The organism is Terriglobus albidus (genome assembly GCF_025685425.1).
Taxonomy (GTDB): domain Bacteria; phylum Acidobacteriota; class Terriglobia; order Terriglobales; family Acidobacteriaceae; genus Terriglobus; species Terriglobus albidus.
In genome coordinates, this window is record NZ_JAGTAS010000025.1 from 1 (window position 1) to 57,671 (window position 57,671).

The 57,671-nt window shown below is 57.3% G+C and carries 45 protein-coding genes (1 of these 45 running past the window's edge); 19 read left to right on the top strand and 26 right to left on the bottom strand.

All coding sequences use genetic code 11. From position 1 onward, the window contains the following. Window positions 1-288 precede the first annotated feature (288 nt). The 3 genes from OHL21_RS03895 to OHL21_RS03905 all read right to left on the bottom strand — a co-directional run bounded on the left by OHL21_RS03895 (window position 289) and on the right by OHL21_RS03905 (window position 3,021). Window positions 289-1,149, bottom strand: a complete 861-nt coding sequence (locus tag OHL21_RS03895; protein WP_263415934.1) for a membrane protein insertase YidC — start codon at window positions 1,147-1,149, stop codon at window positions 289-291. A 294-nt stretch (window positions 1,150-1,443) separates the two neighbouring features. Further along, entirely contained in the window at window positions 1,444-1,776 is a 333-nt protein-coding gene (locus OHL21_RS03900; protein ID WP_263415935.1) for a hypothetical protein, read from the bottom strand. Window positions 1,777-2,007: 231 nt separating this feature from the next. Further along, window positions 2,008-3,021, bottom strand: coding sequence for a methyltransferase (locus OHL21_RS03905; RefSeq protein ID WP_263415936.1), 1,014 nt, complete (start codon window positions 3,019-3,021; stop codon window positions 2,008-2,010). 224 nt (window positions 3,022-3,245) lie between these two features. On the opposite strand from OHL21_RS03905, the gene OHL21_RS03910 reads away from it, so the two are divergent. Next, window positions 3,246-4,265: an alcohol dehydrogenase gene (locus OHL21_RS03910; RefSeq protein ID WP_263415937.1), complete on the top strand. Its 1,020-nt coding sequence runs from the start codon at window positions 3,246-3,248 to the stop codon at window positions 4,263-4,265. Between the two features lie 429 nt (window positions 4,266-4,694). On the opposite strand, the gene OHL21_RS03915 is transcribed toward OHL21_RS03910, so the two are convergent. The 3 genes from OHL21_RS03915 to OHL21_RS03925 form a co-directional block, all read right to left on the bottom strand. Then, a complete protein-coding gene (locus OHL21_RS03915) occupies window positions 4,695-5,516 on the bottom strand; it encodes an alpha/beta fold hydrolase (RefSeq protein WP_263415938.1) in 822 nt (273 codons plus the stop codon). A 241-nt stretch (window positions 5,517-5,757) separates the two neighbouring features. Further along, window positions 5,758-8,100, bottom strand: a complete 2,343-nt coding sequence (locus OHL21_RS03920; RefSeq protein WP_263415939.1) for a xanthine dehydrogenase family protein molybdopterin-binding subunit — start codon at window positions 8,098-8,100, stop codon at window positions 5,758-5,760. Continuing rightward, complete coding sequence (locus OHL21_RS03925) at window positions 8,097-8,630, bottom strand: (2Fe-2S)-binding protein (RefSeq protein WP_263415940.1); 534 nt, start codon at window positions 8,628-8,630, stop codon at window positions 8,097-8,099. The genes OHL21_RS03920 and OHL21_RS03925 overlap by 4 nt, the downstream gene beginning before the upstream one ends. 413 nt (window positions 8,631-9,043) lie before the next feature. Here OHL21_RS03925 and OHL21_RS03930 point away from each other — a divergent pair, with 413 nt between their 5' ends. Then, complete coding sequence (locus tag OHL21_RS03930; RefSeq protein WP_263415941.1) at window positions 9,044-10,672, top strand: M28 family peptidase; 1,629 nt, start codon at window positions 9,044-9,046, stop codon at window positions 10,670-10,672. A 78-nt stretch (window positions 10,673-10,750) separates the two neighbouring features. Here the strand turns inward: OHL21_RS03930 and OHL21_RS03935 are convergent, their stop codons facing one another. Both OHL21_RS03935 and OHL21_RS03940 read right to left on the bottom strand, forming a co-directional pair. Next, entirely contained in the window at window positions 10,751-11,239 is a 489-nt protein-coding gene (locus tag OHL21_RS03935; RefSeq protein WP_263415942.1) for an AAA family ATPase, read from the bottom strand. A gap of 29 nt (window positions 11,240-11,268) precedes the next feature. Further along, the gene (locus OHL21_RS03940; RefSeq protein ID WP_263415943.1) at window positions 11,269-11,715 is read right to left on the bottom strand and encodes a hypothetical protein; all 447 of its coding nucleotides are present in this window, start codon (window positions 11,713-11,715) and stop codon (window positions 11,269-11,271) included. A gap of 184 nt (window positions 11,716-11,899) precedes the next feature. Here OHL21_RS03940 and OHL21_RS03945 point away from each other — a divergent pair, with 184 nt between their 5' ends. The 8 genes from OHL21_RS03945 (at window position 11,900) to OHL21_RS03980 (ending at window position 20,085) form a co-directional block, all read left to right on the top strand. Further along, window positions 11,900-12,739 (top strand): hypothetical protein, encoded by an 840-nt coding sequence (locus OHL21_RS03945; protein ID WP_263415944.1) that lies wholly within the window; start codon window positions 11,900-11,902, stop codon window positions 12,737-12,739. A gap of 362 nt (window positions 12,740-13,101) precedes the next feature. Beyond that, a complete protein-coding gene (locus OHL21_RS03950; RefSeq protein ID WP_263415945.1) occupies window positions 13,102-13,536 on the top strand; it encodes a hypothetical protein in 435 nt (144 codons plus the stop codon). A gap of 104 nt (window positions 13,537-13,640) precedes the next feature. Then, entirely contained in the window at window positions 13,641-14,579 is a 939-nt protein-coding gene (locus tag OHL21_RS03955) for an aldo/keto reductase (RefSeq protein ID WP_263415946.1), read from the top strand. A gap of 71 nt (window positions 14,580-14,650) precedes the next feature. After that, window positions 14,651-16,429 carry an MOSC and FAD-binding oxidoreductase domain-containing protein gene (locus tag OHL21_RS03960; protein ID WP_263415947.1) on the top strand — a complete coding sequence of 593 codons (1,779 nt, stop codon included), beginning with the start codon at window positions 14,651-14,653 and terminating at the stop codon, window positions 16,427-16,429. Between the two features lie 501 nt (window positions 16,430-16,930). Further along, a complete protein-coding gene (locus tag OHL21_RS03965; RefSeq protein ID WP_263415948.1) occupies window positions 16,931-17,257 on the top strand; it encodes a hypothetical protein in 327 nt (108 codons plus the stop codon). A 105-nt stretch (window positions 17,258-17,362) separates the two neighbouring features. Then, window positions 17,363-18,436 (top strand): oxidoreductase, encoded by a 1,074-nt coding sequence (locus OHL21_RS03970; RefSeq protein WP_263415949.1) that lies wholly within the window; start codon window positions 17,363-17,365, stop codon window positions 18,434-18,436. Between the two features lie 66 nt (window positions 18,437-18,502). After that, complete coding sequence (locus tag OHL21_RS03975; RefSeq protein WP_263415950.1) at window positions 18,503-19,450, top strand: 3-keto-disaccharide hydrolase; 948 nt, start codon at window positions 18,503-18,505, stop codon at window positions 19,448-19,450. A 164-nt stretch (window positions 19,451-19,614) separates the two neighbouring features. Continuing rightward, window positions 19,615-20,085 (top strand): hypothetical protein, encoded by a 471-nt coding sequence (locus OHL21_RS03980; RefSeq protein WP_263415951.1) that lies wholly within the window; start codon window positions 19,615-19,617, stop codon window positions 20,083-20,085. 35 nt (window positions 20,086-20,120) lie between these two features. Here OHL21_RS03980 and OHL21_RS03985 read toward each other — a convergent pair whose 3' ends face one another. Continuing rightward, window positions 20,121-20,480, bottom strand: coding sequence for a VOC family protein (locus tag OHL21_RS03985; protein ID WP_263415952.1), 360 nt, complete (start codon window positions 20,478-20,480; stop codon window positions 20,121-20,123). Window positions 20,481-20,764: 284 nt separating this feature from the next. Between OHL21_RS03985 and OHL21_RS03990 the strand changes: the two genes are divergently transcribed. Both OHL21_RS03990 and OHL21_RS03995 read left to right on the top strand, forming a co-directional pair. Then, window positions 20,765-22,021 carry a glycosyltransferase gene (locus OHL21_RS03990; protein ID WP_263415953.1) on the top strand — a complete coding sequence of 419 codons (1,257 nt, stop codon included), beginning with the start codon at window positions 20,765-20,767 and terminating at the stop codon, window positions 22,019-22,021. A 66-nt stretch (window positions 22,022-22,087) separates the two neighbouring features. After that, window positions 22,088-22,333 carry a hypothetical protein gene (locus OHL21_RS03995; protein ID WP_263415954.1) on the top strand — a complete coding sequence of 82 codons (246 nt, stop codon included), beginning with the start codon at window positions 22,088-22,090 and terminating at the stop codon, window positions 22,331-22,333. Between the two features lie 388 nt (window positions 22,334-22,721). Here the strand turns inward: OHL21_RS03995 and OHL21_RS04000 are convergent, their stop codons facing one another. The 8 genes from OHL21_RS04000 to OHL21_RS04035 all read right to left on the bottom strand — a co-directional run bounded on the left by OHL21_RS04000 (window position 22,722) and on the right by OHL21_RS04035 (window position 37,847). After that, complete coding sequence (locus tag OHL21_RS04000) at window positions 22,722-24,818, bottom strand: VWA domain-containing protein (RefSeq protein ID WP_263415955.1); 2,097 nt, start codon at window positions 24,816-24,818, stop codon at window positions 22,722-22,724. Between the two features lie 4 nt (window positions 24,819-24,822). Continuing rightward, window positions 24,823-27,846 (bottom strand): carboxypeptidase regulatory-like domain-containing protein, encoded by a 3,024-nt coding sequence (locus tag OHL21_RS04005; RefSeq protein WP_263415956.1) that lies wholly within the window; start codon window positions 27,844-27,846, stop codon window positions 24,823-24,825. Continuing rightward, on the bottom strand, window positions 27,846-28,694 hold the full coding sequence (locus OHL21_RS04010; RefSeq protein ID WP_263415957.1) for a TIGR03435 family protein: 849 nt from the start codon (window positions 28,692-28,694) through the stop codon (window positions 27,846-27,848). Before OHL21_RS04010 ends, OHL21_RS04005 begins: the two co-directional genes overlap by 1 nt. A 541-nt stretch (window positions 28,695-29,235) precedes the next feature. After that, window positions 29,236-29,916 carry a response regulator transcription factor gene (locus OHL21_RS04015; RefSeq protein ID WP_263415958.1) on the bottom strand — a complete coding sequence of 227 codons (681 nt, stop codon included), beginning with the start codon at window positions 29,914-29,916 and terminating at the stop codon, window positions 29,236-29,238. Beyond that, a complete protein-coding gene (locus OHL21_RS04020) occupies window positions 29,913-31,574 on the bottom strand; it encodes a sensor histidine kinase (protein ID WP_263415959.1) in 1,662 nt (553 codons plus the stop codon). Before OHL21_RS04020 ends, OHL21_RS04015 begins: the two co-directional genes overlap by 4 nt. Before the next feature lie 280 nt (window positions 31,575-31,854). After that, the gene (locus tag OHL21_RS04025) at window positions 31,855-34,515 is read right to left on the bottom strand and encodes an ABC transporter permease (protein WP_263415960.1); all 2,661 of its coding nucleotides are present in this window, start codon (window positions 34,513-34,515) and stop codon (window positions 31,855-31,857) included. 125 nt (window positions 34,516-34,640) lie between these two features. Continuing rightward, a complete protein-coding gene (locus OHL21_RS04030; protein ID WP_263415961.1) occupies window positions 34,641-34,991 on the bottom strand; it encodes a PadR family transcriptional regulator in 351 nt (116 codons plus the stop codon). Between the two features lie 111 nt (window positions 34,992-35,102). Beyond that, window positions 35,103-37,847 (bottom strand): ABC transporter permease, encoded by a 2,745-nt coding sequence (locus OHL21_RS04035; protein ID WP_263415962.1) that lies wholly within the window; start codon window positions 37,845-37,847, stop codon window positions 35,103-35,105. 449 nt (window positions 37,848-38,296) lie between these two features. Here OHL21_RS04035 and OHL21_RS04040 point away from each other — a divergent pair, with 449 nt between their 5' ends. Then, the gene (locus tag OHL21_RS04040; protein ID WP_263415963.1) at window positions 38,297-39,421 is read left to right on the top strand and encodes a TIGR03118 family protein; all 1,125 of its coding nucleotides are present in this window, start codon (window positions 38,297-38,299) and stop codon (window positions 39,419-39,421) included. A gap of 210 nt (window positions 39,422-39,631) precedes the next feature. Here the strand turns inward: OHL21_RS04040 and OHL21_RS04045 are convergent, their stop codons facing one another. After that, a complete protein-coding gene (locus OHL21_RS04045; protein WP_263415964.1) occupies window positions 39,632-39,979 on the bottom strand; it encodes a hypothetical protein in 348 nt (115 codons plus the stop codon). A 24-nt stretch (window positions 39,980-40,003) separates the two neighbouring features. Further along, window positions 40,004-40,171 carry an FmdB family zinc ribbon protein gene (locus OHL21_RS04050; protein ID WP_263415965.1) on the bottom strand — a complete coding sequence of 56 codons (168 nt, stop codon included), beginning with the start codon at window positions 40,169-40,171 and terminating at the stop codon, window positions 40,004-40,006. Window positions 40,172-40,334: 163 nt separating this feature from the next. Between OHL21_RS04050 and OHL21_RS04055 the strand changes: the two genes are divergently transcribed. After that, complete coding sequence (locus OHL21_RS04055) at window positions 40,335-40,706, top strand: VOC family protein (protein ID WP_263415966.1); 372 nt, start codon at window positions 40,335-40,337, stop codon at window positions 40,704-40,706. A 282-nt stretch (window positions 40,707-40,988) separates the two neighbouring features. Beyond that, window positions 40,989-41,765, top strand: a complete 777-nt coding sequence (locus tag OHL21_RS04060; protein ID WP_263415967.1) for a hypothetical protein — start codon at window positions 40,989-40,991, stop codon at window positions 41,763-41,765. A gap of 41 nt (window positions 41,766-41,806) precedes the next feature. On the opposite strand, the gene OHL21_RS04065 is transcribed toward OHL21_RS04060, so the two are convergent. After that, window positions 41,807-43,006 (bottom strand): hypothetical protein, encoded by a 1,200-nt coding sequence (locus OHL21_RS04065; RefSeq protein ID WP_263415968.1) that lies wholly within the window; start codon window positions 43,004-43,006, stop codon window positions 41,807-41,809. After that, window positions 43,003-43,947, bottom strand: coding sequence for a DUF2157 domain-containing protein (locus OHL21_RS04070; protein WP_263415969.1), 945 nt, complete (start codon window positions 43,945-43,947; stop codon window positions 43,003-43,005). The genes OHL21_RS04065 and OHL21_RS04070 overlap by 4 nt, the downstream gene beginning before the upstream one ends. 557 nt (window positions 43,948-44,504) lie before the next feature. Between OHL21_RS04070 and OHL21_RS04075 the strand changes: the two genes are divergently transcribed. From OHL21_RS04075 to OHL21_RS04085, 3 genes are all read left to right on the top strand, one after another. Beyond that, window positions 44,505-46,709: an endo-1,4-beta-xylanase gene (locus OHL21_RS04075; RefSeq protein ID WP_263415970.1), complete on the top strand. Its 2,205-nt coding sequence runs from the start codon at window positions 44,505-44,507 to the stop codon at window positions 46,707-46,709. A gap of 208 nt (window positions 46,710-46,917) precedes the next feature. Next, window positions 46,918-47,487 (top strand): hypothetical protein, encoded by a 570-nt coding sequence (locus OHL21_RS04080; RefSeq protein WP_263415971.1) that lies wholly within the window; start codon window positions 46,918-46,920, stop codon window positions 47,485-47,487. Window positions 47,488-47,608: 121 nt separating this feature from the next. After that, on the top strand, window positions 47,609-48,478 hold the full coding sequence (locus tag OHL21_RS04085; protein WP_263415972.1) for a 5'-3' exonuclease: 870 nt from the start codon (window positions 47,609-47,611) through the stop codon (window positions 48,476-48,478). 41 nt (window positions 48,479-48,519) lie between these two features. Here the strand turns inward: OHL21_RS04085 and OHL21_RS04090 are convergent, their stop codons facing one another. The 5 genes from OHL21_RS04090 to OHL21_RS04110 form a co-directional block, all read right to left on the bottom strand. Then, window positions 48,520-49,116 (bottom strand): hypothetical protein, encoded by a 597-nt coding sequence (locus OHL21_RS04090; protein ID WP_263415973.1) that lies wholly within the window; start codon window positions 49,114-49,116, stop codon window positions 48,520-48,522. Window positions 49,117-49,707: 591 nt separating this feature from the next. Next, a complete protein-coding gene (locus OHL21_RS04095) occupies window positions 49,708-52,401 on the bottom strand; it encodes an ABC transporter permease (protein WP_263415974.1) in 2,694 nt (897 codons plus the stop codon). A gap of 1 nt (window position 52,402) precedes the next feature. Continuing rightward, window positions 52,403-52,747, bottom strand: coding sequence for a PadR family transcriptional regulator (locus OHL21_RS04100; protein WP_263415975.1), 345 nt, complete (start codon window positions 52,745-52,747; stop codon window positions 52,403-52,405). Between the two features lie 241 nt (window positions 52,748-52,988). Next, complete coding sequence (locus OHL21_RS04105) at window positions 52,989-55,712, bottom strand: ABC transporter permease (RefSeq protein ID WP_263415976.1); 2,724 nt, start codon at window positions 55,710-55,712, stop codon at window positions 52,989-52,991. Then, a complete protein-coding gene (locus OHL21_RS04110) occupies window positions 55,709-56,056 on the bottom strand; it encodes a PadR family transcriptional regulator (RefSeq protein ID WP_263415977.1) in 348 nt (115 codons plus the stop codon). Before OHL21_RS04110 ends, OHL21_RS04105 begins: the two co-directional genes overlap by 4 nt. 881 nt (window positions 56,057-56,937) lie before the next feature. On the opposite strand from OHL21_RS04110, the gene OHL21_RS04115 reads away from it, so the two are divergent. Beyond that, on the top strand, window positions 56,938-57,671 hold the beginning of the coding sequence (locus OHL21_RS04115; protein ID WP_263415978.1) for an alkaline phosphatase family protein. Its footprint extends 790 nt past the window's final position; the window shows 734 of its 1,524 coding nt (coding positions 1-734); its start codon is at window positions 56,938-56,940; the stop codon falls past the right edge of the window.

Genomic DNA, 57,671 nt, shown 5'->3' on the forward strand with positions numbered 1-57,671 from the left:
TTCCCAGATTCCCACCGCCTCCACCACTACCTGAGACAAAAAAATGGCTCACATTCATAAACCTACCGAGCAAAAAGTGTTACCCATCTGCCCGGTCTAAACTGTTACCTATCTTCCAGGCTGCACACAAGACAGTCGCGCTAATGCGCGAACGGGTGGCAGCCGTGGACTTAGTCCACGGTTTACCGCCACTAAAAGGCCCAGGGCTAAAGCCCGTTTAATTTTTACTTCATCCGTGGGCTGAAGCCCACGACTCCCACCCGTTTCGAACCACACTCGAAGGTCCAATCAACCCACACTGCCCGCCGGTAACCCTCCCATCTCCTTTCCTAAAGGTGAAAGGTTAATCACGGCTTGGGTCGCGATCGAGAAGATACTGCCTGTCAGTGCATACAATGCCAACCCCGAGGCGTAGTGCCAACTAACGTAGCCGAACCCGATCGTCATCAGACAGGCCATGGTCTTTTGTTGTTTTGCATCGACCCCAGGCGACGGCGTATACCACTGCATCAGCAGTTGGAAGACAACCATGAGGATCGGCAGAATGTGATACGGATCAGCTGAGGAAAGATCATGCAGCCATAGCCACCCTGCACCGTGCAGTGCGGCTGCCTTCCGTAACATCCCGAAGAAGGCAAATAAAAGCGGCATCTGGAGAAGCAGAGGGATACATCCACCAAAGACATGGATGCCATTGTCTTTCTGTAGCTTTGCGATCTCAGCAGCCATGTCGTTGTGTCGTGGGTCTGTCAGCTTGACTCCCTTATAGCGGGCCTTGATGTTCTCGATCTCCGGCTGTATACGTCGCATCTTAAAGCCGCTTCGCATGCTGGAGATACGCAATGGCAGGATCAGCAGATTGACTCCACCGGTAAGCAATACGATCGCCCAACCCCATGAGCCATCCCACCCCGCAGCCACATGGGATTGAACGAACGCCAGCACGATAAAAAGCTCCTGCTCAACGAGGTTCATCGACACGGGAGCAGGCGAAGCGACTTCCTCGGTTCTCTTGTTGTCCGGGGCCTGCTGTCGTTGCGTGATCGGTGCAGGGCGCCGCTGAAAGCTGAAAAACATCGCTGCTATGAAGACCAGGACTATGTACAACCGCACGCCATTGTCCTGGCGCGGGTTTTTAAACTCCGCCATAAATCTCTCCTCTCGCGGACACACGGCGGTCGGCACATGCCACGGCCGTGTGCGCGTTGATGCTCTGTGGGTACTCGCGTCCGCATGTCAGCCGAAGGCGGAAAGCACGCGGATATGCCTTCGCAGACAGCACGGCACTGGACTGGTCATCTACACCAGAACGGTCATGACTGCTGTAGCACTAGCGCATTTTCCCTGTTGCTGGGTATCCCGGAAGGGCGTGCAGCGGCGTTTTCATTGCGGAAAACGCCCATAGATGCGGAAGCCCTACACGACACCTACAGGGAAAAAGCACTAACGAGAAAGCGATGGAGGAGGAAGCTGGAAACGGAAGGGAAGAACCAGGGTGGTTGTGGGCAGGCAGACGGCGACCGGCTGTCTCACCACTCGTCGATAGAGACCAGGTGCAACCAGCACGCCAAGCCGATTACTAAGGCTTGTGGCAATTGCTTCATGAATCGACGAGGAGGAGCTAACGATGAAAAGGACGAGGCTTGAGAAGATCAGGAAACCGGCAATTGCCACCAGTCCGCTGACTGCGGACTCTGAGAATCGGCCCGTCAAGTAACCGACAAACAGCGATAAGCTCAATGCAACATGCAACCGGCGATATCGATGCGCATCCATGGCTCAGCTTCTCCGAGGCAGTTTGAAGGTACCATGTCATGCAATGACCTGCAACGGTCTTACTGCCATTGGCAGCCCGCGAAGCCAGCAGGAAACGGTCGCACTTAAGCGCGATACCCACGCTCTACCCCAGCGAACACGTTCGCCGGGACCCCACCCTTCGCGATAAAGCCGCGAAGAATGGGGCAACGGGAGTATAGCCTCACCAACTTTGATGCCAGATGCCAGAATCTAAGGCTTCGTCGCCAGTATCAGCGGCGACGGCCCAGGAGCATCGAGCGTACGAGCATCGACGAAGCCTGCTGCGTTCAGCCACTTGCTGATTTCTTCGAATGAGAAAGCATCGCCGTCCTCAGTGTTGACCAGCATGTTGACGGCGAAGATCAGCGATCCCGGAGGTCCGGTGCGATCGGCGTTGACCAGGAACTCAGCGATGACGATGGTGCCGCCCGGTTTCAGCGCATCGAAGGTCTTCTTCAGCAGTGTCTGGCTGTGAGCCGCGCCTTCGCTGTGCAGGATGTGGCCCAGGGTGGCGACGTCGTAGCCGCTGCCGAAGGGTGTTGTGTTCAGGTCACCGGCAATGAAGTTGTAGCGTGCGGTGAGTCCGAAGCGCTCTACCATGGCGCGTGTCGCGGGTAACACGCCCTCCCAATCGAAGGCTGTTGCTTCCACGTTTGGCCCGCTCTGCATCAGGCCGATACTCCACACGCCGGAGCCGGCGGCCAGATCGAGTATGCGTACCGTGCCCTCGCGCTTGCCCAGGGCGAGATGCGCAGCCAGCACCTGGGTCGCCGCATAGCTCATTGGGAAGATGTCATGCACGAAGGCCTGGAAGAAGGCGGCGCCATCACCCTCTACGTTCACGGAGCGCGCCGGCTTACCGGTCGCGACCACTTCATTCAGCCCCAGCCACTTCGGGAGAAGCTGCCGGCTGATGTGTTTGAACATCCCGCCCTGGAAGCTCGGCTTTGTGCTCACAAGAAAGGCCTCGCTCTCCGGAGTGAGCCTGTACTTGTCGCCGCTGCGCTCCAGAAGGCCCAGGCCGACGAGCAAATTCATGATGCTGCGCAGACCGCGCTCGGAGGCTCCGGTGGCGGCCGCCGTTTCGGTGAGGGTTTTGGGTTCGCCATCGAGGACATCGAAGACATGATGATGGATGGCGGCTTCGATTGCGAGCGTGGGGGCGTAGCCCCAACCAAACTGCATGATGCGTTCGGGGGTAACGGGTGCAGGTGTCGTACTCATGGTCGATCATCTCCTTTAATAACGCGGTGGCTGCATCCCATGGAGCAAAGCGCAGAGGGATGGATGGGAGCACAAAAACAAGGAGCCGCCATTCTGTCACAAAGCATGCAGGGCGAACAAAGGTGTCTTCGTGAACCTTCGGTGAAGGTTCCTGGGAATGAGGCAAAGTTGACGCCACTTTCGTCTGCCCGGCATCAAACCTGTGAAATACAAGGAGAGGGGCCGTGGCCAAAACAATGAAGGTTGCGCAAATCAGTAAGCCGGGCGGAGATTTTGAACTGGTAGAGCGTGAGATTCCTCAACCAGGCGCAGGGCAGGTCCGGGTGAAGGTCGAGGCCTGCGGCATTTGCCACAGCGACGTACTGGTGAAAGACGGCGCCTGGCCTGGGCTGCAGTATCCCCGGGTGCCGGGACACGAGATCGCGGGCCGTATTGATGCTGTCGGTGATCGGGTGACGACCTGGAAGGTCGGAGACCGCGTCGGTGTTGGCTGGCATGGTGGACACGACTTTGTCTGCGACCAATGCCGCCGGGGCGACTTCGCCATGTGTAACAACCGCAAAATTACGGGTATCGACTTCGATGGCGGCTATGGCGAATATATGATCGCACCGGCGGAGTCGCTCGCGGCCATTCCCGATGGATTACCGGCGGAGGAGGCCGGTCCGTTTATGTGCGCGGGAGTCACGGTCTTCAATGCCCTACGCAATGCGGGTGCCCGCGCCGGTGATGTTGTCGCCGTGCAAGGCATTGGCGGGCTTGGGCATCTGGGTGTGCAGTACGCGCGCAGGATGGGCTTCGAGACCGTTGCGCTGGGCCGGGGCAAAGACAAGGAAGCACTGGCGAAGAAGCTTGGTGCGCACCACTATATCGACTCGGATGTTTCCGATACAGTTGCGGAGTTACAGAAGCTCGGTGGCGCGCGCATTATTCTGGCAACCGCTCCCAGCGCAAAAGCGATCTCCTCGGTAGTGGAAGGGTTGGGGATCAATGGGAATCTGCTCGTCCCGGCTGCGCCGAATGATCCATTGAGCACGAGCGTGTTTCCGTTGATTATGGGCCGGCGCCAGGTGTCCGGGTGGTACTCCGGCACAGGGCGCGATTCGCAGGACACGTTGAAGTTCAGCGCCCTGAGTGATGTTCATCCGATGATTGAGAAGTATCCTCTGAGCGAGGTTGCGGCAGCGTATGAGCAGATGCACAGCGGCAAAGCGCGGTTTCGTGCTGTGCTGACGATGAGTTGATGGGTGGACTGGAAGGCCTATCCATTGTTGTATTGGGTGGGAGCAGCGGGCTGAAACTTGCTGCTTCCACGATTTAAGCGATGACCTCAGCGGCTAAAGCCGCGTGTCTTTCTGCACTGCCACGGCATGGCTAAAGCCATGCTCTTAAGCAAGGCATTCGCGCTTCGCGCGAACGGAAAACCGTTTGTATAGCATCTATTCGCGAACCGGCTTTCTATGGGACATACACCTCAGTCGTGAAGGAAAGCAGGGCTGGATCAAGCATTTGTTTTGCTTAAGGGCACGGCTTTTAGCCGTGCCGTAACAAGCCCGAAGAAACGCGGCTTTAGCCGCTGAGGTCAAATCCATCTCGGAGCGTGGAGTTTCTGGAAGATTGAAAAACAAAAGGCGCCGAAACTCACCCAGCTCCTAACCCTTTCCAAAAATTTCTCAACAAAATCGCTGCCAGAAATCGAGCACCGCGGCGACGATCGCCTCCGGTGCGTCCTCCTGGACCAAATGTTTTGCATTCGGGATGACGGTAAACGAAGCCTCAGGAATTCGTCGCGCGAGCTCCTTTCCGTCGTTTAATGGAATGAACTCGTCCTGCTCTCCCCAGAGGATGGCGACAGGACAGCGGATCTCACCATAGCGGTGTTCCACCTCCTGGCTGTAGGTGTCGTCCATCTGAGCGATCTGTCGCCAGAATGCTTGCTTCCCTTCGTCGCCAAGCCATGGATTCAGATACAGCCGCATTTCGGCTTCGCTCAACTGCCGCTTGATTGCTGCACCGATATACGCCCGCAGAATGGCTTCGTGAATATAGGCAGGCAAGCCGGTGAATATTTGCTGATGTGCTTTGGCTGCCTGCACCAGCGCCGATCCCTGTGGGCTGATGGCTACCGGATCGACGAGCATCAGACTGCTGTATTCCACGCCGTTCAAGAGATGTGCCCGTAACGCGGCCGAGCCGCCGAAGTCGTGAGCTACAACAGCGGGTCTTTGAATGCCCCAGTGATGGATCAAAGCGGTAAGCAATTGGTTCTGCGTGCTATGCAGAATGTCCATGTCCGGCTTTGCCGAGTCGCCGAAGCCGAGCATGTCGTAGTAGTAAATCTTTCTATATCGCGCCAGCCATGGCACGATCCGGCGCCATTCCACGGATGAAAATGGAGATCCGTGGATTACGACTGCCGGAGGGCCGTCACCGAGTGCTCCCCAGGCTACTTGATGGCTTTCGTATTCGAATCGCTCCGGTAATTGCCAGTCCAAACTCACCTCATATCGCACGCACATGTGTGATTGATGACGGGCGATAACGGATGCCTGGTCCGAAGACGATCTCTTCGATACTGGTGTGCGTGAGCGATCGCGGCGACGTTCGCTGGGAGCAGCGGTGTCCCCAACCAGCATCGCCGGATGAGGTGTTCAGCGGGCTTTTAAGCCCGCTGCTCCCACCCAAGTGCGCTCACGAATCGACCGCCCACAATACTCCCGACTAATCGCGGAAGCACTATGAAGCAGTTCTTACAGTCTTCAACAGCCCACTCACATAAGCCGGAGTCAGCGGGATACGACGGGGATGAATCCCCGTAGCGTCATGAAAGGCGGCCGCAATTGCCGCAGGGCACACTGCATTCGCCGGCTCGGAGCCTCCGGCGTAGCCCTTGTCGTCGCGGGAGATCTGCACCGTTTTGATCTCCGGCATCTCTGCCATGGTCAGAATCTTGTAGCCGCTCCAGTTGGTGCTGGTGATCTTGCCGGTGTCGAAGGTGACCTCTTCTTTCAAAGCTTCGCTGATGCCCATGACAACGCCGCTGAGCATACAGCGCTCAAGCTGGCGAGGATTGATGATCTTGCCCACGTCTGCCCCGATGGTGAACTGTGTCACCTGGATCATCCCCGTGGAAGGCGTAACGACAATCTCAGCAATGCCAACCCAGCACCCGTTCTGACGGATCATCAGGCACATTCCGCGTCCATGCAGTTGCTTCCCATCTTCGCTGCGGGCCATGGGATTCGGAGATGGCCGCGGCTGCCACTCTGCCGCCTTGGCTGTCGCCTGCACCAGTTCGATCACCCGCTGATCTGAGGTGTGCGCCAGGCGAAACGCGATGGGATCCATACCTGCTGCGGCGGCCGCTTCATTAAGAAGCGATTCGAGAGGGAAGTTCTGCTGCCGCTGACCGGGCGTGCGCATAATGAGTCCGCGCATACCGACTCCACTTGGAGCATCGCTACCAAGGTTAGGTCTACCGTAGGCCTCTTCCCGGCGATGTGGAATGCGGTCATAGGGCCACTCCGTCGCAATCCAATAACCCGGCTTCGGCTCGCTGGTGGGCATGCCGGCGAGGATCGCTCCAACAATGCGGGCATCGTTCGATTGGCATGAGTAAAACGAGCTCTTGATGGCAGTGATCCGGTTGTTCGCATCGAGGCCACAAGCGATCTCTTCTACCCAGCCGGGAGAACTGGCGGACCATGCGAAGTCATCCTGCAACATCCACTGCACGCGTACCGGCCGATGCAGCATTTGAGAAAGGATCGCGGCATCACCCTCGGCTCCGTCTCCTCCAAAGGTCGTCCGGCCGAACTGCCCGGCATGATCGAGCCAACGCATCACGACCTTATCGAACGAGATGGAAAGCGTATTGGCGATCTGTGCTCGCAGGCCCTGCAGATTGGCCGAGTGAGACCAGACCGTTGCAGAGCCATCTGCGCGAACGTCGGCCAGCGCCACAAACGGGCTGATAGGAGCGTGCTTGATAAAGGGCTGCTCGTAAATAGCGGAGACCTGTTTTACAGATGTGCTGAGCGCAGCGGCAGTCTCCTCGATACTTCCCTTCCCTTCCGAGGGTGCCTTCCACGGATAGCTGCGCAGGAACCCCGTCAGCTTGTCACTGCCCGGAAGTCCCGCCCATTCTGTCCACTTCGTCGTGGAGGCAACGGCGCGTGAGGCACTGATGGCCTCCCACTCGTTGGGTGAGACCACAGCAACCAGGTTCTTCTTCACCACAACCTGTGCATTGGGGAACTTCGTCTTGTCGAGCGTACCTGCCGCGATCAGCGTCGAGCCCAACGTGGGAGGACGCACCACGCGGGCATGCAGCATATTCGGCAGTGCGACATCGCACATCCACTGCGTGCGGCCCATTACCTTGTCGGGGATGCCGGGCATCGGGTAGGAGGTGCCCACGACCTTATACCCACTCATCGGCCGCATCGGGGGATTGCCCAGCACGACCAGACCGTCGAGCCCGGAGAGGCCATTCCACGACTTCGGATCGACGCGAGCGGCTTCACCCGAAACAGGGATGGTGAGATCGAGCTGCTGGTTGCGGACAAGCTCTGCGTAGCTGATCTTTCGTCCATCGCCCGAGACGACACCGTCGCTGACCGTGAGCTGATCCACTGGAAGATGCAACTTCTCCGATGCCAGGCGCAGCAGCGCCTGATAGGTGTAAGCAGCCACCTTGCGGAGATTCTCAGCGCCGGTGAGAAAGCCGGCCGAGAAGCCACCGTCAGGGGTGCGGTCGGTATCACCCATGATGAGGGAGATCGTCTCGGGCCGGACGCCGAGCTCGTCGGCGACGATCTGCGGGTAGAAACCACTCATGCCGGTACCGATCTCAGCGCGGCCAGTGCGGACGAGAATGCTGCCGTCATCATGCAGCTCAAGCCAGGAAGCAATCGGCATCCGTCGCTGCGGTACAGCTTGCGATGCCTGTGACGTAAGCCGCGGCGTTGCCAGCGACACCATCAGCACACCGCCGGTCTTGAGAAAACCGCGGCGAGTCAGCTGAGGCAGAAACTCTTGCGAAGGAACGGTGCTCGACACCGGAAGCATGATCTTCATGACGATCTCCCATCCGATGTCATCACCGTCGACGCTCGCTGCACCGCACGGATGATCGCGGCATAGGTTCCGCAACGGCAGAGATGCGGCGATGGAGGCTTATTCGTATACGCATCTTTGATCTGCGCAACGCTGGGCGTTGGGTTCGCGGCAAGCAGCTCGACGGCGGCAATCATCATGCCGCTCTGGCAATAGCCGCACTGCGGAACCTGTTCGTCGATCCATGCTTGCTGCACCGGATGCAGCGTCCCCGCACCCACGGCGGCACCTTTGCTCTGCGCCCAAAGCGCGGGAAGCCCTTCGATGGTGACGATTTTCTTTCCGCTCATAGCTGAGACAGGCGTGATGCAGGAGCGGACTTCCGCTCCATCGACCAGGACAGCGCAAGCGCCGCACTGCGCCATGCCGCAGCCATAACGCGGCCCGGTACAGTGGAGCTCATTGCGCAGCACGTAGAGCAAGGGGGTCTCAGCCGTTGCGTGGACGGAACGCTCCTGCCCGTTGACGTTGAGGATGAGCTGATCTGCCATAAGCGATGCTCCTTGAGGGCCGTGTTCAAACCCGGCCGCCGATAAGAACTACATTGTGATACTAATCAAAACACCCTGTCAAACAATGGGGTACCGATAAATGGGTGCCCCATATCTGGCAGTTTTATCGCCAGATGTGGGTTTCCCAGTACAAAGCTAGACAATGTCCTGCAAAACCCACATCTCGGCGTAGCCGAGATATGGAGCACCCAATCGTGGACTCATTGAGTTGGGGGTCCCCCCTCTGTTGCGTCTCAGACGCAGATTCGATAGGTTTGACCCATTACAACAATTTGAAAATCATCCCGCGACAGCATTCATCGCTGGGCTCGCAGGGGATTTCTCCAGCTTCTGTCCCTCGGATTCCTTTTTGTCCGCTTTAATCAGATTTCTCTTCGAAAGCGAGAAGTTCCATGAATCTGTATCGCATCATGCAGGCCGCCGCCCTGGCCGCGGCGCTGCTGGTTATTCCACCCGCCGCCGCGCAGGAACAGGCAGGCGACAAGGTTGATCTGGATGTTCTGGCGCAGATCAAGCACGAGGCCTTTCAGAACTCACAGGTGATGGAAAACCTTTACTACATCTCTGAGGTATACGGTCCGCGTGTCAACAACAGCCGCAATCATCGCGCGGCTGCGGAGTGGGCCATGCAGCAGATGAAGGCCTGGGGACTGAAAAACGTCCACCTGGAATCATGGGGGCCCTTCGGCTATGGCTGGCAGATCAAGAAGTACTACGGTGCGCTGGAGTCGCCGGCCTATGCCGCGCTGACCGGCTTCCCGCTGGCATGGACTCCCGGCACCGATGGGCCCATCACCGCCGATGCAATATGGGCGCCCATTCATTCGAAGGATGACTTCGCCAAGTACAAGGGCAAGCTGAAGGGCAAAATCGTGCTGATCTTCGATCCGCCTCAGCTCAAGCTCCACTCCACAGCCGAAGCTGCGCCCAGCCCGACCGATGAAGAGATCGAGGCACGCGCCAAGACTCCTCCGACCGGTCCTCGCGGTGGAGGCGGCCGCGGCCGTGCCGGAGAAGGAGATTGGGATTACACCCCGACCTCGCTTGCGCTGTCAGGGCCGAAAGGTCACACGCTTCGCAATGAGGTCAATGCCTTCCTCAAGGAAGAAGGCGCAGCCGTCGTGCTGACGCCGGGCTATAACGGCGACGGCGGCACGGTCTTCTCAACCTACGGTGGATCTGAAGATCCGAAGGATCCCGTCCCACCGCCGATGGTGGCGGTTACGCCCGAGCAGTACAACCGCGTCGTTCGCCTGCTGCAGCATGGCACCACTCCGAAGCTGACCTTCGACATCCAGGTCGACTACCAGAAGAGTGACCAGATGGCCTTCAACGTCATCGGAGAAATTCCGGGCACGACCAAAGCTGATGAGGTCGTTATGCTCGGCGGCCACTTCGATAGCTGGCAGGGCGGCACGGGCGCGACCGACAACGGCACCGGCTCCTCGGTCGCACTGGAGGCTGTACGCATCCTGGCCACACTGCATAAACCGATGGCCCGCACCGTCCGCGTTGCCCTGTGGGGTGGCGAGGAAGAAGGCCTCTACGGCTCCATCGCCTATGTGCAACAGCACTTTGCGCAGCGCGACACCATGAAGAAGACTCCGGAGTATGACAAGCTGGACGTCTACTTCAACGACGACTCAGGCTCTGGCCGCTTCCGTGCCGTGTCGGCGCTGGGCAATCCGCAGCTTGCGACGATCTTCAAGTCCTGGATTGAACCCATCAGGGACCAGCACATCGTTGCCGTAATCGGCGGCACGGAGTTCAAGCCAACCGCGCAGCCCGGCGGCACCGACTCCACCAGCTTCTCCTGGATCGGCCTGAACGGCATCGGCTTCCAGCAGGACCCGCTGGAGTATGGCACCCGCACTCATCACTCCAACGCGGACCTGTATGACCGCGTGCAGAAGGACGACGTGATGCAGGGCTCTCTGGTCGAAGCGTGGTTTGCCTACAACGCAGCTACCCGCGCCGAGATGCTGCCGCGCATTCCAACACCGGAGCCGCTGAAGAAGTAACCGAGCAAAACACAATAAGAAAGGGTAAGGCGTAAGCCTCACCCTTTCTTATTGCCCTCGGCGGCAAACAAGACACATTCAATGGTAAGTAGTGATCATCAGACCTTCGTCAGGGTGAGGAGGCTGGAACCATTTGCAAATGCTGCGGAACTCTTCTTCCGTGGTACTGGCAAAATAAAGTCCCTCGGGTTGTCTTGCATTTCGATCCAGAAGGCGATGCAGACATTCGTCTTCGCTCACATCCAGAAAATGCAGATGATGCGGACTACCGGCTTGCACCGACAAGCCTTTCGCCCATGCACGTTCCCTGACGGTGTTACCGGCGAAATCCAATACGACGGAAGCTCCGGCTCGCAATGTGTCCACGATAAGAGGCTCCATCACGGAACGGCAACGGCGAGACCACTTCAGGTAGTCCTCGAATGAGGAGATCCCATCGGATAGCCGTGAAAGCCACACGTCTTCGCAAAAGAACACGGCCCGATTCTCGGTAGCGATTTTCCTCGCCAGTGTCGTCTTACCGGCTGCAAGCCTGCCCGAGATGAAATGGAGAGTTCCTGGCGACATGGTCAAGACTTACGTCCTGTTGGACATCGTTATGGCTGGTGGTCACCGTTGCTGGCAGTTCTTTCCGCCTCGGCTCGAACGTCATAGAAGACATCATGGAGCATCTCACCGTTCTCTGGATTGATCACGGTCCGGTTGCCTTTTTCATCCATCGCAATCAGCTTGAATGAGCCCTCGTATGATCCGATTCCGTCCAACACGTTGAGGATTGACACGGCGGAGAGCTCGGCGCACTCCTGCAGGAGTTCTTTCACAAGCTCCCGACCATTGTCGTCAAGATCATGGAACCAGCGCGCCCGGCGCTGTTCGGTCTCCGCGCGAGCATGCAGGGACATACCTACGCTTTTGTCGACCTCGGAGGTCCAGGCTTCCATCGGCATAGTCGGTTTCGGATGCAGCAGCTCCTTCAGGATCTTTTTATACGGGGCGTCAATCGCTTCACGTTGTATGACTTCAATAAACTCACGTGCATCCATCGTCGATTTCCTTATCGCATTTTCCCTGTTGCTGGGTATCCCGGAAGAGGAGTGCAGCGGCGTTTTTCATTGCGGAAAACGCCCATAGATGGAAAGCCCTACTCTACACCTACAGGGAAAATACTCAGCGTAATTACCATTTTGCAGCATTCCACATCCCTCGTAGAATTCTGCCGGAGGAGACATGCGCCTATACGTTGCGCTTCAGCTTGGCATCTCCACTTGCCTGATCTTGGGGCCACGCCCAATCCTGTCGCAGGATGTCTCTCACTCACTGGACGAGATCTTAAATAAGGCCCAGGCGAATATTGAGAGTTATCGCACCTCCGTGCCCAATGTGTACTGCACCGAACACGCAGTTGCCAACCGGAAAATCCCGAACTCTTCACCGGGACCTGCAAGTTCAACGCCAGCCAGCCGCGCAGCCACCATCGAGGATTCCGCTGAGAGCTCAGCCATCTTCCGCCTGAAACGGCTGCCGCAACCTTCTGAAAACGGCATCTTTGAAGAGTCGCGCATCTCACAGCACGTTACTTACAGTTCAGATGCGCCTGGGTATGAAATGTTTGGCATCCCGGCCCTTCTTTATGGAGTCTTCAGCAACGGCCTGAATATTCTGTCACCTGAAGCAAGGCAGTGCTTCTCGTTCAACCTTCGTAAGGTAAAGCAGGGTAAGCCAATTGTGGTTGAGTTTGCCGACTTACCCGCCGATCAACGAGCAGCAGGCTGCCTTGCCTTCCAAAACGCACGCGGCGCCATCCAGATCGACCCCGAGACCATGCACGTCGCGCAGATCGAGAGAAGCGTTCCCCGCCAGGTGCTTGTCGGAGATATCAAGGGAGAGTGGACTTGGAAAGAGAAGTACTCTCCAGTCACTCTGATGGGAAAGACCTTCTGGCTGCCGAATTCGATTACATCGCGAAGCGTCTCATCCGATCAGCGGAGCGTTTGGACCTTCGATGCCACATATAAGGACTACCATCTCTTCTATTCCACGACCCGCATCCTGCCTGACAAGCCATAGACAATCACGTGGATACAGTCTCACCATTCCAAGCTATCTATAGACAAATTCGTTCTGTCGTTTTATTAGAACTTTTGGGGTGTTCTCGCCGACCCTAACTCCGTGAGCGTGGGGCACCCCGGAAGGATGAGAATGAGCGCTGAAGGCGCGCTCTATACCAGCCTGTGGCAGCAACGCCCCAGGTTTCAATGCCCACAAGCTCTAAATGGAACTGAAGGCCGGCCCTATAGCTCCGCAGCGAAATTCGGATCTCTAGATATGCTCAAGCCTTTGATACTCAGGCACCTCAATATTGAATCCACAACAGTAAGTGTGATATAATACTAAAGTCAGTTTAACGTCAGAACTTACTATGAGGTCTTATGTCTATCTCACAAGACGCTGTTGCATCGTTCTTCCAGAATTTTGCAGCCAGCAGCAACTCCAAAGACACACCGTCCGAAATCTCACACTTCGCCAATGTCTTCGTGGCTGCGGGGCCAGCGGGTAGCGCAGTCGTCAAAGTGGAAGACTTTGAGAAGGTGCTCCCAAAAAGAAGGCAGCTCCTGGAAGCCTCCGGCCTTGTGCATACCTCACTGAAATCCTTTGACATTACCGCTGCAACAGACCGCCACGTCGTCGTGAACAACACCTGGGAGATGGATTTCGAAACACAGACACACGGTCGGGTCACGATACCGGTATCCGCCACCTTCACGATCGACATGGCGACTGATACGCCCAAGGTGCTTGTCTATCTCGCACATCAGGACATCCTGCAAATTCTTCGGGATCGCAGCATGCTGGCCGGTACCTAGTACAAAGTACTTTTTAACGATCGAAACCTGCGCCCAGTTGATAGCTTCTGGCATCAGGAGCTTAAGGAGCTTAGTGCGACGTTACCGAGGCGCGGAGGTACCCCATGCATGAATCGCTCGATCTTTCGATGACCACGATCCCGCTCAAGCATGCTGCGGGCCATATACCGGCGCTTGGATTCGGTACTTTGATTCCTGACGCGGCTGAAACAATAAGTGCGACCAGAGATGCGCTGCGAGCCGGGTTCCGGCACTTCGATGCAGCAGAACGTTATCGAAACGAACGCGAGGTAGGTGAGGCATTACAGGCTGGTCTCACCGCCGGAGAGGTCACCCGGAACGATATCTTCGTAACCACGAAGTTATGGAATACCAATCATCGGCCCGAACGTGTCGGACCGGCTTTTGAGGCGAGCCTGCACAGGCTCGGGCTTGACTATCTGGATCTCTACCTCATTCACACACCATTCGCATTTCAACCCGGAGATGATCAGGATCCGCGAGATCAGAACGGTAATGTCATTTACGACAAGGAGATAACGTTGCTCGATACGTGGCGAGCGATGGAAGCGCTCGTGGATGGCGGCAGGTGCCGGGCCATCGGGCTCTCGGACATCACGCTGGAAGGGCTCTTGCCGATCTATGAATCTGCGAGGATCAAGCCTGCTGTTGTCCAGGTCGAGTCACATCCCTATCTGCCGGAGATAGAACTTTTTGAGTTCTGCAAACAGAACGGTATCGTGTTGCTGGCGTTCGCACCTCTGGGTCATGGAATGAGGCCCGGGCTGCTGGAAGATCCGGTCATCTTGTCGATCGCGGCGCGCGTTGGAAAGACTCCGGCACAGGTCCTGCTGGCATGGGCAGTCCAGCGCGGCACGGCTGTACTCACCACACCTAAAACCGCGACGCGCGCAAAAGAGAACTTCGATATCTCCGACCTACCCAAGGATGCGTTTGACCAGATCAACAACATTCAGACAAGACAGCGACTCAATTCGGTGGTGCACACCGGCGTGCCCGGTTTCATTGCGCGAGCTCAATGATATTGGGTAGGCGATGTTAACCCTGCTGACTCGGACCACGTAAGACAACGCACCGCAAAAATGGAGGGAGCATGGCGAAACTGCTCTCAGTCAATGTCGGCCTCCCACGTGAGATCGAATGGCAAGGCAAGCGGGTCTACACCGGAATCTGGAAGCGTCCTGTCTCGGGCCGTGTCTTCGCCCGCCGCTTGAACCTGGACGGCGATGGCCAGGGAGATCTCGCAGGCCATGGTGGCGAGCACCGCGCCGTCATGGTCTACCAGATCGATGCATATCGTTATTGGGAGAAAGTGCTCGGCCGGAACGATTTTGAGCACGGGCAGTTCGGGGAGAACTTCACGGTAGAAGGTCTTGCGGATGACGAGGTCTGTATCGGCGATCGCTACAGGATCGGCGGCGCGGTCTTCGAGGTGACACAGCCTCGCGTTACCTGCTACCGGGTTGGAATCCGCATGAACAATCCCCAGATACCTGCGTTGCTCGTCTCGCATCGCAGACCGGGATTCTATTTCCGGGTAATTACGGAGGGCGAGGTCGGTGCGGGCGACGAGATTCAGAAGGTCGCCGATGGTCCCGGGCGGATCACCGTCGCCGAAGTAGATGCCCTGTTGTATCTACCGAATCATGATCCCAAACGCATCGCGGTTGCCGCCGGCATTCCTGCGTTGAGCGGTGGATGGAAGACTTCCCTTGAAGAATTACTGAAGGCAGACGAGAGGGGCGTGCATAGCGGAAACGCCGGCCTTACCTCCTCCATTGCATCTCCTCCACTGTGGAATGGCTTTCGGATGCTGCGCGTCGCCGCAGTGCACCAGGAGACCAGCGAAGTAAATTCCATCGTGCTGGAGTCCGCCGATGGCTCGCCTCTTCCGGCGGCACAGCCCGGGCAGTATCTTGTCTTGCGGCTTTACCCGGATAAGGGCTCGCGCCCTTTGGTGCGCAGCTATTCCATCTCAGGCGCTTGTGATGCCGGAACCTACCGCATCAGCGTAAAGCGAGATACAGGTCCGGGCAGCAGATACATCACAGATGTAACCCAGGCCGGCGACATGCTTGAAGTCAGTGCTCCGCGTGGCGAGTTTGTATTGCGTCCTGGGAAGCGTCCGGTTGTTCTGCTGAGCGCAGGTATCGGCGTCACCCCGGTCTTATCGATGCTGCATGCTCTTACCTCCAGGAACGCAGCCTCTCATCGCGAGGTGTGGTGGATTCACGGGACACGTAACGCCCAGATGCATGTGTTTGCCGACGAGGTTCGTGGCCTGCTGAACACAATTCCCGGAAGCCATTCGGTGATTGTCTACAGCAAAGCGGACCCTGCAGATCGGCTCGGAAAAGACTTCGATATCGCAGGGCGCCTCGACCTCGATCGCCTGCAAAAGCTCGGCATGCCTCTCGACGCCGATTTCTACCTGTGCGGTCCTGCGGGTTTTCAGAACGACATCACCCACGATCTAAGTTCTCTGTCTGTTCCGCAGGAAGCGATTCATCAGGAGATCTTCGGTTCAATCGGTTCTATCGAGCCAGGAGTCGTGAAGCCAGGAGTGGTGAAAAGCAAGATCAAACTTCCACATCCGCCACCTGACTCAACTGGAAGCGGACCGTTTGTCTCGTTCACTCGCAGCAATCTAACGGTGCCGTGGGACAGCAGATTTCGCAGCCTGCTGGAGTTCGCCGAAGCCTGCGATGTCCCTGTGCGATGGTCCTGTCGCACCGGCGTCTGCCATATGTGCGAATGCGGTTTGCTGAACGGCAAAGTACGCTATGCGCCCGAGCCGCTGGATCAGCCGGCGATCGGGAATGCACTGATCTGTTGTTCGACGCCGGAATCGCAGATTGATCTTGACTTGTAACTTCGTAGTTAGCGACGCGAGACGGCGCATCACCGTTCTCGATCTAACCGGATTAATTCAAGCGTATCGCCAGATTTGAGATAACCCATGCACCGGGCGCCCGATGTCCCCTTAGGGACGTGGGCATCGCGCTACGCGCGACCGTTTTCGTTTGTCATTTCGTAGCGAAGCAGAGAAAATCTGCTCCTCCGCGGCCTGGTTAAACGATCTGCGACAGTTACAACCCATAAAAGAGGACTATAGAGCGGGCCTTCAGCCCTTAGTCTTTCAATGTGCCAGCAACCTGGGGCGTTGCCCCAGGCTGGTATAGAACGCGCCTTCAGCGCTCTAAGCTGAACGGCAGACCAGCGGGCAAACCCGATTTACCCTTAGTGGATAGGTGAGAACATTACAATGGTCATCGCGCTTTGTATCGGAGCCCTCTCAGGCGTATTAGCTGTTATCGCATACCAGCGGAAGCGATCGGCACACTTCAAAGCCCTGGCGAGTCGGTTCGGATTCATGTATCTCGGAAATGCTCTTCCGAAATCACTCACGGTCTCTGGCACAGACATCGCTAATCTCTCTTCGGTCTGGAATGTAATCGACGGCGAGCGCCAGGGTGTGCGAGTCGTCGCTTTCGACTGCAAGATCGGAACAGGTAAAGGAAGCCGGCGCCGGACTGTCATCGCTGTTCAGAGACCGGATGAAGGCTTAAGATATCTGGCCGGCAATCTTGAACTACATCGTTCCAATGACTGGAGCTTGCTCTATGGACCACGAGCTTCGATGATCCAGCCCGGCTTGATGCCTGTCACAGAGCTGAGCGGATACATTGAAGCCCTGTAAATGACGTCACATGTGCTCACTCTTTCGATCGGATCGGAGGATCATCCCGCAGACCAGAAAGCACGCCTTTGAAGAATTACCCACGCATAGTGCACGATGGTAGAGATGAGTGAGTTTGTGAACGTTGGTCTTATCGGTTATGGATACGCTGGTCGTGTTCTACATGCTCCATTAATTCAGGCAGTTCCTGGTCTGCGTCTCACCACCGTCGCCTCTTCCAAAGGTGACCAGATCCGCGAGGCTTTGGGAGACGTCCGCGTCTGCACGCCGCAGGAGCTGATTGCCGACGAACAGATTGACCTGGTCGTCATTGCCACTCCCAACACCGAACACTTTCCGCTCGCGATGGCGGCGCTTGAGGCAGGCAAGCACGTTGTGGTCGACAAGCCGTTCACGCTCGATCTCGCCGAGGCAGAGAAGCTGCGCGCCGCTGCCCTTCGCAAAGACCGCATGCTCACCGTCTTCCATAATCGCCGCTGGGAGAGTGAGGTTCTCGCCATCCAGGAAGTGCTGCAACGAGGCATACTCGGCCGGATAGCGCAGTTTGACTGCCACATGAATCGCTACCGCCCCGTCGTCCGCAAGCGATGGAGAGAGGACGCCGGACCCGGCGCCGGACTCTGGTTCGATCTTGGTCCACACATGATCGACATGGCGCTGCACTTCTTCGGCCTGCCCCAGCAGATCACGGCTTCGTTCGCGATCCTGCGTGAAGGCGGACAGACCGATGACTGGGCGCACGTCGTCCTCAGCTATCCGGACAAGCGCATCGTCCTCGAGGCCATGAACCTTGCTTCCGGTTCGCTGCCTCGTTCCATCCTTCATGGAACGCAAGGCACCTGGGTAAAGTATGGTCTCGATACGCAGGAGGCACAGTTGCAGGCCGGCATGTCTCCCCTTGACCCGGCCTTCGGTATTGATCCTGTACCCGCGGTCTTCTACGCCGGCACAGGCGAGACCGTGGAATTCGCCACGCCTCGCGGGAATCAATTGCCGTTTTATGAAGGCGTGCGCGACGCTATCCTGCATCGCAAACCCGCACCTGTCTCCTCGCGAGATGCCCTCGCGGTCATGGCCGTTCTTGAGACTACCTTCCGATCAGGCGAACAGCAGCGCACTTTGCCGCTTGAGTTCAAGCTGCCGCAGGAGCCGGAATGGGGTGAACCAGGACGCCAGTAGAGGTTCATGCTTTCTTCAAAAAGCGCAGGTGACATATCAGGGCCGAAAAACGGTACACTCAAACGCGTGAAAACGAAGATCCTGTTTGCATCTATCCTGGCGGCCGGACTGGCCTCCACCCTCACCGCGCAAGACGCCAAGGCATTTCTCGGCCGGTGGGATATGACCGTTACCCCCGCCACCGGCAAGCCTTATCCGCAATGGATCGAGCTTACGGAGAACGGCGGCAAAATCGAAGGCCGCGTTCAGCCAAGGGGAGGCGGATGGCATCCGATCTCGGACGCCCACATGGAGTCGGGCAAACTGATCGTGGCTGTGGGAGAAGCAACGAACTGGGAGCTCACCTCCCCCAGCGCGGGCAAGCTGACCGGCGTTGAGAAGCACGGCGCCACCGACGGCCCAGCGCTTGCCGGTGTGAAGGCGCCTTCGCTTGATCGGCCGATGCCAAAGAAGTGGACCAAGCCCAGGCCTCTGTTCGACGGCAAGGATCTGAAAGGCTGGGAGCCGATCGGAAACGTCGATAACAACAAGTGGGTCGCGCGCGATGGCGAGTTGGTAAACGATAATCCGGAAGTTCCCGGTCAAAAGACCCACGGCGCAGCCAACATCATGACCACCGAGAAGTTCCAGGACTTCAAACTGCATATCGAAGTGAACTGCCCGGAAGGCGGCAACAGCGGCATCTATCTGCGCGGCCGTTATGAGGTACAGGTGGGTACCGAGGGTGGCAAGCTGCCATCGCATGAGATGGGCGCGATCTACAGCCATTATCCGCCGCCAGCCGGCTCAGAGCTTGGGCTTGGAAAGTGGACGGCCTTTGACATCACCCTGGTCGGCAGACATGTCACGGTTCTGCGCGACGGCAAGATGTACCATGACAACGTCGAGATTCCCGGCCCTACCGGAGGCGCTCTGGATAGCAATGAGGCCGACCCCGGACCGTTCTATCTGCAGGGCGATCACCACGGCGTCATTCGATACCGCAACATCACCATCTCCGTTCCGGCGAAGTAAGGCCCTGTTCTGAAACGCACGGCTGCCGGCTGCCCTGCCAGTGATATCTATCTGGCAGGTAGCCGGCTGATGCGTTTAAGCTGCCTCACAAGCAGTCGCGATTGATGCCGGAATAGCACCATAGACGTCCAAACCTGGAGAGCACTCAAGGAGAACCGAGCGCCATGCAAACCTGGGCGATAGCCTTGCTCTTTGCATTTCTTTCATGCTCCAAAGCGTTGACGCAGGTCTCAGCAACCTTCTATCTGGAGAAAGACGTCATCAAGCCGGGACAGACGGCCATCGTTCACTTCAAAGTGACAAATTTAGGAGCATCTCCCTACCTGTTGGACACCACAGGCCTTCCCAATCAACCGTCTTGCTCCGGTTATTTGTTCAAGGTCTTGCGTCAGCCAAGTTCTACCGCTAATCCAAATGGACCGCTGGCTAGCACCTGCGTCATCAATGGACAGTTCCATCATGTGTCCATCGCTCCGGGGGTGACCTACGTTCAAGACCTCGATCTCAGCCTATATCTCGATCTTCGAGTCAGAGGAGAATATACGATCGAGGTGGCCCATCGTGCTGTGCCATGGTCGGGAGGTACTCATGATCTGGCGAATGCCAAAGCTGAGTTGAGCTTTCGTGTTGAATAGGCATCCGCGATGTGCTCGTTGCTCGGCATCCGTCATCAATCGATAGGCTGCCAAAGCTCGATACGATTTCCTTCCGGATCGGTGACCCAGCCAAACTTTCCGAAATCGTAGCTCTCGCGCTTTGGATCGACGGTGACGCCCTCGGCCATCAAGCGATCGAGCACTCCATCAAGGTCATCCACTTGAAGATTCATCATCGCCTTCTGTACTGGAGGAAAGTACTCGTCCTCTTGCTTGAAGAAGGAGACGATCACCCGAGCCTGCTGCGTCGGCGCGGGAAATGAGAACGCTCCGTCCGCCTTCACCAGGCCGAGATGCCGCTCATACCACTGATAGAGAGCCTTCGGATCATTCGCCCGCAAGAATGCTCCGCCAAAGCCGGTAATGGATGCCATGCAGTCTCCTATGAGAAACGTTATCCATAGCTTACGTCTGGCGAATGACAGTGTACCGGATAGGTTAAGAATTTGAGGTATGCCCTACCAGCCTAGAGCATTTTCCCTGTTGCGGGGTATCCCGGAAGAGGAGTGCAGCGGCGTTTTCATTGCGGAAACGCCCATGGATGCGGATACTTTGGACTACACCTACAGGGAAAATGCTCTACTGACGTTGACACTCCGGGGCAGGCTCTCGTCGAGACGTTCAGGCTGAGCGACAATAGCGTCGAAAGGATTTTCTTATGGGCTCACCCACGATCGAACTTTCCATGATCGTGAAAAATGGCGGCAGCAGTCTGGAACGGTGTTTAAAGAGCGCACGCTCCATTGTGGATCGCATCGTCATCGGCGACACGGGATCTACCGACGACACCGCCGAGATTGCAAAGAGGTTTGGGGCTACGTGGATGCCCATTCCCTGGAATGAAGATTTCGCCGAAGCAAGGAACATGGTGCTGCAGCAGGCGACCTGTGACTGGATTCTTGTCCTTGACGCCGACGAGATGATGGACCCGCAGAGCGCCGAGCTTCTGAAGAAGCTGGTCGCAAAGACGGAGATGGCCGCCTTCGATGTGGTGCGATGGAATTACGTGCGGCAGGCCAATAGTCGAAGCGGCGCGGAAGGAGCCCTGGTAAATCCGCGCATTCTGCCGGAATCGGCTACCTTCCCTGCTTATGTCACCACCATCAATACCCGTCTCTTCCGCCGGAACCCTGAGGTCCGGTTCGAACGCCCGGTGCACGAGACGGTTGTCTATCGCGTGCAGGAGCTCGGTCTCCCCATTGGCCAGGCGCCCTTCGTCATTCATCACTTCGGGCTCGTCGACGATAACGAGAGCGTTCGCGATGCCAAGAACGCACTTTATCTGGAGATCAACAGGCGACATTTTGAGGCTAATCCCGAAGACAGCAGAACGGCCTACGAACTGGGCTGGGCCGAGTTGGAGTTCTCCAAAGACCCGCAGCGAGCCCTGGACATATTGATTCGGGCCATCCAGTTGGACGAGTCCAATATGGACGCCGTCATTCTGGGCGGGGTTTGCCTGCTGCGCATGCAGCGTTATGAAGACGCGATCCAACTGCTCTCGCATGCCATGGCGAGGAATGTGACCAGCATCGTCCTGTACGAGACTTTGGGAGACGCTCGTCTGCACTTGCAGCAGTATGAGGAAGCCGCGCATGCCTACAGCACGGCTCGCAGGCAAGGCGGAGCGACCGCGCTGATTCTTGCGAAGTATGGAGTATGCCTGATTCATCTGGGCAAGACGCAGGAAGGAATAGAGATTCTCCGTCAGGCCTGCTCGATGGAGCCCAAATACCCGGAGCTCCTGGATATTGTGATTGCCGGCGCTGTGGCGATGAACGAACTCGCCTTTGCCGCCGAGATCGCACAGCAACGCCTGGAACTTCCAGGGGCAACTGACCTGCATCGCTCGATTGCGGACTATTTAGAAGAGGAGAAGGAACAGCCAGGGATTTCCGCCTCGCCCGCCCCTTAGGCACATGGGGCAGCACATCTTGCTCTGTCCGCATCTGAAATTGCTACAGAACGGAGGACGATTGAGATGACCACAGCAGACCGCGTCAAGCATGCAATAGCCATTACCCTGATCGGCGATGGAGTGGTTGCCGCATTGCATCCCAGGCACGACGCACAGTTCTGGAAGAAAGGACCTGCCGGCTGGCGGCGCTGCATGCGCTGGTGTCGGCGCCATCCTCGGGCAACCCGCATATTCGCCATCGCGCAGGCCGGCCTCGCAATCATGTGGGTCTTGCATCACGAACGCGGAGCCAGGAGCCTCTTTGGCTGACCCTTGCGGAATGATGTTCGTTAGAAATCCGAAAGGTGGGGCACTTGGGAGATAAGCGCTGAAGGCGCGTTCTATACCAGCCTGGGGCAACGCCCCAGGTTTTGATACCCACAAGATGTTAAAGGGCTGAAGGCCCGCTCTATATAAGAGTCTTTAATTCCATTTCGCACCGTTCATTGGTTGAAACTGTCTCGCTCAGAGAGATTGTGACATTGCGCGATTGGTGATTATAGGTCGGGCCTTCAGCCCTCTCACCGTTCCGCTGTCCGTTACCTGGGGCGTTGCCCCAGGCTGGTATAGAACGCGCCTTCAGCGCTTATTCTCGTTCTGCCAGGGTGTCCGCCTTGGGAACCGGCGAATTTGTTTGCTGAGACAAACGCTCACAGCGCTAACGCACCGCAAGGGTAGTCCGCCAAAAGTTGACTTTCCCGCCGCTTGGATCGATGACAGTCACCTGGCACTCGTATTCGCCGGGTGTTCGGTCACGCAGAGGAATTGCGAACTCAAGAGCGGTCGTATTGAGTTGCCCAGCCCCTTTCGCAGCTTCTGTCGGCGTGCTCTCGAATACCCTCTGTCCATCGCGATAAAGGCTCACCTGCGCAACGATCGGTGAAGCGCTTTTAGCGCGCGGCTTGTATGCCTGGAGATAGACAAACATGATCTGGTCTGTCTGAAAGACACGTGTGACGCTTGGAACCAGTGTCAAGCCGTTCTCAACGAGTGGGTGTTGCTCCGCCGCTTTTGCATTTCGTTTCTGCGCGTTGTAGATCGCATCCTTCAGAGCGGTTCGCTGGCTGCTGAGGACTACGGAACTGATAGGCAGACGCTGGTCCTCCTTATCGAGGTTGGGAACCTCAAATGCCGTCTGATAGCTGCCGATCCGGCCCGTCTCATTATCGCGTGCAAGGAACTTGATGGTGTAGCGGCCGGGCAGCAGTGTGAAACCTGTGCTGTACACAATGGGATGGTGGGCGATCTCCGCGGCATCGGTGTCACTCAGCTTCGCGCTGACCTTGTCCCTCACGTTTGCGACCGTGGTACCCGAGCTGTCTTTGATTTCGCCAATGAAGTCAATAGTGGTTCGCTCTGCGCCGAAACGCTTTGCCAGTGCGAGCTCGCGCCCGGGGATCTTTACGGTCAATGGAATGAAGTATTCGGCATGGTTGATCTGGAAGTAATCCAGCTCCATCGCAATCGTGAGGTCCGTAATCGGATCGGGGAGCATCAGTGCATCTTCAAGCTGACGCTCCTTATCGGCCACATTGAACTGACTGAACTCTTTGTTCGCGTAGTAGCCCTGGCGGTAATCGAGATCGGCTTCAAGATTCTCGCGATTAAGCGCCACCTTCACATGACGGTACTTGCCATCCTTTGCGGTATTGGTGGTGTAGTAGCCGATGATGTAGTAGCTGGAGATCGAGCGCTCTGCATTGCGGATGCCGCGACCAAGATCATTACTGTCCAGCAGCGCCTTACCGCCGGTGTCACCGGCAAGCGCGTACAGGGTGTCCTGCGACTGCTGCATCCGGTTTGTCATGGCTAGTGCCGAAGCCCCCGTATACATTTGCGATCCGCCGGAAGAGCCCTGCGTCGCATCCCCGAGCGGTGCACTGGCAACCAGACCGCGAGCATCGATCGGCCAGAACGAGACTCCGGCGCGAATGGCCGAGTTGACGGTGGCATGGAGCTGTGCCTGATTGTCCAGGCTGTTGAGCCGCAGTCCGCTCGCGAAATATACGAGGCACTTCTTCTCGCTCAGGCGGCCGAGCATGTTTGCCGCTGTCTGCAGCGCGGAGAGCTGGCGATCCGTATTGAAGATGTTGAACTCCGAATCGTCCTGACCAAAGGCCGAGCCGGAATCGGCTGCCGCGGCGTCGCCGCTCGTGGAGTTGTCATATCCCCGATCTTCTCCAACAGAGAGTGTGGCAAGGATGCTGAGGAGGCGCGTACGATCGGCGGTGAAGTCCTGCAAGACCTCCACCGATGAGCCCGCGTACCGGAGGATGGCAAACATGTCCTGCGGCTGCATCTCGGTGCGGATGAACTTCTCTGCCGCCGAGATGGCACGATATTGATCTCCGGGATCCATCCCGGCCATGTCGAAGTAAAGCGCGAGAAGCCGCTTATCGCGATACTTGCCGCTGCCTTTCGGCTCGGGCTCAATCTCAAAGTGCGACAACTTGTTGTACGGCTTTACGTACGCAGGCGCCGGGCGCATTGCGACAGCCGTGGGCTCGGCCAATGCCTGATATTCAAAGACGCGAATATTCTGCGGCGTACCGTTTTCTGTAACAGTGAAATCCTTCTGCGTGAGGCCGGAGACCGGATTGCCCTTCTTGTCCTTGACGGAGATGGTTTCGATGACAAGTTGCGATGACACTTTCAGAACGGTCACGCCGTCGCTGGTAGTAGACGCATTTTGCCCCACCTGCTGTGCCTGGGCAATCCACGAGAACAGCAATGCGGTAGCGATGATGAATCTCATGGAACTAGTACCTCAGTCGTGCAGTCATTTGCAGAGTGCGCATGTTGCTGGGTGAAGCCGGCAGGCCGAATTGTGTGCTTTGGATATTGGCAACATACGATCCGAAAGCAACATGATTGAGTACGTTGTTTGCCTTGATTTGCAGATCAAGGTTCCAATGATCCCGGAGACGGAAGGTGCGGCTCATGGCGAAATCCATGCTCAACTGCGATGGGCCGGTGATAGAGTTCCGGCGTGCGTTGCCGAACTTCCCTGATGCCGGAGCTACAAAGGCAGCAGGATTCAGGGCGAGCCCCGCGGGCGCGGCATAGACAGACGCACCGGTAAGATCAGGCCGCACGGAGCCATGCGCTCCCGTGCCTCCCAACAATGCAGCGGTATACGGCGTGACCGGCAAACCGCTGCCGGCGGAGATCGTAAGCAGCGCTGTCCACTCTTTGTAGAACGCACCGCGCCAGCCGTCGATAAGCGAACCACCACCGATGCCCATGCCCGTGGTGTACTGTGCGGACGCAGTGAGCAGGTGACGTTGATCGTTGCTGGACAGGCCGCGTTCCGCCGCGAGATCGCGCCAGTTCTGAGCAGCGGGCAAGGTCGCACTGCCTCCGTCTTTGCCGCCGAGCACCGCGTCATTGTCGATGGACTTGGCGAACGTATACGAGACACTTGCGGCAAAGCCGCTATGCAAACGCCGTCGTAGCTGGAGCTGCCCTGCTTCACGGGTCGAATTGCCGCCGGAGCTGATGTATGCAAATCCGACTGGACACTCAGGGCACGGATTCCCGGCTCCGGGAGCATACGAGTTCGGATAGGACTTCTGCATCCCGTGCGTACCCTTGTTGCCGAGATAGCTCGCGCTCCATTGCAGCGACCACGGCAGATCACGCTGCACCTCGAGTCTCCATGTTTGTATGCTGCCTATTTTCAGGTTCGGATCAACCGCGAAAGTATTCTGCGTTGTCGTGGCGCAGGGATTGAAGGCCGAGGCTAATGTCAGCGGGCAAGCAGTGCTGTTTTGTAGGCTGAGAGTCTTGGAAAATGGGACCTGTTGCGCAAGCTGGAGATAGAGCGATGGATAGACAGACGTGTCGTAATTGATACCGTAACCACCACGAACAACCATTGAGGTTCCAGTATTTGGATGCCAGGCAAAGCCGATTCTCGGTTCCAGACCAAGACGGTATGGACGCAACAGTGAATCGGGATAGCGCTGGCCCGTAACCGTTCCCGCAGGCGCGCTTGCGAGCACAGGTGCGGCGGCGGTGAAGTCATTCGAGAGATCGAGGTTGACCAGGCGATCCTTCAGCTCAGTCATCGGTGCACCAAACTCCCAGCGGATGCCGGCATTGATGCTGAGTTCCGGGCTCAGCCGCCAGTCGTCATTCACATAAGCGTTGTAAACGGATTGGCGCAGATACTTGTCGGCATTACCGAAGGAGATCGCGCTGGCGTCAGGAACACCAATCAGAAAGCCGGCCAGATCGGAACCGCTGCCTGGGACGTTACTGTTGCTGGTCGCAGTTCCGGTGAAGGTCAACGTACCGCGAGGGTTCGCCTGTGCAAGGTAGTTGAACTGCTGCCGGCGAAAATCAAAACCGAATGCGAGGTTGTGCCCGGAGTGATTCCAGGTGAGGCTCGCCGACACTTTGTCCGTCTGGTTGCGATTGTGGGCACTAACGCCATCTGTCAGCTCAGCGATGCCGCTGCCGCCGGAGAAGCTGAGAGTGGGCGGACCCCAATCGACCGGGGCACGGCTGTTGCCCTGGATACCTGCGCTGCCGGAGATATCGGTGCGGTTCTGCCAGTAGGGGACGTCTGTCGTTGCCAGGCGGCTGAAGTCGTATGCGAGATCGAGACGAAGGCGCTGATTGAAGCTGTGGAGCCAGTCGATGTTGCTGTTGAGGCCCAGAACGCGTTCGGTGTCCGTGAAACCAAAGAGGTTGCTTCCACTGGAGCGCGTGTTGGAAAAGTTGAAGTACCCTCTGAGCTGGTTCTTTGTGTCGACACTCTTATCCATCCGCAGGTTTCCGGCATCGACATGCGAACTACTGAGAAGCGGAAGCTGGAAGTTGAAGCGGCGATTGCCCGCAACATTCGGCAATGGATAGAGATTGAGCAGAGCCTGCGCCTGCGGCGTAACCGGCACTTTGTTGTTGGCATACGGTTGTCCAGTCGCAGGGTTGTAGATGACAAGCGGTTGCCCCGTAACCGTTGTCTGGCTTGCGAGATCACCTGTGCGCTCGGCGGCGGTCGGCACCAGTGCAGACGTAGTAGCAGCAGTACTGACGCGGTGCCAGGTGTACTGCGCAAAGAAGTGTGGACCATCGCGTAGCAGCCGCGGAATCCGCAAAGGACCGCCGAAGGTCACAGCGCCGGTGAAGTTGTTATAGGTGGGCTTGGCGCCCTCGTTTCCGGCAAGCGAATATGAGCGTGCATCTAGAGCCGAGTTCTGTTCCTGGGCCACCAGGCTGAAGTTGTACGGTCCGTGCCCGCCGGAGCGATTATTCCCAAACCCACCCGGCAGGTGGAACGTTGATGTTGCTCCATTGCTGACGCTGCCGTTCACCAGCAGCCCAGACTCCGCACCCAAGACGGCGCTGTCCGGCCGTTGCGAATCTCCGCTTGTGGAAGGTCCAGGAGTAGCGGGCTGCGCGGCAAGCTGCGGTGGGCGCGGTGCGGCGTACACGTTTTTCTGAAGCTCGCTGAGGGTGAGTAACGACAGCTCCCAGCGACGCGGCGTGCTATCGGAGCGGACCTCAGAGCGGATCTCGATCTGCTCGTGCACCGTCGTGAAGCCGAACATCTCGACGCTGACGGTCCAGGTTCCGTCGCTGAGCTCTGCAAACGTATACGCACCTGCAGCATCGGTGACAGCAGTAACAGTCTTGCCGTCACGCGATGCTGTGACCAATGCGCCCGGGACAGGCAGGCCTTTGAAAATGACGGTGCCGCGAGCGTCTGCAGCATAAGCCTGGAGGATAGGCGCCGCAAGCAGCGCGAGAGCGAGCCAGAGCGAAGACGAGCGCATCAGTTCTCCGTCGGTGTCTTCTCAAGGTGGTCCACTACAAGCATCGTCAGAGGCGCCTTGCGGGATTCAAGCCTGAGACCATACTGTTGCACCGCGTCGAAGACGGTGGCGTGTGGTTCGGAGTGAGTGTCCGCGCCTCCATCAGGGCCCTGTCGCGGTCCCCCTGGTCCTCCGGCCATGCGGAGCATCATATTTTCCGGAAAGAAAGTGAGATCGATGTCGTACTCTCCCTGAAGACCGGTCTGATCTACGATCGGTTTGTCGGTAAAGCGGGAGAGCGTTTCGCAGAGTGTGCTCAAAGTCACGGCGGGTCCCGTCAGGTGCATACCGGACGGGCCTCCCAGCATCTGCATGTCACCGTGCACCGGCGTGCCGGGGCGACGATTGGAGCTGTCAGGATAGTCCGACGCCTGGAGCTTCGTCGGCTTAAGCTTCGGTCCGTTCTTGCCCACAACCAGCGCGTAGACTGCCTGCTCTTTCGTCTCGTGGTGCAGCTGGAGCTTGAAGCGGTCTCTCAGCAGAGACTCCAGCATCTCCGGGACCTGGTCTCTTGTGGCGCCCTCGGGATACTTCGCCTCGATGTCGAAGCGATTGCGTATCCAGTCAGGGCCGCTGATCTGAAACTCCTTCACGCCGTAGGCCACGCGGATGAGGTCCCGCACGGAAACATTCACGTAGTGGATCATCGAGCGGTCGGCATTCATTCTGATCGCGATCATCTCCGCCGTTGCGGATGCTCCCGGGCGAATGGACGCGACCTCGAACGACCGGTTGCTTTGTGGCTGTTGTGCAGTTGCAGCCGCAAAGGAAGCGGCAAGCACGATAGGAAGGATCGAGAGCGGTTTCATGAGCCCGATTGTGCAGCGGTGCGCAGGTCAGGCGTGCAAATTGTATGTAAGGAATGTAAAGTCCCGGTAGATCAGTGTGGGTACGTCGACTTTGAGGGACATTCGAGCGAAGCTCGAACGGTCTTGCTTAAGGGCACGGCTTCTAGCCGTGCCGGTATAGCGCGGAGAAAAGATGCGGCTTTAGCCGCTGAGGTCAATGTATCCGCAATTCGACCTCAGCGGCTAAAGCCGCCGTCTGTGTGGATTCTGTACAGGACGGCTGAAGCCGTCCCCTTAAGCAAGGCATTCCCACCTTCGGTGCGAAACGGTTGCGCGCCGCGCAAAACGGCTGAGCATAAACGAAGGGCCTGCTTCTTCAATGCTTCGGATAGCAAATGCATTTCATTGCGCGAATTAACGACCTAGGGCTCTAGTGTGGTGTCTAAGAAGTTCTACTCATAAATTTGTCATCCTGAACGTAGTGAAGGACCTGCTTTTTAACGCTTCGGATGGCAAAAATCTTCATGATTTATGTCATGAACTTTAGAGACAGAACGCTAGATCAGACCGCCAGTTTGTATCCGGCGCCCTTGATGGTGAGCAGAAAGCGCGGGTAGCGAGGATCAGCCTCGATCTTCTTGCGCAGGCCGGCTACGTGCACATCGACCGTGCGGCTCAGCATGCCACCATCGGCGGACCACACATTCTCGAGCAGTTCTTCGCGAGTGACAACGTTGCCACGACGTTCGAGCAGATACTCGAGCAAGCGGAACTCAATCGGCGTAAGAACCACGGCGGCGCCCGCGCGAGAAACTTCATGCTGACGGAAATCAACGCGGATGTCACCGAACGACGCGATTTCAGGAGAAGTCACCACCGATTGTGAGCGACGTAGCAATGCTTCGATGCGCGCCATCAGCTCGATGGGTTCGCAGTTCTTTTGCACGTAATCGTCCGCGCCAAGCTTCAGGCCCAGGACGCGATCGATCACCTCGCCCCGTGCCGTGAGCATAAGCACGGGCGCGGAGACGCCATCCCGCCGCAGATCGCGGCAGATGTCGAATCCGTTCTTACCTGGGAGCGAGACATCGAGCAGGATGAGATCAAACGGATTCGCGCAGGCAACCTGATACCCTGCGCTTCCGTTACTCTCCCATCTGATGTCATAGCCGTCGGCACGCAACCGGTCGATCACACCGATTGCAAAAGCGGGCTCGTCTTCAATGAACAGAATGCGGGTCATGCGGGAATTCTCAGCGTGAAGGTGCTGCCTTGTCCGGGTGTGCTTACCATCGTGATAGAACCGCCGTGCGCCTCGGCCGCTGAGCGTACGAGACTGAGGCCGATCCCAGAGCCCGAAGCACCCGTTGCTACGGCAGCTTTGCCGCGGTAGAAGGGTTCGAACAGGCGTTCCTGGTCAGAATCCTCGACACCCGGACCGCGGTCAGAGACATGAATAAGAATCGCATGTTCCTTGACAGAGTGTTCAGCTTGGATGCCGATCCATCGGCCGCTCTTTGCGTACTTGATGGCATTCGAAAGCAGATTATCGATGGCAATGCGAAGCAGGTTGGCATCGCCTTGAACGGCGGGAAGCTTCTTGGGAACGATCAGCTCTACATGAAACTGCTCACGAGCCAGCTCTTCCTTGCGTCCGTCCAGGGCAGTAGCGATCACTGCTTCAACATCAACAGGAGTGCGATTTCTTGTGCCGAGGTGAGAGTGTATGCCGGCATACTGAAGCGTCTGTTCGATCATCTCGCTGAGCCGGCGTGACTGCTGATGAATCAGTTCGCCGTACTGCGCAACCTTGTCCGCACCCGACACCAGACCGTCTGCCTGATTGCGCGAAAGCATAGAGATGGATGATACAGGTGTGCGTAGTTCATGCGAGATTGCGGCAACGAACTGCATCCTCTGTTCGGCAACCTGCTGCATCCGGTGCGCGCCAATCAAAAGAAGGACAATTGCCGCGCCAAGCAGCAGTTCCGCCGCGAGACCAAACAGGAGGTCGCGCCGGCGCTCACCTCTGAAAGCGGCAGGAAGCGACATGCCGTGACGCGCGATCTGTAGCTCCCAGATTCCGTCTCCCAATTGAGGAGGAAGACGCGGCGCTCGACTGTGGGTTCCGATCTCATAGCGCTGAAAGATGGAGATCTCCTTTCCCGAACTACTGGGTGGACGCTTTGGCGCTGGTAGCAGATTTCGCAACTGCACCGTGAAGAACGTCCTTCTGAGGTCCGGAGTAACCCTCGGGCCATAGATCCGCTCGCCGTCGCGACTGCGCGAGACGATCGCGAAATCATAGTCATTCATGGAAGATTCGCCAAAGGTCTCCTGCAAAAGCGTCGGGATGAGTGTGCCCTTGATGAAGTTCTCATTCAGCAACGCAACAAAGCAGAGGCTGCCGCGGGATGTCCGGAGTATCCTGCGATCTCCGCCTGGAGCCTGCTCTTCACGGATAGAGTCAAACACGGGCGAAATGATTGCAAGCGGTTGCTGCGAGATCAAACTTGTGCATTCAACCTGCTTCATCCACTCGGGTATCGATGCGGCAGCAAAAGAACCGGAAGCATAGGCACGCTTGACGCGGGGCTGTGAACCTGAAGTATCCAGAAGGTAGAGCCCGTCCAGAAGCTTCGGAAACGCGGGCAATGGCGTCCCGGTTGACCATGCCGTTTGTGCATCGTTCTGAACGAACCCAACCGCGTCTGCGATGTTCCGACTGAAACGCGTCACGAAAAGAGAAGCGGAAACGTTGAGGTGCTCGCGCTCCCGTTGTATATCTGCAGCGGCAACGCGGTTTGACCATCGATACTGCACAAACGCGACGACGCCAAGCAGTATCGCCAACGTAACGCAAATGGCGATCAGAGTTCGGAAGCCTAAGCGCAGGTGCATGGACGTGGATTCTAAAGCATTTTTCCTGTTATTGGGTATCCCGGAAGAGGAGTGCACCGGCGTTTTCATTGCGAAAACGCCCATAGATGCGGATGCCCTACTCTACACCTACAGGAAAAACGCTCGAGCTACGGCTCGTATGAAATACCAGCAGAGGACCTGGGACTCTACGTTGGAACAGCGCGATGTGCTCGTGCGATCTTGGGACATATAGGATGTTTTTGTCATTTCGTCGAGCAGCGGAGAAATGAAAAAAAGGCGACGCAGATACGCACTGGCACTATTCGAAGCGCAACGCGGTCATCGGGTCTACCCTGGTGGCGCGCACAGCCGGAATCCACGTGGCCACCAACGCGACGACGCTGAGCAACAACGGCGTCAGGAGAAATGCCAGAGGATCCCACTTTTCAACCCCAAAGAGAAAGCTGGCGAGGAATCGCGTCAGCCAGAAGGCCGCGCCTATACCGATCGCCACGCCGAAGACTGTCAGAACCATTCCCTGACGGAGGACCATGTTGCGAAGGTGTGACGTTTGCGCTCCCATCGCCATCCGTATGCCCAGTTCCTGCGTCCGCTGTTCCACGGAAAAGGCCATCAGTCCATAGATACCTACGGCGGCTAGCAACAGTCCCGATGCACCGAATACCGTCAGAAGCAGCATGTTGAAGCGCTGCCGTGAAACGGTCAGGCTGTCGATCTCGTCCATGGTTCGGATGTGTGCGACGGGCAGCCCGCCCGTAGCTTCACGCAGCGCCGAGGTCACTTGCGCGACAACAGCATGTGGCTCGCTGTTCGTGCGCACGACCCACCAGAGCGGAGCGACACGCGAATTGAGCGCAGTCTCACCGTCAGGCATCTGCGCCAGAGGGATGTACATCGTCGGAAAGGGATTGTGATCGAGACCATTGTCACGCGTGTTGCCGACGATACCGACGATCTGGCGTGGCGGTTCAGCGAAGGGCGGCCCGGAGCCGGGAGCCTTCTGCAGACGATCCCGCAACGGATCTCCATTCGGCCAATACTGTTTCGCCAGGGCTTCGTTGATGATGATCACTCCCGGAGCCGAGGCATTGTCTCTCTCCGTAAATGTGCGGCCGCGTAAAAGAGGAATCTTTAAAGCCTCGAAATAGTTCGCTGAGACCGAGTAGTACCCTGCGCCTCCGGTAAATGCAGCATTGCCTTTCGCCCGTCCGACAATATCGAACGGCATTCCGAAGGCTCCTTGAAGAGGGAGGCCATTCCCCGCAGCAGCTTCGACGACACCGGGGACGGCCTTGATGCGTTCCGTGCCCTGCCGAATGATCTGATCCACGGGATCGCTCGTCTGAAAGCGGCCTCCACTGATCGACATGGCCATCGTCAGCGTATTATGCGTATCGAAGCCGGGATCGACGCCCTGCAATTTGAGATAGGTTCGGATCAACAGCGTAGAGCCAACCACCAGAACCAGCGCCAGCGCAATCTCCGTAATCACAAGAGCTGACCGGAAGTTGGCGCTACGGAAACCAGTGCCAGTGCGAGTGCCGCTTTCATTCAGATTGGAGACAAGATTGGTGCGTGAAGCACTCACAGCAGGGACAAGGCCGAACAGAATCCCGGTCAGCACCGAAACACCGAATGTAAAGAGCAGAACGCGCATGTCTAAGGAGACAGCTAGGCCATTCTCACCGACCCGGGGAAGGTCGCCGTCATTCACATGGAGTAGCAGGCGAACACTGGTATAGCCGAGAAGCAGACCTAGCAGGCCGCCGGAAAGCGACAGCATAAGGCTCTCAGCCAGAAGCTGACGGATGATCTGCCAACGGCCCGCGCCAAGAGCCGCCCGTGTCGCAAACTCGCGTTGCCGGCCCGAAGCTTTGGCCAGCAGGAGATTTGCGACGTTCGCGCAGGCGATCAGCAATACCAACCCAACCGCACAGAGCAAGATGAGCAGCGGCGTGCGTGTATCGCCGACCGTCGCCTCTTTCAGAGTGACAACGCCATAATGATTTTGCGGACCGATCGCATTAGGCATCACGCGACGGAACTCGTCGGATGCAACCTTAAGTTGAGCATTCGCCTGTTCGATGGTGACACCGGGCTGCAACCGTGCCGCCACGCTGAAATAGTGCGCCATATCATGAGTAGTCAGGTCGAACTGATATGGGATCCAGAGGTCTGCTGGATTATCAGAAACGAATCTTGGGCCGATGATTCCCACCACAAGATAGGGAGTGTTATCGATCTGTACGGTTCGACCGACGATCTTCCTATCACCGCCGAAGCGCTGCTTCCACAGCCCATAGCTGAGCACCACCACATTGCCGCCATGGGGACTGTCTTCCGCTTCCGTGAAGGTGCGGCCTGCGATTACCGGAGCACCAAACAACGTGAAGTAATCATGAGTGACATGGACTCCCTGCACCTGGATCGGATGATCTCCGCCGGTAAGATTCAGCCCGGCGCCGCCTGTGTCATAACCCGCCACATCGCGAAGCACTCCGGTCTGCTGCCGCCATAGATTGAACTCGGGAACGCTGGCTCCATCGAGCGTGCGCTGCGGCGTAAAGAGAACCAGCCTCATCAGCGACTGCGGATCGGGATACGGCAACGGCTGCAGCAACACGGTATTCACGACCGAAAAGACCGCCGTGTTCACACCGATTCCAAGCGCGATCACAAGCAGAGCGACAATGGTGAGTCCGGGAGTCCTCCGCAACGAACGCCAGGCGTCGCGAAGATCGCGAAAGATACCATCTACGATTGGCAGAGAGCGATAGATCCAGACTCGTTGCCGCACGGCGAGAGGATTACCGAACTTCAGCCGGGCCTGGCGCCGCGCCTCAGCATCCGCGAGGCCGCGTGCGAGGTTTCTATCGGCCTCGTGCTCCAGGTGCGATTGGATCTCTTCGGCCAGATCCCGATCTTTACTTTCGCGATTGAGGTAGCGCTGGAAACCCATACTCTTCCCTCCTGCTAGAGCGTTTCCTGTTTCCAGGTATCCCGGAAGGGACGTACAACGGCGTTTTCATTGCGGAAAACGCCCCTGTGATGTGGAAGCTCTAGACCCACCCACAGGGAAAACGCTCAGCCGTTCGATTCTCCGAGGATGAGGCCGATGGCGCGGGTCATCCGTCGCCAGCGGCTGGTTGCTGCCGCCAGCTCTTTATGACCCTTTGCTGTCAGCCTGTAGAACTTGGCCCTTCGGTTGTTGTCGCTCACACCCCACTCGGAGGAGACCAGCCCCCGATCTTCAAGCCGGTGAAGCGCCGGATAGAGTGAGCCCTGCTCCACTTCGAGAGCGTTTTCCGACGTACTTTCGATCGAGTGCGCAATCGTGTGCCCATGTGCGGGACCAAGGATCAGCGTGCGCAAGATGAGCAGGTCAAGCGTTCCCTGAAGAATCTCGCCTGCATCCGGTGTTTTATTCCTCGCCATGGCCTCTCCACTCGAATGACTATGGGGAGACCATAGTACTCCACTCGAATGACTATGGGAAAAGAAATTTTTACGGGGCTCAAGACGTAGGTGTGGTATCTCAGAAGTTCTTCAATCGTGCCGTAGAGCGCGGATGGGATCGATTCTGGAGGCGCGACGGGCAGGTGCGAAAGCTGCAAGGAGGGATACGACGATCAAAAGCACTGCTGTACTTCCCAACGTGAGCGCGTCCAGGCTTCCAAGGCCGTACAGCATGACGCGAATGAATCTCGTGAGCCACAGAGCAGCAATCAACCCAAGAACGATACCTGCACCCGTCAAGCAGAAGGCTTCGCGCAATATGCGGGAGAGAACCTGCCTGGCCTGTGCTCCCAGCGCCATGCGCAAGCCGATTTCTCCGGTCCGCGTAGTGACCGCATACGCCATCATTCCATAAATACCAATGCTTGCAAGCACCAGCGCCAGCAAGCTGAAACCTCCCGCAAGCTGCGCGAGAGCGCGTTCATCCGCCAGCGTTGACCGTACCTGCTCCTTCATCGTGCGCACGTCGGTCATTGGCAGATCTGCGTCAAGAGATTCAACGGTTGTTCGAGCCTCGGTCAATACACTGGCCGGATCCGCAAGGGTGCGCAGTTCAACCATCATGCGACTCGGCCCGTTCGACTTCTGCACGTACGGGGCATAAAAAGTGGGAGGGGTGTCAGTGCGCAGATCAGCATAACGCGTGTCCGCAGCGATGCCGACGATCTGAACCGGACCCTCTACGACATCTGTTTCGAACGTCTTTCCGATGGCGTTCTCGTTGGGAAAGAACTTCTCTGCCAGCGCGCGATTCACAACTGCGACTTTAGGAGAGGTCGAATTGTCATGCTGGTTGAATGCGCGTCCCTGCAAGATCGGGATGCCGAGTGTCTCAAAGAAATCCGCACCGACACCATTGGTTTGTACCCGAACGGGATCCTTTTCCTTCGGACGGCCCAGGACATGGAAATTCGCTCCCGAATGTCCATCACCGATGATGCCGATGTTATTGACGGTTACGGAGCGAACTCCGGGAAGTGACGCGAGTCTTTCCTCAAGCTGTTTAAAGAAAGTCGCCATTTGCGCATCGCTGTAGCGGGTGCGCGGAAGGTCCAGGCGGAAAAGCAGGATGTTGTTCGAGTCGAAGCCCAGGGGGATGCGATTGAGATTGACCAGTGTGTGTACGAACAGCCCTGCGCCCATCAGCAAGGTCGCCGAAACTGCAATCTGGCCAATGACAAGAGTCTTGTCAAGCCAGAGCCGATGCCGATTAACGGTGGCTCCTCCCCATTCCCGGAGCCCGCAATAAGTAGCCATTCGCATCGCCTGCCAAGCAGGCGCCAATCCGAACAGGATGCCGGTAGCGATTGAGATTCCCAGGGTGAACAGAAGCACACGCCAGTCGAACTGCACTTGCTCGAGTTCCGGCTGTGGCGAATTTGTTAGCAGCCTTAGGACAACGTTGCGGCCGAGGTAGCCGAGCAACAATCCCGCTATCCCACCGAAGCTGGAAAGCAACAGGGCCTCGGTTAACATTTGCCGGATAATACTTCCGCGGCCGGCTCCCAGCGCCATCCGTGTACTCAGTTCACGCTGCCTGCTGGCCGAACGCGCAAGCAGCAGGTTGGCCAGATTGAGACAGGCCAGCAGCAAAACGAACCCTGCAATCGCCAGCAGCACGTACGATAGCCTCGCGTATTCCGCTCGCAAATAGTCCAACCCGCGATCGCCCGGTGCGAACTGCAAGTGAAATCGATCAAGATCGCCTGTGTGTTTCAGAACCGGCATCGCGGCCTGGCGCAGCGTTGTATCAAGCTCGCCCTGAGCCCGCCCCTCAGAAACGTCCGGACGCAATCGAACCAGGACCTGTAGCCACCATGACTGGGGATTGTCCAGCAGAGAGACACTCCCATTCTGCGCCTTGGGCAGAATGAGAGGCTGCATGGTGAGTGGGGCGAAGACCTGCATCGAGCTTCCCATCTGCAAGCCTGCAAAACGACCGCTGCTGACGCCGATGATTGTCACCGGGACACCATTCAATGAGATCGATTTCCCCACAACCAGAGGAGACCGCGCGAATCGCTGTGTCCAAAATCCGTCGCTGATGACCACCACCGGGCCGCTGCCAGGTGCAAGATCATCGGCCGGGCTCAGGGTCCGGCCCAACTCCGGTTTTACACCGAGGGCTTGAAAGGCATTGCCGCTGATCAACTCTCCGCTGATCGTCTCCGCATGCCCGTCGATCGTTGCGGTCATCGGAGCGTCTTTGAAAGCGACGAATGACTCAACGGCGTCAGCTCTCTTGCGCATCTCCTCAAACACGGGATATGAGAAGCTGTTCGAGGTGAGTCCGCCGGCTTCATTCGGCCCGACATCTCCCCACACTGGTGGAACCGGCAGTTCATGACCGCTAACCCAGGTCAGCATCCGCAGTTGATGAGGGTTCGTCACTGGCAGCGTGTCGAACAGCACTCGTTTTGCCGCAGTAAAGATAGCCGTATTTGCACCGATGCCGAGGGCCAGCGAGGTAATCGCCACGCACGTCAGAATGGGATTTCGTGCCAACTGGCGCAGACCAAAGTGGAGATCGCGCATTAGCGTGGTTAAGCTGGATAACGTGCGCTGCCTGTAGTGACGCTCTCTCAACAAAGTTGTGTTCCCAAATTGACGCCGCGCCGCTGCTTCGGCATCGCCGGGCTTCATACCCTGGAGAACGAACCGGTCTGCAAGCATTTGGATGTGTAACTGGATCTCGTTTTCCAGTTCGCAGTTTGACCGTTGCCGGCCAAATAACCCCCGAAGCTTCGCCATGAATACCCGGATACGAGTGGCCATCGTTACGGTTCCCCCTGCAGGCTAGAGCATTTTCCCTATAAGTATTCAGGAATCATCAGGTCGAGAGTGCCTTGCAGAACCTCGGACTTTTCCGCATAGGCCTCCTTTGCACACCGCAAAGGTATCATCGGCTCCTTTGGAATGTCCATAGGAGAGTTAGGCTATCTGTTTGGCTGTGTCCCGCGATTTACGGGAACATGGCAACGCACTCATTGAGTAGGTCGCTTTGACATCCACCCCGGGTGTCAACTTGACGTGAATTGGCGTGAGAATCAGGCTCAGGAATAGCGACTCTGCGGCCCGCTATGCTGAACCATCCCAGTCGGGTGAGATAGCCCGGCGAAAAGTGACAATGCCTTGACAACCCGCAGAACTGCCGGGGACTAGCATTACTCGCTCGACAAACCCATCGATAACGTGTGGCGATTTCACTTGAGGAGGACATGAATATGTCAGGTGGAAAGAAGGCGCATTTTAGGCTGACCGCAGCGGCAGTGGGATTGCTGGTGACCCTCTCGGCCATGACTCAGGCGGTTGCTCAAACATCCTATCAACGCACGAATCTGGTCTCCGATATCCCTGGTGTCGCTAACTTTGCTGATTCGAACCTTGTCAACCCGTGGGGGATTGTCAATGCCGGCAGCACGGGGCCCATCTGGATCGCCGACAATGGAACCGGGCTCTCTACGGTGTACACCGGGGAGGGCGTGGCATTTCCAACGGCTTCTCCGCTTGTCGTGATTATCCCCACGCCACGCCATAGCCCGGCCGGTGCGGTCGCCGCGCCGACAGGCATCGTGTTCAACAGTACGAGCGGTTTTGTCGTTTCGGCCGGCGGAAACTCCGGTGCGAGCCGTTTCATCTTCGCTACGGAAGAGGGCACCATCAGCGGATGGAATCCGACAGTAGATCCGACTCACGCCATCCTGGCTGTGAACCATTCTGGTCCAGGCGCCAGCGCGGGTCGCACCAGGCTTGGGGCCGTCTACAAGGGTCTGGCAATCGGCAACAACGGGTCTGGGGATTTTATTTATGCGACCAACTTCCGTGACGGCATGGTCGAAATGTACGACACGCACTTTCAACTGGTGAAATCGTTCACGGATAGCGAGATTCCCAGCGGATTCGCGCCGTTCGGCATTCGCAACATCGATGGCAAGTTATTCGTGACCTATGCGAAACAGGACGCGAAACGTCATGATGACGTGAAAGGGCCAGGCAATGGGTACATCGATATCTTCGACCTGAATGGCATTCTGCAGAGCAGGTTTGCCGCCGATGGAGCGCTGAACTCACCGTGGGGATTGGCAGTTGCTCCCATTAATTTCGGCGCATTCAGCGGCTCATTGCTGGTCGGCAACTTCGGGGACGGCAGGATCAACGCCTTCAGTCAGAGCACGGGCAATTTTCTCGGCCAGTTGCAGGACACATTCGGAAACCCCATGACGATCAATGGCCTGTGGGGGTTGGAGTTCGGGAACGGCGCCCATCAGGCCCCGACGACAACGCTCTTCTTTACTGCCGGTATCGGTGATGAGAGTCACGGCTTATTTGGAGCGATTACTTCCCAGTAGGAAGTGAGCGTGCGCGCCGAGTCGCAGGAACTGAACGGGTTGCCGCATTCAGCGGGTCAGGCCGCTCCGTTCCTATAACAGAAAGGTCGCGAACCGCAGTCGGTTTGAATGCGATGCAGGCCTCGTCGTCGTACAGGCATCCTGAAACGCCACTGGTCCGGAGCGGCTGACGAGCTTGGACCGCGACCTGAGCTTGTCACGGAAAATGCTCTAACAGGTCACGTGCAGAATGGCATTTGTCGCAGGTTCCCTTTCTATAAGCCGGAGGGCCTCACTGGTCGGTACGATAACCAACTCGACGTGGCGGCGTTCCGCCTCAACCTTCACCTCTGTCATAACTGGCAAACGACCGTACTGTCCGGTGCCGATCACAAGCCGCTTGCATTTCCAAGGTATCTTTTCTTCGATGGACAGGGGCGTATGCCCAAACTCATCGCGGAACTTCCTGGAAGGGGCCTTCTTTCGTTTGCGGACTTCTCCGTGGTCGATCACCACATCCTGTTCGTACGTGCGGCCGTCGATTCGGAGCGCACCGAACGAAAATTTGTCGAAGTGCATATGCGCCTCCTGGCGCCGCTGTATTCAGGCGCTCTTTTTCGAGGTGACAGCAGAGAAGGCTGACCAGCGCTGCTCTACCTCCTGACTGCCGCAGTGCGGGCAGGAGGCCTTTTCCGCTTCATGCTCTGCCATGGTCATGATCTTCGAGAATGTTTTCTTGCATGCTTTGCAGAAGAACTCATAGTGGGGCATAGAAACCTCCCACGGTCTTTCTGATGTTTCAGCAGGATTCTAGACCCACGGTCGGACTAGGTTCAAGATGGTAGCGGTCCTGATTCGACGTAGCAAGCGCCGGTAATGGCGTATATCCTGCGCCGCCTCCTGCATAGGAGAATTCAACGTACACTTCTGACGTATGGCGCCGGCGATTGAAAGGATTTCTGCGATTACATTTCGGGTTTCGAACATGAAGGCTTCAGTGCAGTTTTACCGAAATGTACTCGGCATGGAGTTGCTTCACGGAGGAGAACAGGCGAGTTTCTCCTCTCTTCGAGCGAAGAATTCAGAATCGGTAATTCTGAACCTCGAACAAGGTGAGAGTGTGCGGCAGTGGGGCCGGTTGATCTTCCATGTTACGGATGTCGACGCGTTGTGGGCACATCTGCGGGAAAAAGGATTTGATCCCGAAATCCCACGGGACGCATCCTGGGGTGAGCGCTATTTCCACATGCCCGATCCCGATGGCCACGAGTTGTCGTTTGCTCGGCCGCTACAACGAATGGGCTGATATGTTGCGCAAGAAAGATAGGAAAACGGTAAGAGGGCTGAACGCCCGATCTATATTCCCCAATCCTCACAAATGAAACGGTTCGTAAAACCGTTGTGTCATTGGGATGGCCACTACCTGCGAAGGCAGGTCTCGAATAGCACCAGGAAGTCATTCGGAGTGGAGCGTCGCGATTGGATCGAAACGCATGGCGCGCAGTGCCGGAAATATAGCTGGCATCCATGCAGGTCGGTTCAATTCCAAAAAGAGCCTTTATCGGTACTCGGTGATTTACGATGCATCATGCGATTTATCTATTCGACGTTGGTGTTCTGCCTTTGCGCTCCGTTCTGCCACGCACAGGTAGCAACCGATGATGCGACGTTCCTAAAACAAGCGCGTGCGAAATATGACGCTCCCTTTGAACGGAACCTCCAATCCTTCAGCTGCGCGGTAGAGTTCAACTGGAAGCAACACTTCACCGAGGCCGTGCGTGTCGGCGACGAAGGATCGGACGACGAGATCGTCAAGTTCATTCAGCCAATTCGCAATCGTGTCACTGTCACCCGTCAGAACGCAGCAGTGTCGGCTGGAATGACTGAAGGCGAAATGACCAAGCTTCCCCACGGAGGCATGGCGGAAGGTCTCCTCGAACATGCGGTACAGTACAGCTTGAATAACTGGTTGGCTGCCAGCAATAACGCGATCCTTCCGCCGGAGGGCACGTCCGCTCACGTTGAGCCGTCCAGGGCGGGCTATAAGCTCGAATTCAAGATTCAAACTTTTGATGTTGAGATGTTGTTCGCCCGAGACATGAGTCTCCAGAGCGAAGCGGCGAAGGGATCTACTTCCGACCGCCGGGAGACAGACTTCCGTCCTGGCCCACAGGGATTTCTCTTAACCTCGTTCAAACTAGGCGAGGATGGAGACTTCAAACCAGGCAATCGGATAATCCTTACCTATACCTATCAAAACGTTGGCGGATTTCAATTACCTGAGCAGGTTGCAATCAACCGCGAGAGCCATCACGAGGTCTGGCACTACAAGCTGACCGACTGTACCGTGCAAACAACTAAGTGATCGGTCACGATAAATCGGCGTGTAGCTTGGCGGAACGATCTTTAAAAATCACCGCTAGCTCCTCCGCCTCCCGATTCTCCTCCGCCAAACCGAAACTCTGGATGGGTTGGTTGCGGGGTTGGTGTTATCGATTGCGGTGTTATCAGACCGAGTACGGCAGAGCCGACGCTCATCGTGTGTTTGTCCTTCCCCGATAAACGCGCGGCCGTGAAGCCATGGCGAACTCCGTCCGGACCAAGAGCTAGCCAGCGTCGAAGGAACAGTGAAACGGCAGCCAGTGCTATCCCGAGAAGCATCGGGTCCCAGGTATGCCGCTGCCAGCCTAGGTACGGTTTATTGGTGATAAGGGTGAGGACGGCAGTAACCGCGCCGACCGCGAGGATGAGGCGATCCTTCTGGCGAACACCGTGTGTGAGTATGAGGGGCGGCAGGCACCATATAAGCACCCACGTCGTCCAGTAGAACAGGTCAGCGGATTTCGAGGTGAAACGCGTGAGAAGCCCTAAATGCAAAAGCAAGCTGAAATCTGAAATTTTGAGATTGAAGCTCAGATATATACCGAGCCATAGAAACGCCTCTGAGAGCGAGTACGCATCCTCAAAGTAATCGAAGCGGTGGCGGGAGCGAATGGAGGCTATACAGATCAGCCCAGCCGCATACAACACCGCGATGGAGACATGTTGCGCCGGGTGAGATGGAGTCCAGCAAGCTGGCAGGAAGATGACGAAGATCATTGCGGCGGGAAATGCGTACCAGAGATTGAAGCGGTACCAGATCCAGAGCGAAGCCACCGCGCCAACGGCAAGAATCACAGACTGCATTTCGCGCGAGGGGTAGAGAACGCTGATAAAGGCGGATTCCAGTCCTACGCACAGACAAGCAACCGCACAGACGGCGAGTGCTTCCTCGATTCCGTAGCGATACAGACGAGCCTGGGTTACGGCGACCTCGGCCGTCGCGTAGCAGACAGCAGCGAAGATCAATAGGAAGATTCCTGTGGTTTGTTGCGACGGCCTCGAAAGAAAGATCGTGAAGAACAGCCCGATTGCGCCGGCTACGCCGACTACGGTGAAGAAGAAAAGTACGAGCCTCAAAAAGATGTTGGTGGTGCGCAGGTCGGAGACGGTGTCTTGTTCAAGGAGCTGGTACTGATCCTTGCTGAGGAAACCGTCTCCGCTCCATTGCCTCAGGAATTTGCGGGCACGCAGAGTCTCTTCGCTCGATTCCGTATAAATTCTCACTCCGGCCTCCCAAAGCGACGCCCGATCTGGACAAGCATCGCGATCATTGCGATGGCGGTGAACACGAAGTAGACCAGGACAAAGGTGCTGTCCATGGCGTTGCTGATGATCCTCCAGCTAACACCCACATAGCCGTAGACGGCGGCGTAGGCGACGAAGACAAACTGCCGGCGCTTCACGCCCCAGGCGAGAGATGCCGCACATGCGATCAGCAGACCGACAAGCCATAGACCATGGTCTCGCCAATCGAAGACTCCGGAAAGGATTGCCCAGAATAGTACGTTGGCAGCGACGTTCAGATACGTAGTAAAAAAATGCTGCTTCACGTTGAGGCGCTCAAGAATCGCTCCAGCTGCACCGATCACCAAACAGTAAACCAAGGCATAGCCCCGGTATGTCGTGTCCTGATGAGACGGCCAATGCGAGATAGTGAGTCCGAACCATCCCGCAAGTGAGGACAGAGCGAGAGACAGCACAAAGCGATTGTCGAAACGATAGGCAAGGAAGAAAAAGAGGAGGGCGGTGGCCAGCAGATAAAGATCCCACTGACCGGATAGGACGTGGAACCGACGCTCCAGGTAGGCGAGTTCGACGCACCAGACAAGGCAGCCGAGATAGAGCACATAGTCGAAGATCGCAGTCGGTGAAACCACCTCCGCAACCGACCAGGCGGACGCGCGGGAAAAGCTATACCAAAAAGAGGCGGCGAGAATGATAGAGAGAACAGCAAGGACGAGTACATCACCGAGTTGCTGCGACCAGGTGGAGACAGTCCAGCCAAGTCCGGCAACAAACGCCAGGACACCTGCATAGAGCAGAAGGTTGAGCTCAAGCGAGAGGGAGAAAGGTTGTCGGCGGGAGAGGCTCGCTAAATGAGCCTGCTGCTCAGTCGAGATTGCACCTTGCTCCTTCCAGAACTCCAGGCGAGCGAGGATGGTCATAGCGCTTTCAACCTCCGAACGTGAAGCAGCATGACTGTGCTGAGTATTCGATTCCGACATATTACATGCCGGCACACGAGAGGCCGAGTAGTTACTCAAAAGCCATCTTTGGGCGGACTTCCGTCCTTGGCACAGAGATTTCTCTCCTGAGGACTCATCCAGACCGGCGAGAGCATTCGTCTCGGTATTTGCCATTTTCATCGGTATGGTAGTCCACAAATGCAAAGCTCATCGCCGATATGGGATGTCCCGTGCGACCGTTGATTACACGGACATGGATCGTAGCAGTTTGTCCGAAAAACACGGTTGGAACAGCGGGCGGACTGAAAGCATAAAAGCAACGCGAGCTTCAGCATTACGGCTTTGAAGCGTCATCGTTCATGCTTTCCATAATAGATTTCACACCTTGTTGGCCATGGCGTTCCGCGACCAGGAATTGATATCTTTTTTAGAGCATTTTTCCTGTTGTTGGGTATCCCGGAAGAGGAGTGCAGCGGCGTTTTCATTGCGGAAAACGCCCATAAATGCGGAATCCCTACGCTGCACCTACAGGAAAAATGCTCTACGCCGAAGAAATCGTTTTCTCGCCGGAGCCACACATGAAACGCCTCGCCCTCGCCCTTCTCGTGATTGCCGCCATCTCCGCGCACGCACAGCCTCCGGCCCCCGCCACACCCACAACGCTCAAGGACGCTTACTTGCCCTACCTCCGCGTCGGCGCAGCGCTGAACAACGCTCAGTTTGAAGAGCGCGACCTCCTCACCAAGGACATCATCGCCGCGAACTTCAACACCATCAGCCCGGAGAATGTCCTCAAGTGGGAGGTCGTTCAGCCCGGCGTCGACAAGTACAACTTCGATCCCGCCGATAAATACGTCGCCTTCGGCGAGAAGCACCACATGTTCATCGTCGGCCACTGCCTCGTCTGGCACAGCCAGACGCCCAGGTGGGTCTTTGAAGACGCCGATGGCAAGCCCCTCACCCGCGACGCTCTTCTCGCCCGCATGCGCGACCACATCCACACCATCGTCGGCCGCTACAAAGGCCGCATCCAGGGCTGGGATGTCGTCAACGAAGCCATCGCCGACGACGGCACCATGCGCCAGTCCAACTGGTACAAGATCATCGGCGACGACTTCATCGCCAAGGCCTTCGAGTACGCCCACGAAGCCGACCCCGCCGCCGAGCTCTACTACAACGACTACTCCCTCGAAAACGAAGCCAAGCGCCAAGGCGCACTCGCCCTGGTCAAAAAGCTCAAGGCCGCCGGCATTCCGATCAACGGAGTCGGCCTGCAGGGCCACATGAAGATCGACCGCCCCACCCCCGCCGTCGAAGCGCAGACCATCGAAGACTTCGCAGCGCTCGGCGTCCGCGTTAACATCTCCGAGCTCGACATCGACGTCCTGCCCCGCACCAGCGTCCTCGACTCCGCCGATGTCTCGGCCACCGCCAAGGGCGACTCGAACTCCAACCCCTACAAAGATGGCCTGCCCGAAGAGATGCAGCAGCGCCTCGCCCAGCGCTACGCCGAATTCTTCCAGGTCTTCCTCGAGCACTCCAACCAGATGGGCCGCATCACCCTCTGGGGCGTCGACGACGGCCACACCTGGCTCAACAATTTCCCCACACGTGGCCGCACCAACCACCCGCTCCTCTGGGACCGCCAGGGCAAGCCCAAGCCCGCCTTCTTTGCCGTCCTCAAGACCGCCATTGACTGGAAGGCCGCCCACCGAGGCCCGGCGAGCTCAACCACGCCTCGCCCTACCGGCATCGAGCTCGTGAAGGCCCTCACCAAACCCAAAGGCTTCCGCGCTCCGTCTGAGAGAGACTTCGGCGGTTACCTCCTCGTCTACTTCAAGGACCAGACGCAGGCCGCCTACCTCGCCGTCAGCAAAGATGGTTATACCTTCACCGACATCAATGACGGCCAGCCCATCTTCCTCGGCACAGAGCTCGCCGAGCAGAAGGGCGTCCGCGACCCGCACATCACCCGCGGGCCCGACGGAGCCTTCTATCTCGCGATGACGGACCTGCACATCTTCGGCCAGCGCGCAGGCATCTTCAAAACACCCTTCCAGCGCCCGGTAGAGGAGTGTGGATGGGGCAACAACCGCGCTCTCGTCCTCATGAAGTCCTACGACCTCATCCACTGGTCGCACTCAGACTTCCGCGTCGACACAGCCTTCCCGGCGCTCGGCAACATCTGCACCGCCTGGGCGCCGGAGACCATCTACGATCCCGCGAAAATGGTCTACTTCACCATGCGCTACGGCCCCAAGGGCAGCGACGTCTACTATGCCTACACGGACCCGGCCTTCACCAGGCTCGAAACCAAACCGGAACTTCTCGCCCACACCGACGGCGCGGACGGCGACATCACGCCCTTCCATGGCAAGTACGAGCTCTACTTCGTCTCCGATGCGAAGATTCGTCACGGCGTCTCGAGCACGCTCACCGGCGGCTACCAGATGGATCCGCAGCGGATCGACCCCGAAAAAGTCTCCACCGAAGCGCCCACCACCTTCAAACGTCTCGGTACGGACAAGTACGTCCTCATGTATGACGTGTATGGCGCGCGACCCAGCAACATGGGTTTCAGCGAGACAACGGACTTCCAGCAGTTCACCAACCTCGGCCGCTTCAATGAAGGCGTCATGAAGACCACAAACTTCACCAGCCCCAAGCACGGCGCAGGCACGTACCTGACGGCAGCAGAACTCAAAGCCATCGCAGATCACTGGCATGTGCCACTGCAATAGACAAACCGGGGAGCACCCTATAACTAGCTTCTAATAAGCAGTCGCTAAAGCATTTTCCCTATAGGTGTAGTCCAGAGCATCTGCATCTATGGGCGTTTTCCGCAATGAAAATGCCGCTACACGCCCCTTCCGGGATACCCAGCAATAGGGAAAATGCTCTAAACAGGTCGGAGAGTATCTTGGCGGAGTCAAACGTATACTGGCAGCCATGCGACTGATGTGGATTACCGTGATCGGCTTGATGGCGGGTTTCTTCCCCGCTGCCAGTAAGGCTCAGACGCCAGAAGTCCCGATCCATGTATCGCTGTGCGAGGTCAAAGCGCATCCAGAGAAATATCTAAAGAAATTAGTCGAGTTCACTGCTGTTGCTTCGCATGGCTTTGAAGATTCGATGCTGGAGGACGCTCAATGTCCATGGCCAAGCAGCGGTCCGGGAGTCTGGATGGAATACGGCGGTAGTCGGTCTACGGACACAATGTATTGCTGCGGGTTTTCACCTAAACCGACTCGCGACAAACCTCTCGTTGTTGAAGGCATCCCGTTAAGCCTCATCGAAGATGAGAAGTTCCAAGAGTTCGATGCTAGCCTGCACCCAAAGCATTCGAAGCCACAGCGAGCGTCGCACACGGTGAAGGCCACCTTACGCGGCCGCGTTTTCGGACGGTATGAAGGGATTGCCGGCACGCAGCAGAGCCCGGCATGGCGAGGTTATGGTCATATGGGATGCTGCATGCTGTTCGTTGTCACACAGGTGTTTTCAGTTGATAGGCCAAGCTGATGAATCTATTTAGACCGTAAAGGTGGGTCGGGTTCCGTCGACTCTAAACCTATATGGTCGTTCGATAGTATTGATCGGGCTCGCTGCCGCCACGTTTGGCATCAACTGATAAGGTTGAGCCATGGAAGTGCACTTGATTGATGGAACCTATGAGCTCTTTAGGCATTTTTATGCTCTTCCCTCAGCCAAAGACAGCGAAGGTCGCGAGGTGGCCGCTGTGCGCGGTGTTCTCGGTTCACTTCTGGGCATGATGCGCGCAGGTACGACGCACATCGGTGTGGCTACTGACCATGTGATTGAGTCCTTCCGGAATCAAATGTGGCCTGAATACAAGACCGGCGAGGGTGTAGAACCCCAGTTGCTCGCACAGTTTCCGTTGCTGGAGGAGGCGCTCCGTGCGCTCGGAGTCGTAGTGTGGGCCATGGAAGAATACGAGGCAGATGATGCGCTGGCATCGGCGGCGTTTCTCGCACAGAACGATGTTCGAGTGGAGCGCGTGATCATCAGCACCCCGGACAAGGATCTTGCTCAGTGCGTTGTCGGCACACGCGTTGTGCAACTCGATCGACGCAGGCGCCTCGAACGCGATGAACAGGGAGTTGTCCAGAAGTTTGGAGTCAAACCAGGCTCCATTCCGGACTATCTCGCCTTGGTCGGTGACACATCCGATGGCTATCCGGGGCTGCCAGGGTGGGGCGCCAAGTCTGCCTCTGCCGTTCTCTCTCGCTTCGGCAAACTGGAAGCGATCCCGTCCGACCCACGAGATTGGCAGGTGAACGTTTCCAATCCGAAAGGCCTCTCCGAGGTTCTCAATAGTAAGCGAGATCTGGCCTTTCTATTCCGAGACCTTGCTACCCTTCGAACCGATCTTCCGCTGTTCGCAACTGTTGACGATCTGCTTTGGAAAGGTCCTACGACCACCTTTCCTCTTATAGCGGATCGCTTGGACAAGGCGAGCTTTTCGAAAGAGCGCGTTCCACGTTCCTATTGACGCGGGAAGCTGTACTGTCGGGACGAAGGGCTAGGACATATCTAGCCTGCCGCGACCTTCGCTTTTGCTACTGAATCGTTTGCGATGATGCGACGCAGGGCGAGTGATCCTAACAGGCCTGACGACACCCCACCCACGACTCCGATATAAGTCCAAAGCGTTGCGTCTCCAGCGAGTCCGCCGCCGAATGCCGTCATAAGCTTGCTAGCGATGGGGAGACCTGATCCAACGGTAACAATTCCAGCGCACGCGGCAGTCCCGGCCAGGGCAAGCACTGCTTGCGTTGTTCGGTTTCGAAGAGCCAGGCCCAGACTCAAGCCGAAGGCAAGAAACGCTGTCAGGATGTCGAAAGGGATTCCGACCAGAGACCACACACCGAGAAAAGCCAGGGTCGCCAAAGCGCTCGCGCGAAAGACCGGTCCTACTCCTGCTTGAAACAACGCCGGCACGGACTTGCGCTGACAGAAAAAGATGATCGCTGCTGCCAGACCGAAGGAAACGATGTGGGCAATCCACTGGGCAGGAGTCATGGTGTTGCCATGCAGACCGGTAAATCCGTGAGCCAGGAAAGAATGACTGCCCAAACCGATTGTCATACCAGCAACATTAGCGACAAACCACCGTCCGAAGATGTTCATGATCGCTCACACCTCAAGTGCATCATGCTATCCGTGATCTTGCCCGGAGGCAATCCGGAAAGTTTCGGCGTCAATTGCCGACTTCGGCCATGCCATTCATCGAGATTCAGTCAGAGACGAGTCCAACTGCATCCTCTCCGAAATGCCCGGATATAATTTCGTGGCCGCAAAATGCCAATGATCGGGGATTCGAATCATTGAAACGTAGATCGATCGCATTCGGAATGGGAACGTCCCGTCTGTCCCCGGGTTTCATAGGTTTCATAATCCCCAATCGTCATAAATGAAATGGCTCGTGAAACCGTTGTATATCTATCGGACGATACGGTCGGATTGAAGACTGTTATATAGGGCGGGCCTTCAGCCCTTTGACATCTTGGGGGCGCCAAAACCTGGGGCGTTGCCCCAGGCTGGTATAGAACGCGCCTTTCCACCCCAATGAACAAGTTCATTGGGGACCCCGGTCTTCAGCGCTCAATTCTCCGTAGGGCTGATCTGTGGTTGGCACGAGGAGATCTTAAATCAATCGAATTTTCCGATCCCGTCGGGTGGCACTACTTGCGAAGGCAAGTCTTGAGTAGTGCCGGAAATTCATTCATAGCGGAGAGCCATCATGGGATCTACTTGCGAGGCTCGGCGAGCGGGTAAGTAGCCGGAGATGATGCCAACGAGGAGCAGAGCGGCGACGGACGCGATGAGAGTGATGGCGTCCGTGCCTTGAATCCCAAAGAGCATATTGGTGACGAGGCGCGAGCCGGCGAGGGCGACAGGAACGCCGATGACGACGCCGATGGTGACGAGGAGGATGATCTCGCGCATGATAAGCCAGCTGACGTTGGAGCGTTCGGCGCCGAGTGCCATGCGGATGCCGATCTCGTTGGTGCGGCGGGAGACCATGTAGGACATCAAACCGTAGATGCCGATGCAGCAAAGGAAGACGGCGAGCAGACCGAAGAAGGTGGAGAGCTGAGCGACGGTGCGTTGCTGGGTGATGGAGCCGGCCACTTGTTCCTCAAGTGAGGAGACGCGGGTGATGGGAAGGCCGCCGTCGATGGAGTGGATGGTGTTCTGAACGGCGCCGGAGACGATGGCTGGGTCGCCGGTATAGCGGACTACGAGGCTTTGGAGATATCGTGCGCGCTGAGCATAGGGCATGTAGTCGGTATAAGTGCGGCCTTCGCCGAGTCCTTCAAACTTTGCGTCTTTGGCAATGCCGATGATTTCCATGTCGTACTGGGGAACATTCTGGTCGACGCCAATCGCGAAGTGGCGGCCGATGGGATTGGTGTTGGGGAAAAATCTTTTGGCGAAGCTCTCGCTGATGATGGTGACTTTCTGCGAGGTGGATGTGTCCTGCGGGCCGAAGGCGCGGCCGGCGATGATTGGAATCTGCATCGCCTTGAAGTAATCGTTGCCGACAACATTCTGGCTGATGTTGTGGGAAAGGCTGGGATCGATGCCCGGGATGATGACCGAATTGTTCCAGGCGCCCTGACTGAAGGTGAACATGGCGAAGCTGGCGGAGGTAACGCCGTGGATGGCGGCGATGCGTTGCTCAATCTGCTGATAGAGAGTGCTGAGCCGGGGTTCAGAGTCCTTGTAGCCGATGGAACTGGGATCGAGGCTGAGGACGAGGGCGTTCTCGCGGTTGAAACCTGTGTCGACGTGGTTGAGGTTGATCAGGCTGCGAACGAAGAGGATGGCGCCGACGAGAAGGACAAGCGAGAAGGCTATCTGGGTGATGATGACGCCTTTGGCGAGCGGAGTTTTTTGCCCGCCGTTGTCGGCGCTGCGGCCATCTTTGAGAGATTCGGTGAGCTCAAGCTTAGTGGCACGGAGAGCGGGGAGGGTTCCGAAGAGAAGAGCCGTGAATACCGTAACGCCGATGGTGAAGAGCAGGACGTCCGTGTGGATGGAGACATCAAGTGGAATGGTATCGGGACCGCTGGAGATCATGCGGAGCAGAATGCGATTGGCGAGACCAGTGAGGGCGATGCCGAGTGCGCCACCGGCGGCAGCGAGGAGAAGTGATTCGGTGAGGAGTTGGCGGATGAGGCGCGAACGCTTTGCGCCGAGCGCCTGACGCACAGCAAACTCGCGGACCCGTGCGGTGGACCGGGCTAGGAGAAGATTAGCGATGTTGGCGCAGGCGATGAGAAGAACAATTCCTGTTAGCGAGATGAGGACTTTCAGAGGCTTGGAATATTCACTCCGCAGGCCTGAGAGTCCTTTCTCCATGGGCGTGAGGGGGACTTGAGTTTTTTGGAGATCGGCGAGGTCTTGCTGGGTGACGTGCGCATTGCGATAGCTGAGCCAGATCTGGTGGAAGACGAGATTGATGTTCGAAGTTGCCTGATCGAGCGAGACGCCGGGTTTGAGGCGGCCGAAGATGTAGAGCGATTCGTTGCGCTTGTCGGAGTAGCTGCCCCAGTTGGGTGGAACGAAAGCGATCATGGACATGGGAACCCAGATGTCTGGCCGCTGACCGACGGTGGTGCCGAAGAACTCCTGAGGCGCGACGCCGACGATGTCGAAGGTGGTATTGCCGAGCTTGAGTTTGCGGTTGAGAACTTGCGGGTCGCGGGAGAGACTGCCGGCCCACCATGCGTAGCTGATGACGGCGACGGGATGGTTGCCTTCGGTGTTGTCATCTTCATCGGTAAGCAGACGGCCCAGGAGAGGGCGGACGCCGAGGGTGGGAAAGTAGGTGCCGGAGATGAGCTGGACCTTCATCGGCTCAGTGTGGTCGCGGTTGTCTACGGTCCCGAAGACAGAGTTGGTCATGCTCAAGATCGAGGCCGTATCGCTGAAGACAGTGTTGTTCTTCTGCAGGTCGCGGTAAAAGGGATAGGAATAGAGCTCGGAGATTGCCCAGGCATCTGATCTTCCACTCCATGCGCCGGTGCCGACCAGGACGAGTTGCGAGGGCTGCTGGACGGGCAGGTTGCGGAGCAGGATTGCGTCAAGAAAACTGAAGATGGCAGTGTTGGCGCCGATGCCGAGACCAAGCGAGAGCAGGGCGACGGCGGTGAGCGCGGGACTGCGGAACAGAGAACGGATACCGTACGCGACGTCCTTGAGAAAGCTTTCCAGCCATTCCAGGCCCCAGGCAAGATGACTTTGCTCGCGAATCAGTGTGGGATTGCCGAAGGCACGCAGAGCGGCGAGACGGGCTTCTTCTGGTGATAAGCCGCGCTCCCGCTGCTCTTCCACTTCCAGTTCGAGGTCAGAGCTTAGTTCCCTCTCCAGATCTGCGTCCCGTTTCCTGATCTGCCACCATCTCATCTCAGCTCTCCTCACCAGCAGGCCACATGACACGCGCCACAGCTTCGGCCATCTGTTTCCACTGCGATTCTTCGATCACGAGTTGTTTTTTGCCTTTTTCCGTAAGCCGGTAATACTTGAACTCCCGATTGCGATCAGGGGCCGTCTCCCATTTGGAAACAATCCAACCCTTTTTCTCCAGACGGTGCAGCGCGGGATAGAGAGAGCCATGCTGCATTTGAAGGAAGTCGTTGGTGGTCCGCTGGATATACTTGCCAATCTCACGGCCATGCGCTGCGCCGTAAACAAGCGTTCGCAGAATGAGCATGTCCAGAGTTCCCTGGAGTACGTTGGCACGGTGCTGCATATTCTTATCCATGGTAGACATCCGACTATCAATGGAAATTGATAGTAGACATCCGACTATCGACTGTCAAGGATTCAAATTCCAGCTTTGTTTGGCAGATGATCGCGTGAATCCAGAGCCCGCCGCTCCCACGGGTTCGCGCGGAGCGCGAATACCCAGGGCCACCCAGAGCATCAGTACTCCGGATCGATCGATACACCCTGGCTACTTGCAAGGGCAGGTCTCGAGCAGTGCCAATAACTCATTCAGAGTGGAGCGTCGTGATTGGATCGAAGCGCATGGCGCGCAGTGCCGGAATATAGCTGGCGGCGAGTGCGACGGCGGTAAGCACAACGGTGAAGCCCGCAAAGGTGGGGAGATCGGTAGGGGATACGCCGTAGAGCAATCCGGACATGAGGTGAGAGACAATGAGCGCACCGGCTATGCCAAGCCCGGTGCCCGCGGCAGCCAGGCCCGCTCCCCGGCGCAAGACCATCCTGAGAATCATGGCTTTCTGGGCTCCCAGCGCGAGGCGGATGGCGATCTCGCGTCTTTGTTCATTCACCACATACGAAATCGTTCCGTAGATTCCAAGCCCGGCGAGCAGCAAGGCCGTGGCCGCAAAGAACGCCACCATCTCCATGGAGAATCGCCTCACGGAAAGCGACTCGGAGAGCACCTCATCCAGAGTCTCGCCATGGAAGACCGGGAGCTCCGGATCGATGGATTGGATCTGTGTACGCATCTGCGAGGAGATGGCGCTGGGGTCGAGCTGCCCGCGAAGAAAGATCGCCAGGTCCTTGGCGGGGCGCTGGTAGATGCTGCGGTAGATCTGCGGAATGGCTGCGTCAGCCAGCGATTCTGTGCGCGCATCCGCAATCACGCCAATGATCGTTGTCCAGGGTGGCGTGGAAGAGGCCCGCCGGTCGCGGCCATCCAGGCGCAAGCGGACGCGTTTGCCTAGCGGATCCTGATTTGGCCAATAGGTAAGAGCAGCGGCCTGATTGATGACAGCAACCTGGGGAGTCTCCTCGAGGTCCTGGTCGTTGAAAAGGCGGCCACGCAACAGCGGCACGCTCAACAGGTGGAAGTATTCGGGCGAGACGATGGGGCTATTGATCACAGGCGCCTCGTTGTCCTTCGTCTCGATGCCTTCGCGGATCAATGGCAGCCGGCCCGGCTGGCCATGGCCCAGAGGGAGCGCGGCTTCGTCACCTACGGCTGCTTCCTCGACACCCGGCAGGGTTCGGCTGCGGCGAAGAATCTCGCGCAGCAGGACCGCTTCCTGTGTGGCCGACCGGTAGATATCGGCACTGGGATCGTTCGGTCCCGGCAGCCAGGTTTGAATGGCCATGACGCGGTTAGGATTGAAGCCGGGCTGCACCTTGAACAAGTCCCAGAAGCTTCTCAACAAAAGCCCCGCGGCGATCAGAAGCACCAGGGACAACGCCAATTCACTGATGACCAGCGTCTGGCGGGCACGCGCACGTTCCCGTGATCCGCTGGAGCCGCGGCCTTCCTGGCGAAGTGTACCGATCAGATCGAAGCGGCTCATCAGCCACGCCGGCGCGAGCCCGAAAACAGTTCCGGTCACGACAGAGACGGCCACGGCAAACACCAGCACGCCCCAGTTGATCGAGATGTTATTCAGGTGCGGCAGGCTCTCCGGAATAAGCCGCAGCAGGAAGTGCTGGGCGCTGAACAGAATGGCAACACCGGCGATTCCGCCAAGCACGAAGAGCAGCAGGCTCTCGGCGAGAAACTGGCGGATGAGCCGCGTTCTCTGCGCGCCTAAAGCCTGACGCACCGCGATCTCGCGGCCTCGCCCGCTCGCCCGGGCAAGCAATAGATTGGCCACGTTGACGCAACTGATGAGCAGCACCAGTCCCACCGCGCCGAACAGCAGAATGAGAGAGGAACGAATGCTGCCGACCACGGTTTCAGTAAGCGGGATCAGGCGCACGGTCCATGCGGTCTGCGCGGGATAGTCGGCCGGATACTGCTTCTTCAGCGTGTCCACCAGCGCATCAAGATGCCCCTGCGCGGCCGCAATCGAGAGACCCGGCTTCAGGCGCGCGATGACGGCTCTGCTCGCCAGACGCAGATCGCGCTGCGGAGGCCGGAACGGCAGACCGGTAAAGCCGGCTCCCAGCCACAGGTCCACATTCTGCTCGTCACTGGTTGAGCCCTGATCGCGAAAACCGCGAGGCATGATGCCCACAACGCGATAGGCGTCGTTGTCCAGGCGCAGAACCCTGCCAATCATCTGCGGGTCGGCGCCGAACTCCTTTCTCCAAAGCCCGTCACTGATCACGACCTCAAGGTTGTAGCCGGGAGTGGGATCGTTCGGATCGAAGGTGCGGCCCAACTGCGCGCTTACACCCAGGACCGCGAAGTAATTCGGCGTAACCTGCTTGAAGCTGAGACGCAGTGGCTGTTCACTGCCCGTGAGGTTCACGTTTGCGCCGGTGCCGGTGAGCGCCACAGACTGGAAGATTCCCGAAGCTTGCAGGTCTCTCCACTCAGGAATGGAGATGCCTACGCCGTGCGCGCCTACACCGGGAAGATCGTCCTGAACGCGCACCAGCTCCGCAGGATTTGGATACGGCAACGGGTGCAGCAGCGTGGCGTCAATCACGCTATAGATTGCCGTGGTGGCTCCTATCCCCAGCGCCATGGTGCCGATCGCAATGACCGAGAATCCAGGAGATTTCAAAACCATGCGGATCGCGTAACGAAGATCGAAGAGCAGATTCTCGAAGAAAGGAATGCTTTGCTCGGCGTGATGACGCTCCCGAATTGCTTCGACTGGCCCAAGCTTCAGTGCGGCTTGTCGCCGCGCCTCGGCAGGGGCCATACCGGCACGCACGTTCTCCTCGGCCTGAAACGCAAGATGCTCGGCGATCTCTTCCTGGAGACGTTGATCGGCACTCCGTCGAGTTACGAAGTTAGAAAACCGGATTCTGAACCGCCGCAGGAATCTCATGACAGATCCTCCGCCTTGACGTTGAAAAACCGGGCGATGATGGCCGCGGTCTGCTCCCAGTCGCGGGTCTCTGCCTGAAGCTGTTTGCGGCCTGCGGCGGTAAGCCGATAGAAGCGCGCGCGGCGCTTGTTCTCCGATACACCCCACTCCGATGCAATCGAGCCTTCATGCTCCAACCGGAGCAGCAGAGGATAAAGCGTGCCCTGGTTCACCGCCAGAAGGTCTCCGCTGATCTGCTCGATGCGACGGGCAATCCCCCAGCCATGCTGCGGTTCAAGGACATCGAGTGTCTTGAGGACCATCAGCGCGAGAGTCCCTTGCAAAACGTCCGGCTTTTCCTTCATGAGGCTTTTTCCTTCACGACAAATGGACCTTTAGGTTTCCAACAGGAATCATGACACGCTTCTTTTGGGAAAACAACAGGAGACGGAGATGATGCGTTTCCTGAAGGGTGCATTTCCTTCGGATTTGCCCAGAAATGCCGATGAGTCGGAGGTCGTGGACTTCCTGAAGCAACAGCTAAAGTTCAATCTTTATTGAGCCAGAAAGATGTGTTGAGCGCTGAAGGCGCGCTCTATACCAGCCTGGGGCAACGCCCCAGGTACGGAGATAGGGAAACTGTAAGAGGGCTGAAGGCCCGATCTATAATCCTGATCGTCACAAACGAAACGGTTCGTGAAACCGTTGTATGCCTAGAGAATTTTCCCTGTTGCTGGGTATCCCGCAAGAGGCGTGCAGGGGCCATTTTCATTTGCGGAAACGCCCATAGAATGCAAGAGCCCTACTCCACATCTACAGGAAAAATGCTCCATCGAAACGATAGGGTCGAATTGAAGGCTCTTATATAGGGCGGGCCTTCAGCCCTTTGGTTTCAATGGGCCGGAGACCTGGGGCGTTGCCCCAGGCTGGTATAGAACGCGCCTTCAGCGCTTGATTCTCTATACCAATGTTCACGCCTCGCTTATAGGGCATTCTGACGCGCTCGTTTTTGCGCTTTTTGAAAATCGACTTTCCGCCGCCTGTTAAGGCCAAGCAGCGCAAAAAGTCCATCAGCGGCGAGAAACCGCTCCTCGCTAAAGCTGTAGGACTTTGAGCCACGAACCGGCCGGATAGACGCCCGCTACGTGGCGGATAACGATCATCATCTCAAGTTGTGGAGTTGCTAGGGGTTTCCGCGCGAGAAATCCTGCATCCAACAATCAGAAAGGTGCCTCTGAGACGGAATATGGGCCCGAAGTATCTCTCCCGCCGTGACCTCCTTAAAATCGCTGCGGCTGCCGGTGCGTCCTCGCTCATCCCCGGCTGCGGCGCCATCAACAAAGCTGCTTCCACGGTGTCCGGGGGCGGCACCGGCGCGTCTACCTGCGCGAAGCTTACCGACATCGAGCATGTCGTGACCGTCATTCAGGAGAACCGCTCTTTCGACCACTATTTCGGCACCTACAAAGGCGCGCGCGGCTTCTCCGAGGTCTCCAACGCATTCAAGCAACCCTTCCCCGGCAACGTCACCGCCGCGCCGGCAGGTACGCTCTACCCCTTCCACCTCGACACTTCGAAGTGGAACGCAGCCTGCACTCATGACATCGACCACGGTTGGATTGCGCAACACCAGAGTTGGAACAACGGCGCGAACGATGGATTTGTCACCTCGCGCATTCCCATCAATGCGAATGACGCCGTCCTCTCGATGGGCTACTACACTCGCGCCGACCTGCCTTACAACTACGCCCTGGCAGATGCCTTCACCCTCTGCGACAACTACCATTGCTCCGTTATTGGCCCTACCCACCCGAACCGGCTATATACCATGGCTGCCTCGATCGACCCCGATGGGAAGAATGGTGGTCCACTCATTCAGACCCTAATCTCCAATCCCAGCAGCATGTACGGCAAGCTCACCTACACCACCATGCCGGAGCAACTCCAGTCTCGCGGAATCTCGTGGAAGATTTACAGCTC

Coding starts and splice junctions, on each gene's coding strand:
- OHL21_RS03895 (WP_263415934.1), bottom strand. CDS start 1,149: ATGGCGGAGTTTAAAAACCCGCGCCAGGACAATGGCGTGCGGTTGTAC.
- OHL21_RS03900 (WP_263415935.1), bottom strand. CDS start 1,776: ATGGATGCGCATCGATATCGCCGGTTGCATGTTGCATTGAGCTTATCG.
- OHL21_RS03905 (WP_263415936.1), bottom strand. CDS start 3,021: ATGAGTACGACACCTGCACCCGTTACCCCCGAACGCATCATGCAGTTT.
- OHL21_RS03920 (WP_263415939.1), bottom strand. CDS start 8,100: ATGAAGATCATGCTTCCGGTGTCGAGCACCGTTCCTTCGCAAGAGTTT.
- OHL21_RS03925 (WP_263415940.1), bottom strand. CDS start 8,630: ATGGCAGATCAGCTCATCCTCAACGTCAACGGGCAGGAGCGTTCCGTC.
- OHL21_RS03930 (WP_263415941.1), top strand. CDS start 9,044: ATGAATCTGTATCGCATCATGCAGGCCGCCGCCCTGGCCGCGGCGCTG.
- OHL21_RS03935 (WP_263415942.1), bottom strand. CDS start 11,239: ATGTCGCCAGGAACTCTCCATTTCATCTCGGGCAGGCTTGCAGCCGGT.
- OHL21_RS03940 (WP_263415943.1), bottom strand. CDS start 11,715: ATGGATGCACGTGAGTTTATTGAAGTCATACAACGTGAAGCGATTGAC.
- OHL21_RS03945 (WP_263415944.1), top strand. CDS start 11,900: ATGCGCCTATACGTTGCGCTTCAGCTTGGCATCTCCACTTGCCTGATC.
- OHL21_RS03950 (WP_263415945.1), top strand. CDS start 13,102: ATGTCTATCTCACAAGACGCTGTTGCATCGTTCTTCCAGAATTTTGCA.
- OHL21_RS03955 (WP_263415946.1), top strand. CDS start 13,641: ATGCATGAATCGCTCGATCTTTCGATGACCACGATCCCGCTCAAGCAT.
- OHL21_RS03960 (WP_263415947.1), top strand. CDS start 14,651: ATGGCGAAACTGCTCTCAGTCAATGTCGGCCTCCCACGTGAGATCGAA.
- OHL21_RS03965 (WP_263415948.1), top strand. CDS start 16,931: ATGTATCTCGGAAATGCTCTTCCGAAATCACTCACGGTCTCTGGCACA.
- OHL21_RS03970 (WP_263415949.1), top strand. CDS start 17,363: ATGAGTGAGTTTGTGAACGTTGGTCTTATCGGTTATGGATACGCTGGT.
- OHL21_RS03980 (WP_263415951.1), top strand. CDS start 19,615: ATGCAAACCTGGGCGATAGCCTTGCTCTTTGCATTTCTTTCATGCTCC.
- OHL21_RS03985 (WP_263415952.1), bottom strand. CDS start 20,480: ATGGCATCCATTACCGGCTTTGGCGGAGCATTCTTGCGGGCGAATGAT.
- OHL21_RS03990 (WP_263415953.1), top strand. CDS start 20,765: ATGGGCTCACCCACGATCGAACTTTCCATGATCGTGAAAAATGGCGGC.
- OHL21_RS03995 (WP_263415954.1), top strand. CDS start 22,088: ATGACCACAGCAGACCGCGTCAAGCATGCAATAGCCATTACCCTGATC.
- OHL21_RS04000 (WP_263415955.1), bottom strand. CDS start 24,818: ATGAGATTCATCATCGCTACCGCATTGCTGTTCTCGTGGATTGCCCAG.
- OHL21_RS04005 (WP_263415956.1), bottom strand. CDS start 27,846: ATGCGCTCGTCTTCGCTCTGGCTCGCTCTCGCGCTGCTTGCGGCGCCT.
- OHL21_RS04010 (WP_263415957.1), bottom strand. CDS start 28,694: ATGAAACCGCTCTCGATCCTTCCTATCGTGCTTGCCGCTTCCTTTGCG.
- OHL21_RS04015 (WP_263415958.1), bottom strand. CDS start 29,916: ATGACCCGCATTCTGTTCATTGAAGACGAGCCCGCTTTTGCAATCGGT.
- OHL21_RS04020 (WP_263415959.1), bottom strand. CDS start 31,574: ATGCACCTGCGCTTAGGCTTCCGAACTCTGATCGCCATTTGCGTTACG.
- OHL21_RS04025 (WP_263415960.1), bottom strand. CDS start 34,515: ATGGGTTTCCAGCGCTACCTCAATCGCGAAAGTAAAGATCGGGATCTG.
- OHL21_RS04030 (WP_263415961.1), bottom strand. CDS start 34,991: ATGGCGAGGAATAAAACACCGGATGCAGGCGAGATTCTTCAGGGAACG.
- OHL21_RS04035 (WP_263415962.1), bottom strand. CDS start 37,847: ATGGCCACTCGTATCCGGGTATTCATGGCGAAGCTTCGGGGGTTATTT.
- OHL21_RS04040 (WP_263415963.1), top strand. CDS start 38,297: ATGTCAGGTGGAAAGAAGGCGCATTTTAGGCTGACCGCAGCGGCAGTG.
- OHL21_RS04045 (WP_263415964.1), bottom strand. CDS start 39,979: ATGCACTTCGACAAATTTTCGTTCGGTGCGCTCCGAATCGACGGCCGC.
- OHL21_RS04050 (WP_263415965.1), bottom strand. CDS start 40,171: ATGCCCCACTATGAGTTCTTCTGCAAAGCATGCAAGAAAACATTCTCG.
- OHL21_RS04055 (WP_263415966.1), top strand. CDS start 40,335: ATGGCGCCGGCGATTGAAAGGATTTCTGCGATTACATTTCGGGTTTCG.
- OHL21_RS04060 (WP_263415967.1), top strand. CDS start 40,989: ATGCGATTTATCTATTCGACGTTGGTGTTCTGCCTTTGCGCTCCGTTC.
- OHL21_RS04070 (WP_263415969.1), bottom strand. CDS start 43,947: ATGACCATCCTCGCTCGCCTGGAGTTCTGGAAGGAGCAAGGTGCAATC.
- OHL21_RS04075 (WP_263415970.1), top strand. CDS start 44,505: ATGCTCTACGCCGAAGAAATCGTTTTCTCGCCGGAGCCACACATGAAA.
- OHL21_RS04080 (WP_263415971.1), top strand. CDS start 46,918: ATGCGACTGATGTGGATTACCGTGATCGGCTTGATGGCGGGTTTCTTC.
- OHL21_RS04085 (WP_263415972.1), top strand. CDS start 47,609: ATGGAAGTGCACTTGATTGATGGAACCTATGAGCTCTTTAGGCATTTT.
- OHL21_RS04090 (WP_263415973.1), bottom strand. CDS start 49,116: ATGAACATCTTCGGACGGTGGTTTGTCGCTAATGTTGCTGGTATGACA.
- OHL21_RS04095 (WP_263415974.1), bottom strand. CDS start 52,401: ATGAGATGGTGGCAGATCAGGAAACGGGACGCAGATCTGGAGAGGGAA.
- OHL21_RS04100 (WP_263415975.1), bottom strand. CDS start 52,747: ATGCAGCACCGTGCCAACGTACTCCAGGGAACTCTGGACATGCTCATT.
- OHL21_RS04105 (WP_263415976.1), bottom strand. CDS start 55,712: ATGAGATTCCTGCGGCGGTTCAGAATCCGGTTTTCTAACTTCGTAACT.
- OHL21_RS04110 (WP_263415977.1), bottom strand. CDS start 56,056: ATGAAGGAAAAGCCGGACGTTTTGCAAGGGACTCTCGCGCTGATGGTC.